At 71.8% G+C, this 57,671-nt stretch carries 48 protein-coding genes and 1 pseudogene (1 of these 49 running past the window's edge); 30 read left to right on the top strand and 19 right to left on the bottom strand.

The window, feature by feature from the left end; translation table 11 throughout:
- Window positions 1–92: 92 nt before the first annotated feature.
- Window positions 93–1,847 carry a glycoside hydrolase family 15 protein gene (locus tag Msi02_RS25320; RefSeq protein WP_204050576.1) on the top strand — a complete coding sequence of 585 codons (1,755 nt, stop codon included), beginning with the start codon at window positions 93–95 and terminating at the stop codon, window positions 1,845–1,847.
- On the opposite strand, the gene Msi02_RS25325 is transcribed toward Msi02_RS25320, so the two are convergent.
- The 3 genes from Msi02_RS25325 to Msi02_RS25335 are packed head-to-tail and all read right to left on the bottom strand — an operon-like array spanning window position 1,804 to window position 9,670.
- Window positions 1,804–3,483 (bottom strand): condensation domain-containing protein, encoded by a 1,680-nt coding sequence (locus tag Msi02_RS25325; RefSeq protein WP_204050577.1) that lies wholly within the window; start codon window positions 3,481–3,483, stop codon window positions 1,804–1,806. The genes Msi02_RS25320 and Msi02_RS25325 overlap by 44 nt on opposite strands.
- Window positions 3,480–3,647, bottom strand: a complete 168-nt coding sequence (locus tag Msi02_RS25330) for an MbtH family protein (RefSeq protein ID WP_204050578.1) — start codon at window positions 3,645–3,647, stop codon at window positions 3,480–3,482. Before Msi02_RS25330 ends, Msi02_RS25325 begins: the two co-directional genes overlap by 4 nt.
- Window positions 3,644–9,670 carry a non-ribosomal peptide synthetase gene (locus Msi02_RS25335; protein ID WP_204050579.1) on the bottom strand — a complete coding sequence of 2,009 codons (6,027 nt, stop codon included), beginning with the start codon at window positions 9,668–9,670 and terminating at the stop codon, window positions 3,644–3,646. The genes Msi02_RS25330 and Msi02_RS25335 overlap by 4 nt, the downstream gene beginning before the upstream one ends.
- 182 nt (window positions 9,671–9,852) lie before the next feature.
- Between Msi02_RS25335 and Msi02_RS25340 the strand changes: the two genes are divergently transcribed.
- The 3 genes from Msi02_RS25340 to Msi02_RS25350 all read left to right on the top strand — a co-directional run bounded on the left by Msi02_RS25340 (window position 9,853) and on the right by Msi02_RS25350 (window position 17,423).
- Window positions 9,853–15,126, top strand: a complete 5,274-nt coding sequence (locus tag Msi02_RS25340) for a non-ribosomal peptide synthetase/MFS transporter (RefSeq protein WP_204050580.1) — start codon at window positions 9,853–9,855, stop codon at window positions 15,124–15,126.
- A gap of 143 nt (window positions 15,127–15,269) precedes the next feature.
- Window positions 15,270–16,043: an SDR family oxidoreductase gene (locus tag Msi02_RS25345; RefSeq protein WP_204050581.1), complete on the top strand. Its 774-nt coding sequence runs from the start codon at window positions 15,270–15,272 to the stop codon at window positions 16,041–16,043.
- Between the two features lie 186 nt (window positions 16,044–16,229).
- On the top strand, window positions 16,230–17,423 hold the full coding sequence (locus Msi02_RS25350) for a low temperature requirement protein A (RefSeq protein WP_239108690.1): 1,194 nt from the start codon (window positions 16,230–16,232) through the stop codon (window positions 17,421–17,423).
- Window positions 17,424–17,448: 25 nt separating this feature from the next.
- Here Msi02_RS25350 and Msi02_RS25355 read toward each other — a convergent pair whose 3' ends face one another.
- Window positions 17,449–18,357 (bottom strand): RNA polymerase sigma-70 factor, encoded by a 909-nt coding sequence (locus tag Msi02_RS25355; protein WP_204050583.1) that lies wholly within the window; start codon window positions 18,355–18,357, stop codon window positions 17,449–17,451.
- On the opposite strand from Msi02_RS25355, the gene Msi02_RS25360 reads away from it, so the two are divergent.
- The gene (locus Msi02_RS25360) at window positions 18,356–20,215 is read left to right on the top strand and encodes a hypothetical protein (RefSeq protein ID WP_204050584.1); all 1,860 of its coding nucleotides are present in this window, start codon (window positions 18,356–18,358) and stop codon (window positions 20,213–20,215) included. The two genes, Msi02_RS25355 and Msi02_RS25360, sit on opposite strands and share 2 nt — an antisense overlap.
- Here the strand turns inward: Msi02_RS25360 and Msi02_RS25365 are convergent.
- Window positions 20,161–20,985 carry a DJ-1/PfpI family protein gene (locus tag Msi02_RS25365; RefSeq protein ID WP_239108691.1) on the bottom strand — a complete coding sequence of 275 codons (825 nt, stop codon included), beginning with the start codon at window positions 20,983–20,985 and terminating at the stop codon, window positions 20,161–20,163. The two genes, Msi02_RS25360 and Msi02_RS25365, sit on opposite strands and share 55 nt — an antisense overlap.
- A gap of 10 nt (window positions 20,986–20,995) precedes the next feature.
- Between Msi02_RS25365 and Msi02_RS25370 the strand changes: the two genes are divergently transcribed.
- The gene (locus tag Msi02_RS25370; protein ID WP_204050702.1) at window positions 20,996–21,472 is read left to right on the top strand and encodes an MBL fold metallo-hydrolase; all 477 of its coding nucleotides are present in this window, start codon (window positions 20,996–20,998) and stop codon (window positions 21,470–21,472) included.
- Between the two features lie 119 nt (window positions 21,473–21,591).
- Here the strand turns inward: Msi02_RS25370 and Msi02_RS25375 are convergent, their stop codons facing one another.
- Window positions 21,592–22,812 carry an FAD-dependent monooxygenase gene (locus Msi02_RS25375; protein ID WP_204050586.1) on the bottom strand — a complete coding sequence of 407 codons (1,221 nt, stop codon included), beginning with the start codon at window positions 22,810–22,812 and terminating at the stop codon, window positions 21,592–21,594.
- Between the two features lie 468 nt (window positions 22,813–23,280).
- Here Msi02_RS25375 and Msi02_RS25380 point away from each other — a divergent pair, with 468 nt between their 5' ends.
- Both Msi02_RS25380 and Msi02_RS25385 read left to right on the top strand, forming a co-directional pair.
- Window positions 23,281–24,684, top strand: coding sequence for a cellulase family glycosylhydrolase (locus Msi02_RS25380; RefSeq protein ID WP_204050587.1), 1,404 nt, complete (start codon window positions 23,281–23,283; stop codon window positions 24,682–24,684).
- A gap of 434 nt (window positions 24,685–25,118) precedes the next feature.
- On the top strand, window positions 25,119–26,129 hold the full coding sequence (locus Msi02_RS25385) for a hypothetical protein (protein ID WP_204050588.1): 1,011 nt from the start codon (window positions 25,119–25,121) through the stop codon (window positions 26,127–26,129).
- Window positions 26,130–26,173: 44 nt separating this feature from the next.
- On the opposite strand, the gene Msi02_RS25390 is transcribed toward Msi02_RS25385, so the two are convergent.
- Complete coding sequence (locus tag Msi02_RS25390) at window positions 26,174–26,527, bottom strand: hypothetical protein (RefSeq protein WP_079319020.1); 354 nt, start codon at window positions 26,525–26,527, stop codon at window positions 26,174–26,176.
- 86 nt (window positions 26,528–26,613) lie between these two features.
- Between Msi02_RS25390 and Msi02_RS25395 the strand changes: the two genes are divergently transcribed.
- Complete coding sequence (locus tag Msi02_RS25395) at window positions 26,614–27,354, top strand: TetR/AcrR family transcriptional regulator (RefSeq protein WP_239108692.1); 741 nt, start codon at window positions 26,614–26,616, stop codon at window positions 27,352–27,354.
- A 123-nt stretch (window positions 27,355–27,477) separates the two neighbouring features.
- Window positions 27,478–28,788 (top strand): MATE family efflux transporter, encoded by a 1,311-nt coding sequence (locus Msi02_RS25400; RefSeq protein ID WP_204050589.1) that lies wholly within the window; start codon window positions 27,478–27,480, stop codon window positions 28,786–28,788.
- A gap of 44 nt (window positions 28,789–28,832) precedes the next feature.
- Here the strand turns inward: Msi02_RS25400 and Msi02_RS25405 are convergent, their stop codons facing one another.
- Window positions 28,833–29,471, bottom strand: a complete 639-nt coding sequence (locus Msi02_RS25405) for a TetR/AcrR family transcriptional regulator (RefSeq protein ID WP_204050590.1) — start codon at window positions 29,469–29,471, stop codon at window positions 28,833–28,835.
- Window positions 29,472–29,547: 76 nt separating this feature from the next.
- Here Msi02_RS25405 and Msi02_RS25410 point away from each other — a divergent pair, with 76 nt between their 5' ends.
- From Msi02_RS25410 to Msi02_RS25430, 5 genes are read left to right on the top strand one after another with little or no spacing between them, the layout of a single operon-like run.
- On the top strand, window positions 29,548–30,873 hold the full coding sequence (locus Msi02_RS25410) for an MFS transporter (protein WP_204050591.1): 1,326 nt from the start codon (window positions 29,548–29,550) through the stop codon (window positions 30,871–30,873).
- Window positions 30,863–32,494: a glycoside hydrolase family 13 protein gene (locus Msi02_RS25415; RefSeq protein ID WP_204050592.1), complete on the top strand. Its 1,632-nt coding sequence runs from the start codon at window positions 30,863–30,865 to the stop codon at window positions 32,492–32,494. The genes Msi02_RS25410 and Msi02_RS25415 overlap by 11 nt, the downstream gene beginning before the upstream one ends.
- Entirely contained in the window at window positions 32,491–34,530 is a 2,040-nt protein-coding gene (locus Msi02_RS25420) for an alpha-galactosidase (RefSeq protein ID WP_204050593.1), read from the top strand. Before Msi02_RS25415 ends, Msi02_RS25420 begins: the two co-directional genes overlap by 4 nt.
- Window positions 34,520–36,205, top strand: coding sequence for a glycoside hydrolase family 2 protein (locus tag Msi02_RS25425; RefSeq protein WP_204050594.1), 1,686 nt, complete (start codon window positions 34,520–34,522; stop codon window positions 36,203–36,205). Before Msi02_RS25420 ends, Msi02_RS25425 begins: the two co-directional genes overlap by 11 nt.
- The gene (locus Msi02_RS25430) at window positions 36,202–37,185 is read left to right on the top strand and encodes a DUF2804 domain-containing protein (protein WP_204050595.1); all 984 of its coding nucleotides are present in this window, start codon (window positions 36,202–36,204) and stop codon (window positions 37,183–37,185) included. The genes Msi02_RS25425 and Msi02_RS25430 overlap by 4 nt, the downstream gene beginning before the upstream one ends.
- 164 nt (window positions 37,186–37,349) lie before the next feature.
- On the opposite strand, the gene Msi02_RS25435 is transcribed toward Msi02_RS25430, so the two are convergent.
- Complete coding sequence (locus Msi02_RS25435; protein WP_204050596.1) at window positions 37,350–37,670, bottom strand: hypothetical protein; 321 nt, start codon at window positions 37,668–37,670, stop codon at window positions 37,350–37,352.
- 451 nt (window positions 37,671–38,121) lie between these two features.
- The gene (locus tag Msi02_RS25440) at window positions 38,122–39,003 is read right to left on the bottom strand and encodes a DUF7710 domain-containing protein (RefSeq protein ID WP_204050597.1); all 882 of its coding nucleotides are present in this window, start codon (window positions 39,001–39,003) and stop codon (window positions 38,122–38,124) included.
- An 83-nt stretch (window positions 39,004–39,086) separates the two neighbouring features.
- Between Msi02_RS25440 and Msi02_RS25445 the strand changes: the two genes are divergently transcribed.
- A complete protein-coding gene (locus Msi02_RS25445) occupies window positions 39,087–39,329 on the top strand; it encodes a hypothetical protein (RefSeq protein WP_204050598.1) in 243 nt (80 codons plus the stop codon).
- Between the two features lie 285 nt (window positions 39,330–39,614).
- On the opposite strand, the gene Msi02_RS25450 is transcribed toward Msi02_RS25445, so the two are convergent.
- The 3 genes from Msi02_RS25450 to Msi02_RS25460 form a co-directional block, all read right to left on the bottom strand.
- A complete protein-coding gene (locus Msi02_RS25450; protein WP_204050599.1) occupies window positions 39,615–40,532 on the bottom strand; it encodes a TIGR03619 family F420-dependent LLM class oxidoreductase in 918 nt (305 codons plus the stop codon).
- 330 nt (window positions 40,533–40,862) lie between these two features.
- On the bottom strand, window positions 40,863–41,300 hold the full coding sequence (locus tag Msi02_RS25455; RefSeq protein ID WP_204050600.1) for a histone-like nucleoid-structuring protein Lsr2: 438 nt from the start codon (window positions 41,298–41,300) through the stop codon (window positions 40,863–40,865).
- 191 nt (window positions 41,301–41,491) lie between these two features.
- Window positions 41,492–41,980 (bottom strand): nucleoside deaminase, encoded by a 489-nt coding sequence (locus Msi02_RS25460; protein ID WP_239108693.1) that lies wholly within the window; start codon window positions 41,978–41,980, stop codon window positions 41,492–41,494.
- A 43-nt stretch (window positions 41,981–42,023) separates the two neighbouring features.
- Here Msi02_RS25460 and Msi02_RS25465 point away from each other — a divergent pair, with 43 nt between their 5' ends.
- Both Msi02_RS25465 and Msi02_RS25470 read left to right on the top strand, forming a co-directional pair.
- Complete coding sequence (locus Msi02_RS25465) at window positions 42,024–42,803, top strand: DNA-formamidopyrimidine glycosylase family protein (protein ID WP_204050602.1); 780 nt, start codon at window positions 42,024–42,026, stop codon at window positions 42,801–42,803.
- A 38-nt stretch (window positions 42,804–42,841) separates the two neighbouring features.
- The gene (locus tag Msi02_RS25470) at window positions 42,842–43,909 is read left to right on the top strand and encodes a spore photoproduct lyase family protein (protein ID WP_204050603.1); all 1,068 of its coding nucleotides are present in this window, start codon (window positions 42,842–42,844) and stop codon (window positions 43,907–43,909) included.
- A 40-nt stretch (window positions 43,910–43,949) separates the two neighbouring features.
- Here the strand turns inward: Msi02_RS25470 and Msi02_RS25475 are convergent, their stop codons facing one another.
- Together Msi02_RS25475 and Msi02_RS25480 are read right to left on the bottom strand one after the other, a co-directional pair.
- The gene (locus Msi02_RS25475) at window positions 43,950–44,765 is read right to left on the bottom strand and encodes a glycerophosphodiester phosphodiesterase (RefSeq protein WP_204050604.1); all 816 of its coding nucleotides are present in this window, start codon (window positions 44,763–44,765) and stop codon (window positions 43,950–43,952) included.
- A gap of 134 nt (window positions 44,766–44,899) precedes the next feature.
- Window positions 44,900–45,700, bottom strand: coding sequence for a class I SAM-dependent methyltransferase (locus Msi02_RS25480; RefSeq protein ID WP_239108694.1), 801 nt, complete (start codon window positions 45,698–45,700; stop codon window positions 44,900–44,902).
- A gap of 75 nt (window positions 45,701–45,775) precedes the next feature.
- On the opposite strand from Msi02_RS25480, the gene Msi02_RS25485 reads away from it, so the two are divergent.
- Both Msi02_RS25485 and Msi02_RS25490 read left to right on the top strand, forming a co-directional pair.
- Window positions 45,776–46,435, top strand: a complete 660-nt coding sequence (locus tag Msi02_RS25485; protein ID WP_204050605.1) for a TetR/AcrR family transcriptional regulator — start codon at window positions 45,776–45,778, stop codon at window positions 46,433–46,435.
- Window positions 46,436–46,556: 121 nt separating this feature from the next.
- Entirely contained in the window at window positions 46,557–46,775 is a 219-nt protein-coding gene (locus tag Msi02_RS25490; protein WP_239108695.1) for an HAD family hydrolase, read from the top strand.
- Between the two features lie 73 nt (window positions 46,776–46,848).
- On the opposite strand, the gene Msi02_RS25495 is transcribed toward Msi02_RS25490, so the two are convergent.
- Window positions 46,849–47,466 (bottom strand): HAD family hydrolase, encoded by a 618-nt coding sequence (locus tag Msi02_RS25495; RefSeq protein ID WP_239108696.1) that lies wholly within the window; start codon window positions 47,464–47,466, stop codon window positions 46,849–46,851.
- An 82-nt stretch (window positions 47,467–47,548) separates the two neighbouring features.
- A complete protein-coding gene (locus Msi02_RS25500; RefSeq protein ID WP_204050607.1) occupies window positions 47,549–48,502 on the bottom strand; it encodes a Gfo/Idh/MocA family protein in 954 nt (317 codons plus the stop codon).
- Window positions 48,503–48,686: 184 nt separating this feature from the next.
- Between Msi02_RS25500 and Msi02_RS25505 the strand changes: the two genes are divergently transcribed.
- A complete protein-coding gene (locus Msi02_RS25505) occupies window positions 48,687–49,241 on the top strand; it encodes an Ohr family peroxiredoxin (protein WP_204050608.1) in 555 nt (184 codons plus the stop codon).
- 57 nt (window positions 49,242–49,298) lie between these two features.
- Here Msi02_RS25505 and Msi02_RS44805 read toward each other — a convergent pair whose 3' ends face one another.
- Both Msi02_RS44805 and Msi02_RS44810 read right to left on the bottom strand, forming a co-directional pair.
- Window positions 49,299–49,553, bottom strand: a complete 255-nt coding sequence (locus Msi02_RS44805) for a carbohydrate-binding protein (protein ID WP_444543493.1) — start codon at window positions 49,551–49,553, stop codon at window positions 49,299–49,301.
- Window positions 49,551–50,021 (bottom strand): annotated as a pseudogene (locus tag Msi02_RS44810) (lytic polysaccharide monooxygenase auxiliary activity family 9 protein); the annotation flags it as partial. The gene Msi02_RS44805 and the pseudogene Msi02_RS44810, both read right to left, overlap by 3 nt.
- 217 nt (window positions 50,022–50,238) lie before the next feature.
- Between Msi02_RS44810 and Msi02_RS25515 the strand changes: the two are divergent.
- The 9 genes from Msi02_RS25515 to Msi02_RS25555 form a co-directional block, all read left to right on the top strand.
- Window positions 50,239–51,309 carry a sensor histidine kinase gene (locus Msi02_RS25515; RefSeq protein WP_204050610.1) on the top strand — a complete coding sequence of 357 codons (1,071 nt, stop codon included), beginning with the start codon at window positions 50,239–50,241 and terminating at the stop codon, window positions 51,307–51,309.
- Window positions 51,310–51,426: 117 nt separating this feature from the next.
- On the top strand, window positions 51,427–51,834 hold the full coding sequence (locus Msi02_RS25520; protein WP_239108697.1) for an ArsR/SmtB family transcription factor: 408 nt from the start codon (window positions 51,427–51,429) through the stop codon (window positions 51,832–51,834).
- Entirely contained in the window at window positions 51,827–52,978 is a 1,152-nt protein-coding gene (locus tag Msi02_RS25525; RefSeq protein ID WP_204050612.1) for a cation diffusion facilitator family transporter, read from the top strand. Before Msi02_RS25520 ends, Msi02_RS25525 begins: the two co-directional genes overlap by 8 nt.
- 42 nt (window positions 52,979–53,020) lie before the next feature.
- Window positions 53,021–53,854 carry a glycosyltransferase family 2 protein gene (locus Msi02_RS25530; protein WP_204050613.1) on the top strand — a complete coding sequence of 278 codons (834 nt, stop codon included), beginning with the start codon at window positions 53,021–53,023 and terminating at the stop codon, window positions 53,852–53,854.
- On the top strand, window positions 53,842–54,900 hold the full coding sequence (locus Msi02_RS25535) for a glycosyltransferase family 9 protein (protein ID WP_204050614.1): 1,059 nt from the start codon (window positions 53,842–53,844) through the stop codon (window positions 54,898–54,900). The genes Msi02_RS25530 and Msi02_RS25535 overlap by 13 nt, the downstream gene beginning before the upstream one ends.
- A 45-nt stretch (window positions 54,901–54,945) precedes the next feature.
- A complete protein-coding gene (locus Msi02_RS25540; RefSeq protein WP_079319046.1) occupies window positions 54,946–55,206 on the top strand; it encodes a hypothetical protein in 261 nt (86 codons plus the stop codon).
- 52 nt (window positions 55,207–55,258) lie between these two features.
- Window positions 55,259–55,708 (top strand): hypothetical protein, encoded by a 450-nt coding sequence (locus Msi02_RS25545; RefSeq protein ID WP_204050615.1) that lies wholly within the window; start codon window positions 55,259–55,261, stop codon window positions 55,706–55,708.
- Window positions 55,709–55,921: 213 nt separating this feature from the next.
- Entirely contained in the window at window positions 55,922–56,413 is a 492-nt protein-coding gene (locus Msi02_RS25550) for a DUF6220 domain-containing protein (protein ID WP_204050616.1), read from the top strand.
- Window positions 56,410–57,671 carry the 5' portion of a multicopper oxidase family protein gene (locus Msi02_RS25555; RefSeq protein WP_204050617.1) on the top strand. It continues 745 nt past the right edge of the window, so 1,262 of the gene's 2,007 nt are visible here — the first part of the coding sequence; it begins with the start codon at window positions 56,410–56,412; its stop codon lies off the right edge, out of view. Before Msi02_RS25550 ends, Msi02_RS25555 begins: the two co-directional genes overlap by 4 nt.

The raw sequence follows: 57,671 nt of genomic DNA on the forward strand, positions 1-57,671 counted from the left end.
TGCCGGGGGCACCTGGTTGACCTGGGGTTTCCGCCCTCGCGTGGAGACATGCCAGGGCGATGACGCGTTGCCCGGCGAGTAGCGTGGTCCACATGCGGATCGAGGACTACGCCCTCATCGGGGATACGCAGTCAGCCGCCCTCGTCGCTCGCGACGGATCGATCGACTGGCTCTGCCTTCCCCGGTTCGACTCCCCCGCATGCTTCGCCAAGCTCCTCGGCGACGAGTCCAACGGGTTCTGGCGGCTGGCCCCCGCCGGGCACGAGATGGCCACGCGACGCGCGTACGCCGACGACACGCTGATCCTCGAGACCGTATGGGAGACCTCCACAGGGACCGTCAAGGTCGTCGACTTCATGCCTCCCCGGCACGCCAACCCCGCCCTGGTCCGGATCGTGGAGGGCGTGTCCGGGACGGTGGACATGACCACAGAGATCAGCATCCGGTTCGACTACGGCAGGATCATCCCGTGGACCCGCCGCTTCGGCGGTCGTCTGCACGCCATCGGCGGACCCGACTCGGTCTGGATCGACGCTCCCCTCGACCTGGAGGGAAGCAGCGACCGGCACATCGGAACCTTCACGGTCGCCGCGGGGGAACGCCGGTCGTTCGTGTTCACGTGGCACCCCTCGCACCAGCCGGAACCCCATGGCATCGATCCCGGTGAGCAACTCGCCGAGACCAGCCGGTTCTGGGAGGAGTGGGTCTCCCGCTGCTGGCTCCCGGGCCGCCACCGCGCCGCCGTGGTCCGCTCCCTCATCACGCTCAAGGCGCTCACCTACAGCCCGACCGGCGGCATCGTGGCGGCTCCCACCACGTCGCTGCCCGAGAATCTCGGCGGGGTGCGTAACTGGGACTACAGATATTGCTGGCTGCGCGACGCCGCGATGACGCTTGACGCCCTGACCGAATCCGGGTACGTCACCGAGGCGGGCGCCTGGCTCGACTGGCTGCTCCGTGCCATCGCGGGTCGCCCGGAGGACCTCCAGATCATGTACGGCGTGGCAGGCGAAAGGCGCCTGCCGGAGCAGACGCTCGACTGGCTTCCCGGGTACGAAGGCTCACGGCCGGTGCGGATCGGCAACGACGCGGCCGGCCAGCTTCAGCTCGACGTCTACGGCGAGGTGCTCAACTGCTTCTACCGGGCCCGCAAACTGGGCTTGCCGCCCCACGACTACGCCTGGTCCACCGCCTGCCGGCTGATGGACTTCCTGGAGCGCAGCTGGGCCCAGCCCGACGAGGGCCTGTGGGAGGTCCGCGGCCCGCGGCGGCACTTCGTCCATTCCAAGGTCATGGCGTGGGTGGCGGCCGACCGGCAGGTGCGGGCGATCAAGGAACTCGGCCACACCGGTCCCCTCAGGCGCTGGCGGGCCATGCGGGACCGGATCCACGCCGAGGTCTGCACCAAGGGCTTCGACCGCGAGCGTGGCACGTTCACCCAGTCGTACGGCTCGCACGAAGTCGACGCGGCGCTGCTCCTCATCCCGATCGTCGGCTTCCTTCCCCCTGAGGACCGCCGGGTCACCGGCACGATCGAGGCGGTCGAACGCGAGCTGATGACCGACTGCTTCGTGCTGCGGTATCCGGTCTCCGAAAGCAACGACATCGACGGCCTGCCCGGAGCCGAAGGCGCCTTCCTCGCCTGCAGCTTCTGGCTGGCCGAAGCGCTCAGCCTCGTCGGCCGCAAGGACGAGGCCATGGCCCTGTTCGAACGGCTGCTGGGCCTCACCAACGACGTGGGTCTGCTCGCCGAGGAGTACGACCCCGTCCAGGGGCGCCATCTGGGCAACTTCCCTCAGGCGTTCACCCACCTCCAACTCGTCCATACGGCCCTGGCGCTCTGCTAGGGACGGGAACCTCGGCCGGGGCGGGGCGACCCGTCCCTTCGGCGACCCCGGCCACGACGTAGTGGTGCGGTGCGATCGCGGCCATCCGGCCCGGCAGCAGTGCCAGGCACGCGGCATGCGCCGCCTCCGGGGTGACCGGCGCGGCCAGGCGGCACACGATCCGGTGGCCGAGCCGTTCGTCCGGCACCGCCGAGACCGAGGACGGCCCGGGCACGGCGTCGGCGACCAGCCGCCGGACCTCGGCCAGGTCCACCCAGCACGAGTCGGCGACCAGCCATTCGCCGTCCCTGCGCAGCGGCGTGATCCCGGTGAGGCCGGGCAGGTCGGCCAGCGGCACGTCCCGGCGGCCCGCCTCGGCCAGCAGCCGCATGACACCCTCGCCCAGCAGCAGCGTGTCCTCCCTGGGCAGGCACCTGGGGTCCGCCCAGAGCGTCACGTCCACCTCGCCCTCCAGCCGGTTCACCCAGAGGGAGACCCGGGTGGGCAGCGTCTCGTCCGGCAACCACGCCGACCGGATGTCCGGCTCCTCGCCCGGTGCCCGCTCGTCCGGTACGCCCCGGAGCGGCGGCCCGGCGGGCGTGGCCGCGCTCATGTCGTTGTAGACCAGGTCCCTGGCGAAGAAGACGCCCCTGTCGGCCGCGACCTCCTCCATGATCCGCACCAGGGCGGCGGAGTCGAACCGGCTGTTCTGGTACGCGGCCAGCGAGGCGGCCCGGGTGGCCCGCAACACGGCGTCGAAGGCCGGCCCGGTCAGGTCGATCGGGATCAGCGCGTCCTGGGCCAGCGGACCGACGTACTCCCGCAGCTCGGGCCGGAACCGGTTCGCGGAGATGGAGATGATCGGGCAGACGGGCTGGCCCGCGCGCAGCCCGGCGAGCGTGCCGAACGCGGCGAGCAGCGCGCCGGACCGGCTGGTCCCGGTGCGCGCGGTGATCCGGGCAAGGGCGGCGGCCACCGCCGCGGAGCGGACCCGCAGGCGGGGCAGCGACCAGTCGTGGTCGCGGTCGTCCACGGTGACGGTGAGCGTGGAGCGGGGAATCCGGCCGAGCTGGGTCCGCCAGTACCGCAGCGCCGCGTCGGCCCGGCGCAGGCCGGCCGGGCTGCCCTCCATCGCGGCGACGTCCACCGGTTGCGGAGCGGCCGGGCCCGGCGTGCGGCCCCGGACCAGTTCCTCCCAGTCGGCGACGAGCAGGGCCAGGCCGACGGCGTCCACGGTGCTGTGGGTGGTGACCAGCACGACCTGTTCCGGCCCGTCGTCCCCGGCGATCACGGCGACCCGCAGCGGAAGCTCGGCGGCGAGGTCGAACCTGCGGCCACGCAGGTCCGCCGCGACCCGCCCGGTCACCCCGTCCCCGGCCGGGTGGACCTCGACGGTGAGTTCGCCGTCGCCGGCCACCCGCTGGATCCCGTCGTGGAACGTCGTGCGCAGCGACTCGTGCCGGGACATCAGCAGGCCGACCGCGTCGGCCACCCGCTGGTACGTGGTCCCCTGCGGCAGGTTCCGCACCACCTCGTAGTTCATGTGCTCGGGCGGGTCGGTGCGCACGCAGCGGGCCATGTTGACCTGCCCCATGGTCGCCGGGCCGACCCGTTCGCGGCCGGTGTAGTGGGCGGCCAGGCCACGTAACCGAGTCACCGTGCGCTCCGGGGGCGCATGTCGGTCCACACCCGCTCGATGTGGCGCAGGCACTCCTCCCGGTCGCCGGCGACGCCCTCGGCCCGCCAGCCGTCCGGCGGCGGGGTGTCCGCGGGCCAGATCGAGTACTGCTCCTCGTCGTTGACCACGACCTGGTAGTTCACATCGCCTCCATCGCCAGGCGGGCCGCCTCCTCGTCGGAAAGCGCGGCCAGCTCCTTGACCAGCAGTTCCTCGACCGTCTCCGCCAGGGCCTCGACCGTCGGTCTCTCGAACACGGCCCGGATCGGCACCTCCACCCCGGTGATCGCCCTGATCCGGGCGGTGACCCGGGTGGCGAGCAGCGAGTGGCCCCCGATGGAGAAGAAGTCGTCGAACGCGCCGACCTCGCCGAGGCCGAGCACCTCGCCGTACACGTCGGCCACCAGGGCCTCGGCGTCCGTACGGGGCGGCACCGGGCCGGGCCGCCGGGTGAACTCCTCGGCGGCCGGGGCGGGCAGCGCGGCTCTGTCCACCTTGCCGTTGCGGGTCAGCGGCAGCGTTTCGAGCACGATCCAGCCGGAGGGCACCAGGTGGGCGGGCAGTTCCGCCGCCGCGAACCGGCCCAGCTCGGCCGGGTCCACCTCCCCCTCCGGTACGACGTAGGCGACGAGCCGATCGTCCCCTGCCGCGACGGCGGCCTGCCGTACGCGGGGGTGGCCGAGCAGGCACGCCTCGACCTCGGCGGGCTCGACCCGGAACCCGCGCACCTTGACCTGGTCGTCCAGGCGGCCGAGGAACTCCAGTTGACCGTCCCGCCGCCACCTGACCCGGTCGCCGGTCCGGTACAGCCGTGCGCCGGGCGGACCCCAGGGGTCGGGCACGAACCGTTCGGCGGTCCCGCCCGGCCGGCGCAGGTAGCCCCGGGCCACGCCCGCCCCGCCCAGGTACAACTCGCCCGGCGCGCCCGGCGGCACCGGAACCCCCTGCTCGGACAGCACCAGGGCCGTGACGCCGCCGACAGGCCGGCCGATCGGCGGGCGCTCCCCTGTCCCACTGCCGGTCAGGTCCGCCGCGGTGGCGATGATCGTCGCCTCGGTCGGCCCGTACGTGTTGACCAGCCTGACCCGGTCGCCGAACCTGGCCCGCCAGCGGTCCACGGCCGCCGCCTGGACCTGTTCGCCGCCGAGGATGACCAGGCGCAGCGACGGCGGCCAGGCCACCTCGTCGAGGCGGCCGACCAGGTGGTGCCAGTACGCGGTGGGCAGGTCGAGCACGGTGACCCGTTGCCCGGCGGGGGTGCGCAGCAGGTCGGGCAGGGTGACCGCCCCGCCGGGCAGCAGTTCCAGCCGCGCCCCGCAGGCCAGGGCGGGGAAGATCTCCTCGGCGTGCGCGTCGAAGCCGAGCGCGGCGAACTGGACGACGTGGTCGGCCGGGCCGAGGCCGTAGTCGTCCCGCATCCAGGCGATCCGGGCGGCCAGTCCGTCGTGATCGACGATCACTCCCTTGGGCGTGCCGGTCGAGCCGGAGGTGTAGACGACGTACGCGGCTCCGTCGGCCGCGACGCCCTCGATCTCGGCGGCCATGAGGTCACGCCGGCCGCGGGGCAGCGCCGGGTCCACCGGCAGGTAGGCCGCGCCCGCCCGCCACGCGCCGAGCAGGGCGGCCACGGTCTCCGGGGTGCGTTCCGCGGGCACGGCCGCGATGCCGCCCGCCGGGATCCCCGCGGCCCTGATCTCCGTGGCACTCGCCTCGGCCAGGGCGTCCAGTTCCCGGTAGGTGACCTCGCGCCCGGCGCAGCCGATCGCCACCGCGCCGGGCCTGGTCCGTACGGACTCGGCGATCAGCGCGGGCACCGGCGGGGTGGCGGGCAGTGCCGGGCCGTGCGACGCCGAGCGCAGGAAGTCCCGGTCGGCGCCGGTGAGCATGGGAAACGCCGACAGCGGCCGGTCCGGGTCGGCGGCCACGTCGCGCAGCAGTACCTCCAGCCGTGCGGCCAGGGCGGCGACGGTGTCGGCGTCGAAGAGCGCCGAGTCGTACTCCAGCTCGACCAGCAGGTCGCCGTCGTCGTGCCAGGCCTCCAGCATCAGCTCGAACTTGGCCCGGTCGTGCCCGCCCGGGAAGTGCCCGGCGGCCAGGCCGTGGAAGGACCTGGGCACCCGGCCCGCGTCCTGGGTGTGCAGGATGGCCATGGTCTGGAAGACCGGCGTCCTGGTGAGGTCGCGTTCCAGTCCGAGCGAGGCCACCAGGTGCTCGAACGGGATGCCCCGGTGCGCGAAGGCGTCGAGCACCCGCCGCCTGGTCTCGCCGAGCAGCCCGGCGAAGGTCGGGTCGCCCGCCAGGTCGCCGCGCAGGACGAGCACGTCGGTGAGGTAGCCGACGACCGACTCCAGTGCCACCGTGTCCCGGCCCGCGACCGACGTGCCGACCAGGATGTCGGTGTGGCCGGTGTGCCGGGCCAGCAACGCCTGGTAGGCCGCGACCAGCGTCATGAACAGGGTGGCTCCCCTGCGGCGGCCCATGGCGGCCAGCGCGTCGGCGTCGGCGGCGGGCAGCCGGAAGGACACCCGCTCCCCCCGGCCTGGCCCTGCGGTGGCCCTGGGCCGGTCGACGGGCAGGTCGAGCGGTGTGGGGCCGGCCAGCCGGTCGCGCCAGTACTCCATCAGCCCGGTCAGGTCGCGCCCGCGCTGCCAGACCGCGACGTCGCCGAACTGGAGCGGCACCGGGGGCAGCGGGCGTCCGGAGTAGGCGTCGGCCAGCTCGTCCAGCAGCAGGTTGAGCGACCAGCCGTCGCCGATGACGTGGTGTATGACCACGCAAAGCACGTGGTCCTCCGGCGAGAGCCGGATGAGCGTGACCCGCAGCGGAGGCCCCGCGGCCAGGTCGAACGGCGTGTTGACCCGGTCCGCGACGAGCGCGGCGGCCCGGGGTTCCCCGTCCGCGTCCAGCCGTTCGACCGACACCGGCCCCGCCGGTTCGATCACCGCGACGGGATCGCCGTCCACGTCGGGGAAGCGGGTGCGCAGGCTCTCGTGCCGGGCGGCGACAGCGGTGAAGGCTCGTTCCAGCGCCCCGGTGTCGAGCGGTCCGCGCAGCCGGCGGACCAGCCACATGTTGAACGCGGCGTCGCCGTCGCGGTCGAGCCGGTTGAGGAACCAGAGCCGTTCCTGCCCGGCCGACAGCGGCGCGTCGACGCCGCCGCGCGGGCGCGGCACGTCGCCGGGGTCGCCCTGCCCAGTATCGAGAAGTACGGCGTCGAGCAGTTCGGCCAGCCCGGCGACCGTGGGCCGGGCGAACACCTCGCGCACCGGGATCCGCACCGGCAGCCGGGCGGTGACCATGGTGGCGAGCAGCGAGTGCCCGCCGAGCGCGAAGAAGTCGTCGTGCGCGCCGACCGCGTCCAGGCCGAGCACCTCGGCGAACACGTCCGCGATCAGCCGCTCGGCGGGGGTGCGCGGCGGTGTCGTGTCCACGGTCACGGCGGGTTCCGCGTCGGGCAGCGCCGCCCGGTCCACCTTGCCGTTCGGGGTGAGCGGCAGCGTGTCCAGGACGAGGACGCGCGGCACCATCGGCCCGGGCAGTTCCATGGCGGCGTGCGCGGCCAGGCCGGAGACGTCGCCGTCGGCGACGACGAAGGCGACCAGTTCCCCGCCGCGTGCCACGGCCACGGCCTGCCGTACGGCCGGGTGGGTCTCCAGGACGGCCTCGACCTCGCCGAGTTCCACCCGGTGGCCACGGATCTTGACCTGGTTGTCGGCCCGGCCCAGGAACTCGATCGTGCCGTCCGCGCGCCGCCTGGCCACGTCGCCCGTACGGTAGAGCCGCCCGCCCGGCGGTCCGTACGGGTCGGGCGTGAACCGCTCGGCGGTCAGGGCGGGACGGCCGAGGTAGCCGGTGGCCACGCCGACGCCGCCGATGACCAGCTCTCCCGGCACGCCGATGGGCGCGAGGTCCCCGGCCGGGTCGAGCACGTACGTGGTCGTGTTGGCCACCGGACGGCCGATGGAGATCTCGTGCGGTTCGGGCGGGACGTCCCAGGCGGTGGAGTAGACGGTGGTCTCGGTCGGGCCGTACACGTTGACCAGCCGGGCGGCGCCGGCGCGCAGTTCGCGGGCGAGCTGGAGCGGCAGCGGCTCGCCCCCGGCGAACGCGGTGATCCGGGCGTGCTCCAGGACCTTCCCGGCGAGCAGCACCCGCCAGCCGGACGGGGTGGCCTGGACGTGCGTGACGCCCTGGCCGGCGATCAGCGCGGCGAGGGCGTGCCCGTCCCTGGCGTCGTCGGCCACCACGACCCGGCCGCCGGTGATCAGCGGCAGGTAGATCTCGAGCGCGGAGATGTCGAACGCGAGCGAGGTCAGCGCCAGCCAGGTCTGTCCGGGAGCGTTCCCGGCGAACGGGCGCATGGCGAGCAGGAAGTTGACCAGGGCCCGGTGCGGCACGACGACGCCCTTGGGACGGCCGGTCGAGCCGGAGGTGTAGAGCACGTACGCGGTGTCCCCTGGCCGGGGGCGCGGCACCTCCTCGTCACTGGGCGGAACGCCGGCCAGGTCGGCGGTGGTGAGGACCAGCGACGCGCCGGAGTCCTCGATGACGTAGGCGACCCTGGCGGGCGGGTAGGCCGGGTCCACCGGCAGGTAGGCCGCGCCGGACATGGCCACGCCGAGCAGGGCGACCGGTATCTCCGGGCCACGGTCGAGCCGGAGCGCGACCAGTGAGCCGGGCCCGATGCCCCGGTCCCGCAGCCACACGGCGAGTCCACGGGCACGGGCGGCCAGGTCGGCGTAGGTGAGGCCGCCGTCGGCCGGGCCCACGGCGACGGCGTCGGGCCGCCGGGCGACCTGGTCGAGGAAGAGGTCCACCAGCGTGACCGGCGGCAGCGGGGTCTGCGTGTCGTGGGCGAGCAGGGCGCGGCGTTCGGCGCCGGGGAGGATGCCGAGCGTGCCGACCGGCCGGTCGGGGGCGGACAGCGCCGAGTCGAGCAGGGTCTCGAACCTGGCCGCGAGCCGGGCGGCGGTGTCCCGGTCGAACAGGTCGGCGCCGTAGATGAGCACGCCGAGGTAGCCGCCGTCCTCGGTGGGCCACAGGTCGAGGGACAGGTCGGTGCGGGCGGCGATCCAGCCGGGCGGGAACGGTTCCGCGCGCAGTCCGGGCAGCGGTCCTTCGCTGTGCTCGCCGCTCTGGGCGTGCAGGCCGAAGATGGTCTGGAACAGCGGGGTGCGGCTGAGGTCTCTGGCGATGTCGAGGGCGCCGAGCAGACGTTCCAGCGGGATCCCGGCGTGGCCCATGGCCTCGATGACCGTACGCCGGGTGCGGGTCAGCGCCTCGCCGAACGTGGGTTCGCCGGACAGGTCGGCACGCAGCACCAGCGTGCTCGACAGGAAGCCGATCATGGGTTCGAGTTCGGTGCGGTCGCGTCCGGACACCGGCGAGCCCACGCAGAAGTCGGTCTGGCCGCTGTGCCGGTGGAGCAGCACCTGGTAGGCGGTGAGCAGCACCATGAACGGGGTGCAGCGGCGTTCGCGGGCGAAGGCGGCGACCCGTGCGGCGAGGCCGGGCGGGAGGGTGAACCGGATCTCGCCGCCGTTGCCGGTGCGGCGGGGCGGGCGGGGCCGGTCGGCGGGCAGTTCCAGGGCGGGCGCCCCGGCCAGCCTGGTGGTCCAGAATTCGAGGTCGTCGCGGTCGTCGGCCTCGCGTTCCGCCCGCGCGTGCTCGCCGTACTGGAGGGGCAGCGGGGGCAGCGGGTCGCCGCCGCCGTAGTAATGGGCCAGTTCGTCCCGCAGGACGGCCACGGAGATGCCGTCGGCGACGATGTGGTGCTGCGCCACGGCGAGCACGTGGTCGCGGGGTGCGATCCTGACCAGGGTGATCCGTACCGGCGGGGCGGCGGACAGGTCGAACGGCGTGTTGGCCCGGCGGGCGACCAGCCGCCTGGCCTCGTCCTCGCAGTCGGTCTCGAAGCGTTCCAGGGTGACGGGTTGCGGCGGGAGCACGATCGCGACCGGCCGGCCGTCGATCTCCTCGAACCGGGTGCGCAGCGTCTCGTGCCGCGCGACGACGGCGGTGAACGCGCGTTCGAGCCGTCCGACGTCGAGGTCGCCGCGTAATCGGTAGGCGTGGCAGGTGTTGTACGAGTGGTCCTCCGGGTCGAGCCGGTGGAGGAACCAGAGCCTTTCCTGACCGTACGAGAGCGGCTGGGCGTGTACCACCATGCGACCGCCAAAATAGGAAGGTTTGTTAACAGTCTTGGGGTGGGCGTTAGTGAATCACACCGGACTGCCTGCGAACAAGCCTCTTCACGGGGGGCCCGAGAGTGTGTCACACTCACCGTCGCGCGCTAACTGTAAAGACACTTTCCAGTTAATTTCCCTGACGGAAGACAGTTGGAGGCACGGTGACCGCACTGTCCGCCGACAAGAAGGCGCTCCTCGCGCAGCGGCTGCGGCGCCGCGACGGCACGGTCACGATCAGCCCCAGACCCCCGGGCACCGCCGCGCCGCTCTCCCCCGCCCAGGAACGGATCTGGTTCCTCGAGCAGTACGCGCCCGGCACGACCGTCTACACGGTGCCGCTCACCGTCCGCGTGGCCGGCGACCTGGACGCCGCCGCCCTGGAGCACTCCCTGCACGAGGTGGTCCGCCGTCACGAGGCGCTGCGCATGCGCTTCCGCACCACGCCGGACGGGCTGCCCGAGGTGCTGATCGACGATGAGGCGCGGGCCGAGTTCCTGACCGCCGACGCCGCCGGCCCCGACGAGGCCCGCGAACTGGTCGAACGGGAGCTGACCAGGACGTTCGACCTCGCGGCCGGGCCACTCGTCCGCGCCCTGCTGGTCCGGCTCGCGCCCGGTGACCACGTGCTCATGCTCGCCGCGCACCACCTGGTGACCGACGGATGGTCGTTCGAGATCATCATGCGCGAGCTGTTCGAGATCATGAACGGCCGGACCCCGCCGCCGCCCGCCGTGCAGTACGGCGACTACGCGGCCTGGCAGCGCGACCGGCGCCACGAACGCGAGGTGGCCCACTGGCGGGACCGGCTCGCCGGGGTGCCCGTGCTCGACCTGCCCACCGACCGGCCCAGGCCGCCGGTGCTCGGCCACACCGGGGCCACCCACCGGTTCGAGCTGGACGTCGATCCGGCCGGACCCGCCCTGGCCGCGGGCGCCACGCCGTACATGGTGGTGCTCGCCGCGTTCCAGGCGCTGCTCGGCCGCTACTCGGGGCAGACCGACTTCGCGGTCGGCTCACCCATCGCCGGGCGCGGCCTGCCCGAGCTGGACGGCGTCGTCGGCATGTTCGTCAACACCCTCGCCATGCGGGCCGACCTCGACGGCGACCCCACCTTCGCCGAACTCCTGACCCGGGTGCGCGACCGCGCCCTGGACGCCTACGCCCACCAGGACCTGCCGTTCGACCGGCTGGTGACCGAGCTGAACGTCGAACGCGACGTCAGCCGGTCGCCGGTCGTCCAGGTCATGCTCGCCCTGCAGAACTTCGCGGCGGCCACCACCACGGCCACCGGCCCCTCGGGTGGCGCCGCGCTGTCGGCCTTCCCGGCCGAGGCGGGCGTCGCCAGGTTCGACCTGTCGCTCTACCTGTTCGAGAGACCCGGCGGACTGAGCGGCCAGCTCACCTACAACACCGCTCTGTTCGACCCCGGCACGGCCGCCCGCATGGCCACCCACTTCGGGATGGTGCTGCGCGCCGCCCTCGCCGACCCGTCCCTGCGGCTGTCGGAGCTGCCCCTGCTCGCCGAGGGCGAGCGCGAACGTGTCCTCGCCTTCTCCCGCTCCCCCGCCCCGGCCCCGCTCGGCCGGGAACTCCTGCACGACCTCGTCGCCGGGCCGCCGGGCACCGTGGCCGTGACCTGTGACGGCAGGTCGCTCACCTACGCCGCCCTCGCCGGCAGGTCCGACTCCCTGGCCCGCCGATTACAGGGCCTCGGCGTGACCAGGGGCTCCCGGGTCGGCATCCGGCTGGAACGGTCGCCCGACCTGGCCGTCGCCGTACTGGCCGTCCTCAAGGCGGGCGGTGCCTACGTCCCGCTCGACCCGGCCCAGCCGGAGGACCGACTGGCGCACATGATCGCCGACGCCGGGGTGCGGATCACCGTCACCGAAGACCTGCTGGCCGAGCTGCCACCCGGCGACGTGCCCGCCGACCCCGGCCTGACCGGCGCCGACCTGGCGTACGTGATCTACACCTCCGGGACCACCGGTCGTCCCAAGGGTGTCGCGGTGCAACACCGCCAGGTCCTCACCTACCTCGCCGGCGTCCGGGAACGGCTCGCCGTCGAACCCGGCGGCTCGTACGCGCTGATGCAGTCCCTGTCGTTCGACTTCGGCGTCACGATCTTCTACCTGTCCCTGATGACCGGCGGAACGCTGCACCTGCTCGACCCGAGAAGACCCGCCGCCGAACTGGCCGAGACGCTGAGCAGGACCGACTACCTCAAGGCCACCCCTTCCCACCTGGCCTCCCTGATCGCCGAGGCCGGGCCGGACGGTCCCGGTGTGCTGCCGCGCACGCTCCTGGTGCTCGGCGGCGAGGCGTCCTCCTCCGCCTGGGCCGGATCGTTGCGCGGGCCCCGCGTGGTCAACCACTACGGGCCGACCGAGGCGACCGTCGGCGTCACCACCCACGAGGTCACCGGCACCGAGGAGACCCAGACCCTGCCCATCGGCCGCCCGCTGCCCGGGGCCAGGGCGTACGTGCTGGACGAACGCGGCGAACCTGCTCCGATCGGGGTGATCGGCGAGATCCATCTCGGCGGCGACCGGCTGGCCAGGGGCTACCTCGGCCGCCCCGCCCTCACCGCCGAGCGCTTCCTCCCCGACCCGTACGGCGAGCCGGGATCACGCATGTACCGCACCGGCGACCTCGGCCGCTGGCTGCCCTCCGGCGACCTCCAGTTCCTCGGCCGCCGGGACCTCCAGGTGAAGGTGCGCGGCTACCGGGTCGAACTCACCGAGATCGAGGAGGTTCTGACCGGGCATCCGGCCGTCGAACAGGCGGTGGTGGACCTGCGCCGCGACCGCCTGGTCGCCTACCTGACCGGGGAACGCGCGAGCGTCCCCGACCTGCGCGTGTATCTGGCCGACCGGCTGCCCGAGTACATGATCCCCGCCAGGTACGTCTGGCTGGACCGGCTGCCACTGAAAGCCCACGGCAAGGTGGACCGCGCCGCGCTGCCGGAGCCGGGCGCCGGCCGCCCCGACGAGGACGGCGGATACGTCCCGCCGGAAACCGCGCTGGAGACCGCGATCGCCGAGGTCTGGGCCGGGGTCCTCGAACTCGACCGGGTCGGCGCGGAGGACGACTTCTTCGAACTGGGCGGCCACTCGCTGCTCGCCGCCCAGGTCGTGGCCCGGCTGCGCCGCGTGACCGAACGCCCGGTCACGATCATGGACCTGTTCCGGCACCGCACCGTCCGCGCCCTCGCCGCCAGGGCCGCCGCACCCGACGACGGCCCCAGGAAGCTGCTCAACCGGCTCACCCCGGCCCGCGCCGTCTCGGCCAGCCTGGTCTGCGTGCCGTACGGCGGGGGCAGCGCCGCCATCTACCAGCCGCTTGCCGACGCGCTGCCGCCGGACTGGGCGCTGCACTCCGTCGCCGTACCCGGCCAGGAGTGGGGCCTGGACGAGGAGACCCGCCCGGTCGCCGAGGTCGCCGACGCCTGCGTGCGGGAGATCCTGGCCGACGTGCCCGGCCCGCTCTCCCTGTACGGCCACTGCGGGCTCGGTGTGATGCTCTGCGTCGAGATCGCCCGGCGGCTGGAGGCGGCCGGACGGCCGGTCGACGCGCTCTACCTGGGCGGCGGCTTCCCGTTCGCCCGGCCCAAGACGATCATGACGCCGCTGCGTGACCTGGCGGACCGGCTGCGCAGCGACCGCGTCTGGGCCAACGCGCTGGTCGCGGCCGGACTGGACATCGACGAACTCGACCCCGACCAGCTCGCCGCGATCATCCGCAACCGGCGGCAGGGCACCCGCGACGCCGAGGCGTACTTCACCCGGCTGTTCGCGGAGAGCCCGGAGCCGCTGCGCGCGCCGATCATCTCGGTCGTCGGCGACCGCGACCCGGCCACCGAGTTCTACCAGGAGCGCTACCTGGAGTGGCACCATCTGACCGGCGAGACGGCCGTCGTCGTCCTGGACGAGGCGGGCCACTTCTTCGTCAAGCACCGGGCGGGCGAACTGGCCGAGATCGTCACCGGCGCCCGCGCCGCCATCGCCGCCGGGCGGACCACCGAGATCGAGGACCGTGACCGGTCGTGGTGGTTGCACGCCACCTCCACCGCCGGGACGGACACCCCCGTGACGCCGCGCGGACCCCGGCCCAGCATGAGACGGTTCGGCGCGGTGGCCGCCGGGCAGCTCGTCTCGATCATCGGCTCCTCGCTCACCGAGTTCGCCATCCCGCTGTGGATCTACCTGACCACCGGCTCGCTGGTGAACTTCGCGCTGTTCTCCGTCATCGCGCTGGTGCCCGGCATGCTCGTCGCGCCGCTGGCCGGGGCCATCGTGGACCGCTACGACCGGCGGAAGGTCATGCTGGCTGGCGACGCCGCCGCGGGCGGCACCCAGCTCGCGTTCGGCCTGCTGCTGTGGACCGGCCACATCCAGGTGTGGCACGTCTACCCGCTGCTCGCGTTGCTGTCCGTCGCGCTCACCTTCCAGCGGCTCGCGTACGGCGCGGCCGTGCCGCAGCTCGTGCCCAAGCGGTATCTCGGACACGCCAACGGCGTCCTCCAGGTGGTCACCGGCACCGCGCAACTGGTCGTGCCTCTGGTCGCGGTCGGCCTGATGTCCGCGATCGGCATCAGGGGCATCCTCGTCGTCGACGTGGCCAGCTACGCCTTCGCGCTGTGCTCGGTGCTGCTGGTGCGCTTCCCCGCCGCGATGGGCTGGAAGCGGCGCGAATCCCTGGTCAGGGAGATGGCCGAGGGTTTCCGCTACTCGTGGGGGCAGCGCGGGTTCCGCGGCATGCTGCTGTTCTTCGCCTGCCTGAACGTCTTCCTGTCGCCGCTGTTCCTGCTGCTCACCCCGCTCGTGCTGGGCTTCGCCACGCTGTCCGACGTCGGGCGGGTGTCCTTCGCCGGAGGGCTCGGCGTACTGCTCGGCGGCCTCACCATGACGGTGTGGGGCGGGCCGCGGCGGCTCCGGATGCGGGGCGTGCTGCTGGCCACGCTCGTGCTCGCCGCGTTCTGCCTGGTCACCGGCCTGCGGGAGAGCCTGATCGTGATCGCCGTCGGTGCGTTCGGCATGTCGCTGGCGCTGACCCTGGTCAACGGCGTCTACGCCACGATCATCCAGGTCAAGGTGCCGCAGCGGTTCCACGGCCGGGTCATCGCGCTCAACACCCTCGTCGCCTGGTCCACGTTGCCGATCGGCTTCGGCCTGGTCGCTCCGTACGGGACCTCGCTGTTCGAGCCGCTACTCGCCCCGGACGGGCCGTTGGCGAGCACGGCCGGCCAGGTCGTCGGCGTCGGCGAGGGCCGGGGCGTGGCGTTCATGTACGTGGTGTTCGCGCTGGCCATCGCCGTGATCGCGCTGGTGGCGCTCAGGGTCAGGGTGCTGGCCCGGTTCGACCACGACGTGCCGGACGCGCCGCCGGACGACGTCATCGGCCTGGAGGCGGTCCGCCGCCGTACGGCCGTTCGCTGAGCCGCACCGGCCCGCGGGCAACCGTCAGCCGTCAGCCGTCACCCGAAGGAATTTCGCCGCAGCTGTCACAAGCCCGGAGGCTGCCCGGTCTTAGCTGGCGACCGGGTGGCAACCAGGCGGCCCGGTGGACGAGAGGAATCGCGATGAAGATCGTGGTAATCGGCGGGACGGGCCTGATCGGGTCGAAGCTGGTGAAGAACCTGGGCGAGCAGGGTCACGAGGCGGTGGCGGCGTCGCCGAACACCGGCGTCGACACGCTGACCGGCGAGGGGCTGGCCGAGGTGCTGGCGGGCGCGCAGGTGGTGGTCGACGTGTCGAACTCGCCGTCCTTCGAGAGGGCCGCGGTGCTGAAGTTCTTCGAGACCTCCACGGGCAACCTGCTCGCGGCGGAGGCGGAGGCGGGCGTCGGTCACCACGTCGCGGTCTCGATCGTGGGCACGGAGCGGATGCCCGACAACGGCTACTTCGCGGCGAAGATCGCCCAGGAGCGGCTGATCGAGAAGTCGGGGATCCCGTTCTCACTCGTGCACTCGACCCAGTTCTTCGAGTTCACCCGCGGCATCGCCGACGACGCCACGGTGGATGGCAAGGTGCACATGGCGCCCGTGCTGTTCCAGCCGATCGCGGGTGACGACGTGGCCCTGTCGGTCGGGCGGACCGCGGTGGGGGCGCCGTTGAACGGCAGGGTCGAGATCGCCGGGCCTGAGCAGTTCCGGATGGATGAGTTCTTCCGCCAGGCGCTGGCCGCCTGGGGCGATCCGCGCGAGGTGGTCACCGACCCGCACGCGCGTTACTTCGGCAGCGAGCTGGACGAGCGGTCGCTGGTTCCCCTTGACGACGACGCCACCCTCGGTACGATCCGCTACCACGACTGGCCCGGCCGGAACGCGACCGGAAAGCAGCCCGAGCGCTCGTAGGTCACCGCCGCACCCGCACTTCGGTCCCGTGTCCGGCTCTCCCCCCGGAGGGCTCCCTCCCGGAGGGCGAGCCGGAGCGGGCGGCATGTGCGATCTCGGTGCCGCGTTGTCACGGACCGTACGTTGCGAAGCGACAGGAGCAGGACCTTGCCACCAGCAGGCTCGACAATCCGGATCCGAATCCGGATGAGCGCTCGTGCCATCGATGAGCCGCACCGGGTTTCGAGTCAGCTGGAGCTGCTGTTCGACCTCACGTTCGTGGTCGCGGTCGCGGCCGTCACCGCGGAGTTCGCGCACGGCATCGCCGCCGGTCACGGCCTGGCCGGGCTGGTGCCGTTCTTGCAGGTCTTCTTCGCGATCTGGTGGGCGTGGATGAACTTCACCTGGTTCGCCTCGGCGTACGACACCGACGACGTCGCCTATCGGCTGCTGACCATGGTGCAGATGGGCGGCGTGCTGGTCCTCGCCGCCGGCGTGCCCGCCGCGGCCGGTCAATCGGACTACGGTGTCGTCACCCTGGGCTACGTCATCATGCGGATGGCGCTCGTCACCCAGTGGGTGCGAGCCGGTCTCGAAGACCCCGCCCGCCGCCGGACCGCCCCGCGCTACGCCGCCGGTATCGCCATCCTGCAGCTGGGATGGATACTTCGTTTCTTCCTGGCGGAGAACGGGGTGTTGCCCGCGTCGTCCGTGCTGCCGTTCTTCGTCGGCCTGGTCGTCCTGGAACTCGCGGTGCCGCGGTGGGCGGAACGGGCCGGGAGCACCAACTGGCACCCGCACCACATCGCCGAGCGCTACGGCCTGTTCACGATCATCCTGCTGGGCGAGAGCGTGCTCGCCACGACCAGAGGGGTCGAAGGAGCGCTCGAAACGGGCAAGATCAGCGGCCCCTTCGTCGTCGTCGCCGTCTCGGGCCTCGTCCTGCTGTTCGCCCTTTGGTGGCTGTACTTCCTCGGACCGGCGGGGGACGGTCTCGGTGACCGGCGTCATCGGTCCTACCTGTGGGGATACGGCCACTACGGCATCTTCGCCGCCCTGGCCGCCCTCGGCGCCGGGCTCGAAGTGGCGGTGGAGCAGAGCGGGCACGACGTTGTGGCGTCGCCGCAGGCACTCGGCTACGCGGTCGCCGTTCCTGTCGGTGTCTATCTCGCCCTGCTGTGGGCGGTGCACGTGCTCGTCATCGCACAGCCCGTCATGTTTCCCGCCGCGGTTCTGGGGTCCGTCGTCGTCGTCCTGTCGCTGCCGCTCGTGACGCCCTCGGTCGGCGTGGCCGCCGTGGTCGCGGCGACCGCGGCCGTCTGCGTTCTGCTGGTCGCCGTCACGATCTGGACGACAGCCGTCGCGGCTCGCGCTGAAGCGCGTCGTAACGACTCGCAGTAAAGTATCCCTCTTTGCGGCGTACGTACTATGTCGCGGCGGACAGCGCTCTGATCTTGGCGGGGTTCATCATCCACAGCACTTCGTCGATGCCCTCGGCGGAGGCGTTGACGGTGAGGACGGTGAACACCTCGCCGTCGTGGCGCAGCACAGCGGCCGCCTGCCCGTTCACGTCGGCCCATCCCACCTCGACCCCGGCCCAGAACCGTTCCGCGAACGCTCTGATGTACTTCGCGACCCGGAATGCGCCGATTACCGGGATGCGAGAGGCTCGGACGGCGCCGCCGCCGTCGGAGTAACTGATCACGTCCGCGGCGAGGAGCTCTTCCAGCGCGGCAAGGTCGCCGGAGCGGGCGGCGGCGACGAAGGCGGTGAGCAGTCTGCGCTGTTCGGCTCCGTTCACCGGCGCTCGGCGCCCGGAGACGACGCGTTTGCGGGCCCTGCTGACCAGTTGCCGCGCCGCGGCCTCACTGACCTCGATGATCTCGGCGATCTGCCGATAGGGGTAGTCGAACGCCTCTCGAAGCACGTAGGCCGCGCGTTCAGTGGGTGAGAGCCTTTCGAGCAGGAGCAGGACCGCGAAGCCGAGGGCTTCGCCGCGCTCGGCGCCGAGGTGAGGGTCGGCACTGGTGTCGACGGGTTCGGGAAGCCACGGGCCGACGTACGTCTCGCGGCGGACCCGCGCCGACTGCAGGGCGTTGATGGCGAGGCGTGTGGTCACCGTCGCCAAGAACGCCTCCGGGTCGGCCACGGTGCCGCGGTCGTAGGCCTGCCAGCGCAGCCACACGTCCTGTAGCAGGTCTTCCGCCTCGGTGGAGCTGCTCAGGATCCGGTACGCGATTCCGAACAGGCGTGGCCGCACGCTCTCGAAGACGGCCACCGCCTGGTCGAGATCGCCGGTCCCACTGAAGTGGCTCCCCGATCCGGTATCCCCCATGGTGATGGCCCCGTTCCGCCGGCGGAAGGACCCGTACAGCCTTTCATCCACCCGGCCGGCACCCGCGGCAGGGGGGATCGCGGTTCGTGACACCGGTGTTCGATCTCGTCGATGCGCCTCGCATCGGTCCATCAGCCGACTGCAGGGCAGTGCACCGGACCGACCGAGCGAGCGCCGGGTTTCCCCGACAGGCATTCCGCGCAGAATTCAATTGCGTCCCGCGAGGACGGTGAGCCATCATTACGGGCATGATCAACGGGAAGGGCGGCCACCGCCCCAGCCGGTGAACGCCGGTACATGGAAGCTGGGCGACGAATCCATCGACGATCAGCCCACCTTCCTCGCACACGCACTCGCGATGTCTCTTCGGTACGGCCCCGGCCCCTGGCCCCGGGACGCCTACCAACTCCCCGACGACCCGCCCCCGCCCGCCGACGGCGGCCCGGTGATGACCAGTGTCGTCCTGGACGGCATACGCACCCACCACTTCGGCCCGGGGGAAGACGCCGCCGCGGTCACCGCGATCGCCGACCGGCTCGAGGCGCTCGTCGAAGCGGCGCCCAGCCACGAGAGCGTCGTCAAGCTCCACCGGCAGCTGTCCGGCCCGGACGCCCTGAGCGTCGTCGACGACCTCCTGGAAGAACTGTGCCGCCGTAAGCTGCCCAGAGATCGGTTGCGCCTGATCGGACGGCACCTGGCCGAACACGGCAGTCACCGCAACACCACGAAGATCGGCATCGCGCTCATCGGCGCCTGCGGCGACGAACGCGACCGCGACCTGCTGATGCTCCTCGGAACGCTGGAGGAATTCACCCTGTACGCGGTGGTGGCGCTACTGCGCACCCAGCGCGACCGGCAACGCGCGGTCTACGAGCTGGCCCGCCGTGTAGAGGACTGGGGTCGCATCCACGCGGTCGAACGACTCAAAGGCTGCGACGATCCGGAGATCAAGGGGTGGCTGCTCCGCGAAGGCTTCCGCAACGGCGTGATGAACGAGTATCTGGCCCACATCGCCGCCACCAGCGGCGACCTGTACTCGGCGCTGCTCGACTCCGAGGTGGACGAGGCCCTCCTCGACGGCGCAGGCGGCATCCTGGCCGCGCTCGCCGTCGGAGGACCGGCCGAGGACATGACGGACTACCCCGAGGCCGTCCCGTGCCTGGGCCGCTATGCCGACCTGATCGATGTCCGCGAAGCGAACTTGGACAGGCTGTCCGCCGTACTGGCCATCACCGGATTCCTAAGGGATTCGGACGATGGACTGAACTGGGCCGACGGCGACCTGGTGCGGCTGCGCGACCGCTACGAGCGCATCCTCTCGCAGCCGCGATGGGCTGAGCTCGTGCTCGCCCTTCTGGCCGATCCCTCTGGTGAAGACTTCACGAGCGCCCTGTGGGCGGCGAGCCGGCTGCAGCTGCCGATGGTCCCGCAGATCCTCACGCGTCTCCAGGTGGAACCGCTGGACGCCTACGCGTGGGATGTCGTCATCCGCCATGCCTCACCAGACCAGGCCCGGCAGGTCACCGCCCTGGCCGAGCGGCTGCTGCCGCTGGAGGAGCTGGCGAACGGCCCCGGCGAGCATTTCGGATTCGGCTCCGACGCCGCGGCTGACCAAGCCCTGGAATCCATCGTCGGCGGCCTGGACGCCTTCCCAGGGGTCGGGCTGCCGCTCATCCGGGTCGCGCTGGTCAACCGCGTCACCCGGATCCGGCGTGCTGCCCTGGGTGCCTTGACCGCCTGGGGGCGGCACGCCGTACCGGACAAGGCCGTCGAATGGGTACGCGCCGCCAGCGCGGTCGAGCCTCACAAGGAGACCCGCGAGGAGATGATCGCCTTCCTCTCGTCGCGAGACCGGTGACCCCGGCTCTCGCCGTCGGCATGAGCGGTTCGTTCAAGACCGGACGCCCTCGCTGTGCGAGCCTGCGGGGCATGACCGACCAGGCTTTCACTCCCGCGCTCGGACGCTTCGCGCTGGGCGTGTCTGGCCAGGGAGTCGACGTCCAGGCCGGGGTCGTCGAGGTGGCGGATGGCATGGCTGAGGATCTCGCCGAGCGGGTCGTCGGTGTCGGGGTCGGGCAGCGGGTGCTCGATGTACTGCGCCTGGCCGCCGCCGCGTTGCGGAGGTACGACCATGCGGCGCGCGATGGTGTTGGCGACCTGGGTGCCGAACCGGCGCCGAACCAGGTGCAGACAGGCGTCGATCCCGGCGGCGGTCCCGGCCGAGGTGATCAGGTCGCCGTCGTCGACGAACAGCACTGTGGCGTCCACCTTCACCTCGGGGTAGGCGGGTGCGTAAAGCCAGTGGGTGGCCGCACGGCGGCCGTTCAGCAGCCCGGCGGCGGCGAGCACGAACGCGCCACGGCACAGCCCGACGACGGTGGCGCCGTCGGTGTGCGCGTCACGCAGGGCGGCGAGCGCCGGTTCCGGAGGGAGTTGGGCCGGGCCGCGCCAACTCGGCACGACGACGGTGGCGGCGTCGGCCAGCGCGTCCAGTCCGTACGGCGCGGTCAGCCGGATCCCACCGGTGGTGGTGAGCGGGCCGGGATCACCGCCGACGGCGCGCAGGTCGAAGCGGGGGACGCCCAGGTCGCTCACCACCGCCGGCGCGGCCGACCGGCTGGGCGGCACCACTCGCGCCGTGCCCGTCTGGGAGCACGTGGACCTGCCCCGACCCGACGGCTCGGCGCTGCGCGTCACCCGGGTGCCCGCCCTGCACGGCCCCGAGGGCAGCGAGCCCATCGTCGGGGAGGTCGCCGGATTCGTGCTGTCCGGCCGTGGAATACCGACCGTGTACGTCAGCGGCGACAACGCCTCTCTCGACATCGTCGCCCGGATCACCGAACGGTTCGCCATCGACGTCGCCATCCTGTTCGCCGGAGCGGCCAAGACCGCTCTCCTCGGCGACGCCTACCTGACCCTCACCAGCGCCCAGGCGGCCGAGGCCGCCCGGATCCTCGGCGCGTCGCACGTCGTCCCGCTGCACTTCGACGGCTGGCGCCACTTCACCGAAGGGGCAGACGCACTCGCCGAGGCCTTCGCCCAGGCCGGGCTGACCGACCGGCTCACCCTCTTGCCTCCAGGCCGGCACGCCGCACTCACGGTCGCGACCACCTGACCGGCAGCGCGCTCACGACCGAGCAGCGCGCCCGATTGCGAGGTCAGCGTCGCAAGCGGCCCCCCGTACTGTCCTCCATGGTCGTGCTGTCGGGGGTCCTGCTGTCAGATTCGGTACGGTCAGGGGAGCGCGACGTCGATGTTCTTGGCCCGCATGTCCTTGTTGTTGAACATTTTCCTGCCCATGGCCTTTCCGACGCCCGGCATCCGCATCAGGCGCATCATCCCCGCGCGCAGGAGCTGCTCCTTGCGGTCATGTGGGGTGAAGATGCGCCGTCCGGGCAGGGCGCTTTCCTGCTGCAGGTGGATGAACGGCCTCATCCGCGCCTCCCAGGCCCGCAACGCCCCGGGCACGTCACCGGGATGGCGCTGCACCATGGTGCCCAGCAATTCGCCGCCGGCCATGCCGCTGGAGGCGCCCATGCCCGCGTACAGGGTGACGCACCAGGCGGAGTCGCCGATTAGGACGACCCGGCCGCGGTGCCAGCGGGGCATCTTGACCTGCTGCACGGAGTCGAACAGCGCATCGGGTGCCTGCTCGTAGCGCTTCAGCAGCCCTTCCAGCAGGGGTCCGGTCGGTTCGGGGCCGTAGGCGGCGCGGATGGACTCGATGGGCGGGCGGCGGAACTCGGCGTCGACGTCGTCGGTGCGGTAGGAGAACAGCAGGCTCGGGGCGTGGTCGGCGAACGGGAAGGCCCAGACCGAACGACCCGGCTCGGCGAGAACCAGGCCCTCGTGCAGGCCGAAGCCGTCGACCGGGCCGTCCAGCACGGTGGCGCCGACCATGTAGTTCAGCGGGTGGAGGTACTCCTCGGGACCGAAGACGAGCCCGCGTACCGTCGAGCGCATGCCGTCGGCGCCGATCACCAGGTCGAAGCGCTCGGTGACGACGGTGTCCGCGGCCGTGTCGTGCAGCGTCACCTCCGCCGCGGCGTCGTCCTGGGCGATGTGGGTGGGCACGGTGGAGTAGCGGATCTCCACATCGTCCGGCAGTGCCGCGAACAAACCCTGCTCCACATCGCCGCGCAGCAGCGGCCGTGGGCCTCCGGCCATGGCGAAGGGGTTCAGGCCGGGACGGCGGCGCCCCGCGCGGTCCACCTCGTAACTGGTGACATGGGGCCCGCTGCGGTCACCGATAGCCTCCAGCACGCCCAGCCGCCGGGCCGAGGCGATACCGGCGCCGAACAACATGATGAAGTAGCCGCCGGAGCGGCGCGCGGGCGCCCGTTCCACCACCACCGGCTCCCACCCGACCTGGCGCAACCGCAACGCGGTGGCGATGCCGGCGATCCCCAGTCCGACCACCAGCGCCCGGCCGCCGGGCTTGCCGACGTCTGACATTGACGACTCCTCTCATCGGCTTCCACCCAATGCTAGAAGACGAACTGACCAAGTTGGTTCTTTTGGTCAGTTTTGAGCTCGGGTTGGGAGATCCCACTCCCGTCGGGACGCCTGGTCGGGGGTCGCGCAGCGGCAGGACGCCGATGGGACCGAGGCCGGGGCGACCGGTTCCCGCCGATCAACCTGCCGTTTATTTCTCTGGGGTCCAAACTATTGACGGCGCTTCCGCGGGTATGTGAGCCTCCCTTTCAGATTTCCATGCACCTGGGAGTAGGACGGTCAGGGTCCCCGCCTGGTCGTGCATGGCCGGTTGTCCGTGTCCGGAGGAAAAACCGTCCATGCGAACATTCGCCCACCTACTCGTGGTCGCCCCGTCGCGGGCGGTTTCTCACCTCGGATCAGTCACTGTCGCCACAGTGAGCGCGGCCACCGGGGCATCCGTCGGGACCCCCACCACGAGGTAGGTACATGAAGAACAAGCTCGTCGCCCTCGGCGCCGCCGTACTCGCGGCCATCGCGTCGATCCTGGTCTCGGTCCAGCCCGCGTCCGCGGCCGTGGGCCTGCACGTCAGCGGCACCAAGATCGTCGAGGCCAACGGCCAGGAATTCATCATGCGGGGCGTCAACCACCCCCACGTCTGGTACACCGGCCAGACCGGTTCGTTCGCCGACATCAAGGCGCTCGGCGCCAACACCGTACGTGTCGTGCTGGGCAGCGGGAAGCGGTGGGGGCCGTCGAACGACGTCGCGAACGTGGTCTCGCTGTGCAAGCAGAACCGGCTGATCTGCGTGCTTGAGGTGCACGACACCACCGGGTACGGCGAGGAGGGCGCCGCCGCCTCACTGGACGAGGCGGTCGACTACTGGATCAGCCAGAAGAGCGCCCTGGTCGGCCAGGAGAACTACGTCGTCATCAACATCGGCAACGAGCCGATCGGCAACACCAACGCCGCCCAGTGGACCGACGCCACCGCGAACGCGATCAAGAAGATGCGCAGCAACGGCTTCGAGCATCTGCTGATGGTCGACGCGCCCAACTGGGGCCAGGACTGGCAGTACGTCATGCGCGACAACGCCCAGACGATCCTGGACGCCGACAGCCGGCACAACACCGTGCTGTCGATCCACATGTACGCCGTGTTCAACACCGCTTCCAGCATCGTCGACTACCTCAACCGGTTCCAGGCCAAGGGCTGGCCGCTGGTCATCGGCGAGTTCGGCTGGCAGTTCCAGTCCGGCGAGGTGGACCACGAGACGATCCTGTCCGAGGCGCAGTCGCGCGGCCTCGGCTGGATCGCCTGGTCGTGGAGCGGCAACAGCGACCCGATCCTGGACATGACGGTCAACTTCGACCCCAAGCAGCTCACCGCCTTCGGCACGAGGATCTTCAACGGCGCCAACGGCATCAAGGCGACCGCAAAGGAGGCGTCGATCTACAGCGGCAGCAGCCCCTCGCCGTCGCCCAGCGCCTCGCCGTCGAAGTCGCCGTCACCCACCCCGTCGCCGTCCCCCAGCCCGTCGGCTTCGCCCAGCCCGTCACCGTCGCCCAGCGCCTCGCCGTCGCCCAGGCCCGGCGGCTGCTCGGCCACCTACAAGGTGGTCGGCCAGTGGGGCGGCGGTTTCCAGGGTGAGGTCGCGGTCACCGCGGGCGGCTCGGCGATCAAGGGCTGGACCGTGACGTGGACCTACGCCGACGGCCAGACCGTCACCAACGCCTGGAACGCGACGGTCACCGGCAGCGGGGCCGGCGTCACCGCCCGCAACATGAGCTACAACGGCAGCCTCGGCGCCGGGGCCTCCACGACCTTCGGATTCCTCGGGTCGTGGAACGGCACCAACAGCGTTCCCACGCTGTCCTGCACCGCGAGCTGACCCAGAAGACGAGTGCGGGCCGGGTGCGACGCGCACCCGGCCCGCGGCCGTGCTCGCGTGAGCGGTCGCGTCGTCCGGGCCGGAGCCATCCGCCGCCCGTCGCACGGCCGCATCAGATGACGTCCGAATCTCAAATCGGTTCGTCCCCCGCGACCTGCCGAAAGCGCCCACACCACCTCACGGCCGCGGATTTCCCCCGCATGGATTCGGCGGATATGGGGAAGGTCTCCTCAATCCCTCGGAAGTGACACAGTTTGGCAACAAAGTCGCTTCAGTCGGGTATCGGGGCAGAGCGCTCCGGTACGACCGCCGCCCCGTGCGGCGGAGACCATCGGATCGAACGATACGGAGGAACGGTGAAGCCGACCAACCCCCACCGCCCGAAAGGACTGTTGTCCGGACCGGGCGGGCCGCGCCGGCGCATCTCCCAACCCATGATCCTCGCGACCGCGTTCGTGCTGACGGCGTCGGGCGGCGTCGGAGTGACGGCGGCTTCCGCCGCCACCCCCGTCACCCCGCCGGCCGACACCGCGGAGCCCGTCGTGACGGCCACCGTGACGATCACGCCGACGGCCGCCCTGACGGAGATCTCCACGGACTCCCCCACGGCGACGCCCACCACCGAGGTGCCCTTGGTGGGCCCGTTCCTCGGCGCGCTGCACGGCGAGGTGGTCGTGCCGACCAAGGACGGGTGCGGCACCGTCACGGTGTTCACCCAGACCGGGCAGGCCGTCGCCGTGGCGGACGACTCGATCACCGTTCGCAGCCAGGACGGCTTCGAGCGGTCGTACGCGATCGGCGACTCCACCCGGACGCTCACCGGGCGCCGGGGCGGCGAGATCCGGCAGGACGCCTGGATCTCCGTGATCGCGTCCGTCCAGCCCGGCACGCAGGCCCCCGCCCCCGAGAGCCCGGCTCCGGAGAGCCCGGCTCCGCCTCCGTCCACCACGCCGACCGTTCCCGAAACCACGCCGACCCCCTCGGAGAGCACGCCGACGCCTCCCGAAACCACGCCGACTCCCCCGGAGGGCACGCCGACGCCTCCCGCCGAAAGCACCCCCGCTCCTCTTCCGAGTGACACCTCGACGACCCCCGCTCCCCCCGCCGAGACGAACTCCACTCCCCCGCAGACCCAGGAGACGACACCCGCCGCCCCTCAGGGGGAGACGGCGACGGCCGCCTACGTCTTCGACCTCTCGCGGCCGAGCAAGCGGCTGTGGTATCTCGGCAAGAGCTCGCCGTACTCGCTGAAGTGGCGCTCGGGGAAGCCCACCTGGCGCGCCCCTGAGCCCTGTCCGACGCCGACGGCCGTTCCCACGGAACCGCCGGCCGCGACACCCGGCCCGGTCACGACCCCCACGGAGACCGCGCCTCCCACGGACAGCGCCGCACCCACCCCCGAGCCCACCGGCACGGACACGCCGACCCCGACTCCCACGTCCTGATCGATCGCAGGCCGGCCCTCGCCCCCTCGGCGAGGGCCGGCCTGTCACTGCTCCAGGCGGACGGTGACGGTCACGCGGCCCGCTTCGTCGCGTCTGGCGACGGCATGTCCGGTGCGCTCGACCCCGTCCAGTTGCAGCGATATCGGGCCGCCCTCGCCCAGGAAGTTGCGCCACCACGTCTTGGCGTCGGGGAGCTGGACGCCGATCGTGACGGTGTCACCCGCGCGCCGGAAGGCGACGGGCGTGCTGAAGGTGCGTCCCGAGCGGCGTCCCGTGTAGGTGACGACGGTGAGTCGCCTGCTGATCAGCCCGCCCCACCGGGGAGACGCGCGCAACGTCAGGACGCAGGAGTTGAAACGGTCGATCGCTCGCCTCGGAAGCGGCCTCCGGTATCGCACAGAACCTCCATCACTAAGGGTGTCTCTCGCCGCCAACGTAACCTGCTAAGTGGAGACCCTTGTCCACTTAGTCCGAAGTGAGAAACATGAGCGCTGAGGCATCTCGGATGCCGGCCGAGGGGGCCGTGGGACTGCGCGCCGACGCCCGGCAGAATCGCGACCGCATCGTCGAGGTCGCCCGCCGGTTGTTCGCCGACCGCGGTCTCGACGTGCCGATGGCCGCGATCGCCCGGCACGCCGGTGTAGGGGTCGCGACGCTCTACCGCCGCTTCCCCACCAAGGAAGCGCTGGTCACCGAGGTGTTCGCCGATCAGTTCGAGGCGTGCGTGTCGGTCGTCGACGACGCGCTGGCCGATCCTGACCCGTGGCGCGGGTTCTGTACGGCCATCGAAAAGATCTGCGGCATGCAGGCCGCCGACCGCGGCTTCGGCACGGCCTTCGTCGCGGCGTTCCCCGAGGCGGTCGAGATAGAGCGGGAGCGCGACCGCGCCATACAGGCCTTCGCCGAGTTGACGCGACGCGCCAAGGCGGCCGGGCGGCTGCGTGCCGACTTCTCGCCGGACGACCTCGCCCTGCTGCTCATGGCCAACTGCGGCGTCGTCGCCGGCTCCGCAGGGGAGGCCGGGGTCGCGTCCCGGCGACTCGTGGCCTACCTGCTCGGCTCCTTCCGCGCCGAACAGGCCGACCCCCTCCCGCCGCCCGCCCGGCTCAGCCTGCACGACGTCCTGGACTCACCCACCTCCGCCACTCGTCCCGTACGGCGGGCCGGCGCCGGGCCGACCGCGCATCAAGGAACCACGGCGCCTCAAGGAACCGGTGACCGCTGACCGCAGCCGGGAAGCTTGTTGCGAACTATTGGCAATAGCAAGACAATTGCGTTCCTGCCGCCCGATGTCGCGGCGGGCCGATACGGCTCGCCGGGCGTCGGCCGGCCCCTTCTGGAGGAACGCATGGGTGAGCACGTGGGCCGGGCCCCGCTGCGTCAGATACTCGCGCTCGCCGTGCCCGCGCTCGGGGTTCTGGCCGCCGAGCCGCTCTATCTGCTCGTCAACACGGCCATGGTGGGCCACCTCGGCGCGGTGCCGCTCGCGGGGCTGTCGGTCGGCGGGATCGTGCTGGCGCAGATCTCCTCCCAGATGACGTTCCTGGCCTTCGGCACGACCGCCCGCGCGGCCCGGCTGCACGGCGCGGGCCGCAGGGCCGACGCCGTGGCCGAGGGGGTGCAGGCGACCTGGCTCGCCGCGATCGCAGGACTGGTGATCACGGTGGCGGGACAGTTGCTCGCCGTGCCGGTCGCCGGTCTGCTCACCGGTGACGGCCGGGTCGCCGACGCGGCGGTGAGCTGGCTCAGGATCGCCCTGCTCGGCGCTCCGCTGATCCTGATCACCATGGCCGGGAACGGCTGGATGCGCGGCGTGCAGGACATGCGGCGCCCGCTGCGCTACGTGCTCGCAGGCAACGTCGTCTCCACCGCGCTGTGCCCGGTGCTGGTGTACGGGCTCGGCTGGGGGATCGACGGCTCGGCGGTCGCCAACGTGGCCGGGCAACTGATCTCCGCGGCTCTGTTCGTACGGGCGCTGCGGGCCGAGGGCGTGCCGCTCGCTCCGGTTCCGGCCGCGATGCGCGCCCAACTCGGCCTGGCGCGCGACCTGGTGCTGCTCGGCCTGGCCTTCCAGGCGTGCTGGGTGTCGGCGACCGCGGTCGCCGCCCACACCTCCGCCGCGGCCGCCGGCGCCCACCAGGTGGTGTTCCAGCTGTGGATGTTCCTGGCCTTCGTCCTCGACGCGCTGGCCATCGCCGCCCAGGCGCTGGTCGGGGCCGCGCTCGGCGCGAACGACGCGGACCGCGCGCGCCGCCTGGCCTGGCAGGTGACCGGCTGCGGGCTGGTCTTCGGAACCCTGCTCGGCGTGGTGTTCGCGGCGCTGGCCGGTTTCCTCCCCCACGTGTTCACCACCGACGCGACGGTGCTGGCCGAGTTGCCCGGCGCCTGGTGGTTCTTCGTCGCGCTGCAGCCGATCGGCGGCGTCGTGTTCACGCTGGACGGAGTGCTGCTCGGCGCCGGGGACGCGGCATACCTGCGTACGGCGACGGCGAGCGGGGCGGTGCTGGGGTTCCTGCCGGTGGTGTGGGCCTCGCTGCGATTCGGCTGGGGTCTGGTGGGGATCTGGTCGGGGTTGTCGGCCTTCCTGCTGATCCGACTGATCACCGTGCTGGCCCGGCTGAGGTCGGGCCGCTGGGCCGTGGTCGGCGCCGTACGGTGATCCGGGCGCGAACGGCCCGGTCTCCCGTCGACATGCCAGGGGTGTCAGCCGCGCGAGGACACGTCGGCGAAGTAGGCCCTCAGGAGCCTGCGCCCCTGCTCGATCATGGCGGGGTCGCCCTCCGGTGAGGCCGTGAAGGCGAGCTGGAGGGCGGCCGCCGTGGCCTGGATGGCCAGCCGCATCACGCGGTACGGATCGGGCAGCGGCGGCAGCCCGGCCTCGTCCAGCGCGAAGTGGTAGAGCCGCTCGGCCAGCACGTCCCCGCCCTCCTTCGCCTCGCCCGGAGGCAGGAACGTCGGCCCGCCCGGCCGGGTGTCGGCGAAGTCGACCACGGTGTAGCCGGGGACCGTCCTGCGCATCTCGACCGTCTCGAGCAGGACGAGCTCCGCCGCGCGCGGCCAGGTGAGCGCGCCCTCCGCGGCCTCCGCCGCCACTCGGCGGCGCAGCCGCACCAGCAGCAGCTCCAGGTTGCGCAGCGCCAGCTCGCGCAGCATGCCGGGCTTGCCGTCGAAGAACTGGTAGATGGTGCCGCTCGGCACTTCGGCCCGCCTGGCGACGTCGACGATGGTCAGCGCGTCGAGGCCCACCTCGTCCAGGAGACGGGCGCAGGCGTCGAGGATGCGCTCGACCCTGTCGATGCTGCGCTTCTGGACCGGCCGCCGCCGGACGCCGGGATTGTCCACCGATCAGTCTTAACATAACGCCCTGTCATGTTCTAACGTGGCACCCTCTCATGTTTTGGAACCTCGAAGGAACCGCATGGACGAGGTGCGCGTCACGCCCGTCGAACGGGTGACCACCGGATGGATGACCCTGCTGGCGCTCGCCCAGATGGGCGTCATCATGGCGATGACCGTCGGCAACCAGATCCTGCTGCCCTCCCATGTGGCGCACATCGACCCGGCGCACAAGGAGGCGTCGCTGGCGACCGTGTTCGCCGTCGGCGCCGTCTGCACGATCATCGCCAACCCGCTGTTCGGCGCCATGTCCGACCGCACCCGTTCCCGGTTCGGCCGGCGCCGTCCGTGGATCGTGGGGGGAGCGCTGGTCTGCGCCGCGTCCCTGGTGTTCCTCGCCTGGCAGGAGTCGCTGGCCGGACTGGTCGTCGGCTGGGCGGTGGCCCAACTGGCGTTCACCGCCGCCCTGGCCGCGGCGATCGCCACCGTGCCCGACCAGGTGCCCGTCCGTCAGCGGGGCAAGGTGTCCGCGCTGGCGGGCGTGGGCCAGTTGACCGGGCCGCTGCTGGGCGGGGTCGTGGCCACCGTCCTGCTGACCGGCGCGAAGGCCGGATTCCTCTCGATGGCGGCGCTGATCCTGCTGCTCGTGCTGCCGTTCGGCCTGTTCACCCGCGAACCCGCGGAAATGCCTGCCGCCGCCACCGCCGCGGTCACCGTCGGAACCACCGCGCGTGCCGCCGCACCCGTCGCCGCCGCCGCTGGCACGGCGGGGTCGCCGCCCTTCGACCTGCGGTCCTTCCTGCGCCGCCTGTGGGTGAGCCCGCGCAGGCATCCCGACTTCGCCTGGGCCTGGACGAGCCGGCTGATGATCACCCTCACGCTCGCGATGGCGATCGGCTACCTGCAGTACTACCTGCGGGACGCCGTCCACTACGAGCGGCTCTTCCCCGGTTCGACCGTCGAGCAGGGCGTCGTGGTCCTCGTGGCGGTGTTCACGCTGAGCAGCGTCGTGCCGACCCTGCTCGCGGGCTGGCTGTCCGACCGGTACGGCAGCCGCAGGCCCGCCGTCTTCGTCGGGGGCCTCACGATGGCCGCGTCGGGACTGGTGCTGACGATCCTGACGAGCTGGTCCGCCGCCATCGCGGCGTCCGTCCTGCTCGGCGCGGGCTACGGCATGTTCGCCGCCGTCGACCAGGCGATGGTCACCCAGTTGCTGCCCGCCGACGCCGACCGGGCCAAGGACCTCGGCATCGTGAGCCTGGCCAACTCCGCGTCCAACACGCTCGGCCCGGTGATCGCCGCACCCCTGGTCACCTCGGCCGGCGGTTACCCGCTCATGTACGGCGTGGCGGCGGGTTTCGCCACGCTCGGGGCCTGTCTGATCTGGAGGATCCGCGGTGTCCGCTGAAACCGAGAGCCCCGCCCAGCCGTACGACCAGGGCGCCTGGTGGCGTGACGCGGTGGTCTACCAGGTGTATCCACGCAGCTTCGCCGACGCGAACGTCGACGGCGAAGGGGACCTGCCCGGCGTGCTTTCCCGCCTCGGCCACCTGGCCGACCTGGGAGTGGACGCGATCTGGCTGAGCCCGTTCTACCCCTCGCCGCTGGCCGACGGCGGCTATGACGTGGCCGACTACTGCGACGTCGATCCCCGATACGGCACGCTCGCGGACTTCGACGCGCTCGTGGCGGCGGCCGCGGCGAAGAACATCAAGGTGATCGTGGACATCGTCCCCAACCACTGCTCGGCCGAGCATCCGTGGTTCCGTGCGGCGCTGGCCGCCGGTCCCGGCAGCCCCGAGCGCGACCGGTTCGTCTTCCGTGACGAGCCGAACAACTGGCAGTCCGTGTTCGGCGGCCCGGCCTGGACCCGGGTGCCCGACGGGCAGTGGTATCTGCACTTGTTCGACTCCGGGCAGCCCGACTGGAACTGGCGGCACCCCGACGTGGTCGCCATGTTCGAGCGGGTGCTGCGGTTCTGGCTCGACCGGGGCGTGGCCGGGTTCCGGATCGACGTGGCCAACATGCTGTTCAAGCAGGACGGGCTGCCCGACGTGGTCCCCGGCAGCCAGGGCGGCCCGCTCACCCCGGGTCACGCGCCCGTGCCGTACGAACACCAGCCGGAGCTGCTGGACCTCTACCGGTCCTGGCGGAAGATCCTCGACTCCTACCCCGGGGCGCGCGGCACGGTGGCGGAGATGTGGTTCGGCCATCCCGACCAGGCCAGGCCCTACCTGTCCGGAGACGGGCTGGCCCAGCTCTTCGGCTTCGGCCTGATGCCGGCCCCGTGGTCGGCCGAGGAGTTCCGTACGGTCATCGACCGGTCGCACCGGCTGGCGCGTGAGACGGGCGGGTCGATCCCGTGGGTGCTGGGCAACCACGACGTGCCGCGCATGGTGACCAGGTTCGGCGTCGACCAGGACCTGGTCCGCGCGCCGACCCCGGAGGTGCTGCTCGGCCGGATGGACGTGGACGTGGAGCTGGGCACCAGGCGCGCACGTGCGGCGGCGCTGCTGCTGCTCGCACTGCCCGGCGGGGCGTACATCTACCAAGGGGACGAACTGGGCCTGCCGGAGCATCTCACCATTCCGGACGAGGCCCGGCAGGATCCCATGTTCGAGCGCACGCTGCGCACGTTCATCGGCAGGGACGGCTGCCGGGTGCCCCTCCCCTGGTCCGGCGCCGCTTCGCCGTACGCCTTCGGGGGCGGCGACACCTGGCTGCCGCAGCCGGAGGACTGGGCGGCGCTGACCGTGGCCTCGCAGCGGGACGACCCCGGCTCGACGCTGAACCTCTACCGCGCCGCGCTCGCCATCCGGCGCGACCACCCCGCGCTCGGCGACGGCGACCTGACCTGGCTGGACACGCCTCCCGGCGTGCTGGCCTTCGCCCGCGACCCCGGCTTCACGCTCATGGTGAACTTCGGCGCCGAGCCGGTGCCGCTCGCCTGGCACCACGACGTGCTGCTCGCGAGCGGGCCGCTCGAGGGCGACCTGCTGCCGCCCGACACCGGAGTGTGGCTGTCGTGACCATCGAAACCGAACCGGGGTTGTGGCTGCTCACCACCCCGTCCAGCGCGTACGCCGTGCGGCTCGGGCCGGACGGCGCGCCGCGCTGTGCCCACTGGGGGCCGCGGCTCACGCTCGGCCAGGCCCGCGCGCTGCCCGCCGGCCCCGAGGAACTGCCCGTCGAAGGCGGCGGCCGGTTCGGCGTGGCGGGCCTGCAGGTCAGGTATGGCGACGCCGTACGCGGGGTCGAATGGCGTCACGTCGGTCACGACATCGAAGGCGACGACGTCGACGGCGGCCACCTGACGATCAGGATGGCCGACCGGCACTACCCGCTGGAGATCGACCTGCACTACCTGGTCAGGCCGGACAGCGACGCCGTCGGCCGCTGGACGACCCTGCGCAACACGGGTGACGGGCCGATCACGGTCCTGCGCTGCGACTCGGCGGCCTGGGCGGTTCCGCGGCGCGAGGACTACCGGCTGACCCACGTCACGGGCGAGTGGGGCGCGGAGTTCCAGGTCAGGCGTACGGCCCTGGCCGTGGCCGAGACCGTGCTGACCAGCAGGCGCGGGCACAGCGGCTACCACGCCAACCCGTGGGTGATGCTCGACGCGGGCGACGCGACCGAGGACCGCGGCGAGGTGTGGAGCGCGGCGCTGGCCTGGAGCGGAAGCTGGCGCATCACCGTCGAGCGCGACCACGACGGCCGCGCGGGCTGGAGCGGCGGGTTCGGGCACGAGGGGGTGACCTGGCGGCTCGGACCCGGCGAATCCCTGGAGACGCCGGCGTTCACCGGGATCTATTCGGCCGAGGGGTTCGGCGGGGTCAGTCACCGGTGGCACGACCACGTCCGCCGCCACGTGCTGCCCGCGCCCGGCCGGGTGAGGCCGGTGGTCTACAACTCCTGGGAGGCGACCGAGTTCGACATCTCCCAGGACCAGCAGATGGAGCTGGCCGAGCTCGCCGCGGGCATCGGCGTGGAGCTGTTCGTGATGGACGACGGCTGGTTCGGCGGGCGCGCCGGCGCCTTCGCGGGCCGTACGGGCGAGACGGCGGGCCTGGGCGACTGGTGGCCGAACCCCGACCGCTTCCCCGACGGCCTCACCCCGCTGATCGACCACGTGAAGCGGCTCGGTATGGCATTCGGCCTGTGGGTGGAGCCGGAGTCGGTCAATCCCGACAGCGAGCTCTACCGCACCCACCCCGAGTGGGTGCTGCGCCAGCCGAACCGGCGCGCGACCGAGATACGCGACCAGCTCCTGCTCGACTTCTCCCGGGACGACGTCGCCGAGTGGGCGTACGACCGGCTGGACGAGCTGGTGGCGCACAACGACATCGCGTTCCTGAAGTGGGACATGAACCGGCCGATCACCGAGGCCGGCGACGAGGTGTGGGTGCCGTACATCAGGAACGTGTACGCCGTGATGGACCGGCTGCGCGCGGCCCACCCGCACCTGACGATCGAGGGCTGCGCGAGCGGCGGGGGCCGTGCCGACCTCGGGATGCTGGCCCGAACCGAACAGATCTGGACCTCGGACAACACCGACGCCGCCCAGCGGATCGCGATCCAGCACGGCTACGGCCAGGTCTATCCGGCCTGCACGATGGGCGCCTGGGTGACCGACAGCCCCAACGCGCTCACCGGCCGGCCGACGCCGCTGGCCTTCCGCTTCCACGTCGCGATGTCCGGTGCGCTCGGCATCGGCGGCGACCTGCTGCGCTGGAGCCCGGCCGACCTGGAGCAGGCGAAGCGCCTCGTCGAGCAGTACAAGCTGATCCGCCCGGTCGTCCACGAGGGCCGGATGGACCGCCTCGCCGACTGGGCCGTGCAGTACACCCTCGATCCGCACGTCGTGGTGTTCTCCTGGCGGCCGACCACGCTGGTCCGCGTGACGGCCCCCGTACGGCTGAAGGGCCTGGACCCGGACGGCGTCTACCGCGACGAGGACACCGGGAAGACGCACCACGGCACGCTGCTGATGAGCCACGGGCTGCCCCGGCCGTGGCCGTTCGACGCCACCAGCGAACTGAAGAGGCTCACCCGTGTCGGATAACCCGCTCCCGGAATACCCGCGGCCCCAGCTCGTCCGCGACAGCTACCTCAACCTCAACGGCCGCTGGGAGTACGCGATCAGGGACTACGCCCCCGAGACGTACGACGGCGAGATCCTCGTGCCGTACTCGCCTGAGGCGCCGCTGTCCGGAGTGAACCGGCAACTGCTTCCCGGGGAGACCCTCTGGTATCGGCGCCGGTTCGACCTGCCGGACGACTTCGCCGACGGGCGGGTGATCCTGCACTTCGGCGCGGTCGACCAGACCTGCCGGGTGTGGGTCAACGACGACGAGGTCGGCGGTCACACCGGCGGCTACCTGCCGTTCTCGTTCGACGTCACCGACGCGCTGCGCCCGTCGGAGAACGTCCTGGTCGTCGCCGTGCGGGACGACACCGGGAACGGCTCGCGGGGCAAGCAGCGGCTGCGGCGCGGCGGCATCTGGTACACCGCCCAGTCGGGCATCTGGCAGACGGTCTGGACCGAGCGCGTCCCAGAGGTCCACGTCGAACGGCTCACGCTGACCCCGCTGCTCGGCGACTCCTGCGTGGAGGTGACGGTCCACGCACCCACGGGAGAGGCGCATGTCGAGATCTCGGCCGGAGGCGAAGCGGTCGCGCGGGTCACGGTGCCGGCTGAGCGGCCGGTGCGGGTCCCCCTGCCCGAGGTGCGCGCCTGGAGCCCAGAAGATCCCTTTCTGTACGACGTCGCCGTGTCGCTCGGCGCGGACCGCGTGCGGAGCTATTTCGGCATGCGCTCCTTCTCGGTCGGGCCCGACGCCGACGGCGTCCCCCGGCTGCTGCTGAACGGCCGGCCGTACTTCCACGCCGGGGTGCTCGACCAGGGCTACTGGCCGGACGGCCTCTACACGCCGCCGTCCGACGAGGCGATGATCCACGACATCGCCACGATGAAGCGGCTCGGCTTCACCATGCTGCGCAAGCACATCAAGATCGAGCCGCTGCGCTGGTATCACCACTGCGACCGGCTCGGCATGCTCGTCTGGCAGGACATGGTCAACGGCGGCGAGCCGTACCGTCCGTGGGTGATCACCACACCCGCGTTCCTGCCCTTCGTCCGGATGGACGACCGCCGCCACCGCCGGTTCGGCCGGGCCGACGCGGCGGGCCGTACGGCGTTCGAGGCCGAGACGCGCGCCACGATCGAGCACCTGCGCAACGTGGTGAGCCTGGCGGTCTGGGTGCCGTTCAACGAGGGCTGGGGCCAGTTCGACGCCGCGCGGATCGCCGCGGAGGTCGCCCGGCTCGACCCGACGCGTACGGTCGACCACGCCAGCGGCTGGCACGACCAGCGCGCGGGCGACCTGCGCAGCCTGCACGTCTACTTCCGCCGGTTCCGCCCGCCGCGACCCGACGGCCGGGTGCTCGTGTTGTCCGAGTACGGCGGATACAGCCTGCGCGTCGAGGGCCACGTCCGGGGCGAGAAGGAGTTCGGCTACCGCCGGTACCGCACGGCGGACGCGCTCGGCGAGGCGTTCGCCCGGCTGCACGAGGAGCAGATCATCCCGGCTGTCGCGCGCGGTCTGAGCGCGACCGTCTACACCCAGGTGTCCGACGTCGAGGACGAGATCAACGGCCTGCTCACCTACGACAGGGCGGTGCTCAAACTCCCCGAGGACCTCGTACGTTCGATCACGGAAAGGCTCAGGTTCGCGTGATCACGCACGAGCGGGAGATCACCGAGCCGGTCGACCTGTGCCTGCCGGACGGGCGGCTCAACCCCTGCGCGGTGGGCTGGACCCGCCGTCCTCTGCACCGGGGCAACCTGCGCGGCTGGGGACGGCGCAAGCGCTGGGAATACTGGGGGATCGTCACCCCCCGCCACATCGTCGGCCTGGTCGCGTCGTCACTGGACTACGCCGCGGTGAACGGGGTGTACGTGCTCGACCGGGACACCCGTGTGGAGCTCGCCAAGGACGTCGTGGTGCCGCTGGCCCGCGGCGCCGTCTTCCCCGACCGCAGCGGCGCCGGGACGGCGTCCGTACGCGGCGGCGGCGTGACGATCGACATCGAGCAGGGTGTTTCCGGCACCGCGATCCGGGCCGTGGCGCCCGGTGTCGAGCTCGATCTGGAGGTGCCGCTGCCGGAGGGCCACGAGTCGCTCGGCGTGGTGGTGCCGTGGGGGCCGAACCGGTTCCAGTACACGGTGAAGGACGTCGGCCGTCCGGTGCGCGGGCGGCTGCGGCTGGAGTCGGCCGAGTTCACCGTCGACGAGGCGGACTCGTTCGCCGTGCTCGACCACGGCCGCGGGAAGTGGCCGTACTCGATCACGTGGAACTGGGCGGCGGGCAGCGGGCCCGGCCGGGCGATCCAGCTCGGCGGCAAGTGGACCGACGGCACCGGCTCCACCGAGAACGCCCTGTTCGTCGGGGGCCGCCTGCACAAGATCGGCGACGAGCTGGAGTGGTCGTACGACCGGACCGACTGGCTGCGGCCGTGGCAGATCACCGGCCCCCGGGTGGAGGTGGAGTTCCACCCGTTCCACGAGAAGGCGGCCCGCACCGAGCTCGGCCTGGTGGGCAACGAGACGCACCAGTGCTTCGGCCACTTCTCCGGGCGGGCCCGGGCCGACGACGGCGCCTGGGTGAACCTCGACGGCCTCACCGGCTGGGCCGAGGAGGCCCGCAACCGCTGGTGATCCACCGGGCCCGGACGCCTTCGTGCCCCTCCACGCACGTCGCGAACGGGTAGTCGTGGAGGGGCAGAGCCTGGGCTCCGGCGGTTCAGTCGCCGGAGCCCTTGTCCCTGCTCCGCGGAATGAGTCGCTTCCGGCTTCATTCCGCAGGCCGTCAGGCCGGCCTTCTAATTGACACAGGCGACCAATTCGGGGAGTACGTTGGAGCAGTGGCCCGCGACGCAGACGTCCCAGAGGATGTCGTCGAGGTCCGAGCGGGAGCATTCGTTCCGCGAGCATTCGTTCCGGAAGCACTCGTGCTGGAAGGGTTCGTTCCGGAAGCCGACGTTTTCGAAGGTGTTGTTGAACCCATCGGTACACGGGTTGGTACAACCCCAGCCAGTTGGGGCGGTCGAGGCGCTCGCGGCCGTGGCGCCCGCGGCGAGGGCACCACCGCCGAGCGCGGTGGAAAGTGCGAGTCCGGCGATGACCTTCTTGAGCTTGGGCATTTCGTCCCCCTCTAAAGGATCAACTGCCTAATGTGTGCGTCATCCCTAAATGAGAAGGAATGTCGCATAATGACCGTTAAGTGGTCATTGCCCCGCGACGTCATTGTTTCCCGGCAGAACGAGCAACAAACGGCGATCTACGGTGTTTAATGCCGCATTGTCCGATTGAGAGCCCTCACGGAGCACTTATGTCGCCTTCATCCCTTAATGTCCGATTTTGGACTCGCCTACTTAGGAGGGCGGCAGGCGTCGTCCGACCGCAGCCTTTGGCCGCCCGCGATCTCGGTGTCCCGCTCGGCGGGGCGGGCCGCACCGCCAGGCGCGAACCCTCGGCACGTCCGTGCGGTCTTCGATGTCTCGTACTGCGTGTACAGAGCAGCGACCACCGGCGGATAGCCGGCGCAGCCGCTTCGCAACCGGCAGGCGCGCGGTCAGCGGCATGAGCGGGCGTCTATCGGTCTGGACGGCCGCCGGTCAGGTGGATATGACGTAACCCCGGGCTGAAGGTGGCGACGTGATCGGCGGTGCCGTGGTGCGCTTTCGATGGTGTGAAGCGGCCTTCGCTGACTGCGACGTCGTAGGCGCCGCCGTGAGGGTACTCGGCCAGGATCCCGGTCACCTGGTGCTCGGCTGCCCAGGCGAGTCCGGCGTCCAGCGTGTCGAACACGCCGGAGGCGTATCGGGCGTGTTCACCGTGGAAGATCCAGACGGCTGGCCTGAGCGGACTGCACTGGTCGTCGCTGGGCCTGCGGCGCAGGCCCTCCGGCGTGAACGAGAAGGCGCCGGGGAAAGGGCCTGGCCGATGACGTACGGCGAGCACCACCGGTTCGGGGTGGACGCCCCGCAGACCCGTCTCGGGTGCGGTGTTCGCGAAGGCGTTCCACAGGTGAAGGCAGATCAGGTCGTCGTCGCGATTGGCGGTGACGTAGGCGAGGGTCTTGGAGTAGAACGGGTTGGTTCCGCCGATCCACAGCGACGGGGGCCCGAACGTCTCAATGACCTCGGTCAGCGTGCGGTCCTGCGTCACCCACCCGCCGATGTCGGCGCTCAACCGCTGATACTCCGCCGCCGACAGCGCCCGATCCAGCTCCAGCCAGCCGAGACGATGAGCGATCTCGGCGTAGACGGACGCCGTGGCATCGCGCAAGGCGTCGGCGGGAAGGATGTCGCTGTAGGCGCCCATGACGCCCGTCGCGACGAATGCGTCGCGTTCGCGTAGTCGATCGCACTCCGCCCACCACCGCGTCAGGCTCTCGTCCAGGGCAGCCATCGCCTCCAGCAGAAGCCGTTCCGCCGTCTCATCCCTGCCGTACATGCCAGGGCGACGAAGCACACCGTTCACCTGCCTCAGGTGGTGCCGGCGAGCCTCACCCAGAACGGAATCGGAGTCCTTTCCACTGCTCATCGCATTCGATCATGACAGACCAAGGCGCGCTCCAGAGGTCCGCGCGTGCAATCCGACGTACGACCTTCGCGCAGCCGGCAAGCCGAGCGGTCAGCGGCATCCAAGCCGAGGCGCCGAACACACTGGTTCGCCTGGACGAACGACTTCCCGGCCAGATCGGTCAGAACAACTACCTGAAGTGCGACATCAGTGACGAGGTGCTTGCGCTCCTGAGGAGCGCCTACGAGGAATCCGCCGACCGCAAAACCGCCTAGGCGCGATCAGTGGCGTACGCCGCCGGCGCCGATCTCCGCCCCGTCCTTACAACATCAGGTGCGGACGGCCAGGGCAGGTGCGCACCCGTCTTTCGCTGCTCATTCGTATAAGCCTCGGCCCTCTCACGCAGCCCCGTCACGTTCTCGAGAGCGGTGATGACACGCAACTCTCGCAAGGGCTCGCAATGGGCCGGGCGGCGCGACAGGCACACAGCGATGCGGGAACGAGTGATGAGCGGGGTGACCGGTGCCTGCTCGATGAAATCTGTCGTGCGGATCGCGGTCTCAGCCCGCGCGCAGCATGGTGACGAGCGCGTGCGCGACGTCGAGGAACTGCTCACGCGAAGAGGTCGTCGTCTGAAGATCGACGAACGCCTCATGCGCTCCGGCCTCGGCGAGGGTCAGCAGGTAGTCGGCGAGCTGCCGTACGGTTCCCGCGTGCGGCACCTGGTCGGCGGGCGCCGGCGAGTCGGTGATCGCCGGATTGACCCGCACCACCATGCGCAGAGCGGACGGATCCCTGCCCGCGCGGGACGCGGCCTCCAGCGCCAGGCCCCACAGGGCGGTCAGGTAGGGCATGGGCATGGCCGCGCTCAGCCAGCCGTCGGCCCGCCGGCCGACCCTCTCCAGCGCCGGAGGCGTGTACCCGGCGAGCAGGATCGGCGGTCGCGGCCGCTGGCAGGGCTTGAGGTCGATGTGCGACGGCGGCACCGTCCACAGCGCGCCCTTGTGCTCGACCACCTCACCGGTCCAGACGGCCTCCATCAGGTCGAGCGTCTCCTCCAGCCGGTCTCCCCTTCCCCGCCAGGGCACCCCGGTCGCGGCGTACTCGTCGCGGAGCCAGCCGAGACCGATGCCGACGTCCAGCCGTCCGTGGCTGAGCAGGTCGAGCGAGGTCAGCGTACGGGCGAGCAGGACGGGCGGCTGCCACAGCGCGTTGAGTGTGCTGGTCCCCAGCCGGATCTCCCGCGTGCTGACCGCGGCAAGCGTCAGTGCGGTGAGCGGGTCGAAGAAGGTCCCGAACGCCGGGGGGACCGTCCCGTCCCCTCCTGGGTACGGATCGCTGGGCGTCAGCGGGAGCAGGATGCGGTCGCCCGCCCACAGGCTGTCGTAGCCCATCGCTTCGAGATCCGTGCTCGCCCGCCGGATGAATTCCGGGTCGGCGAACGCGCCGTACTGAGGGACCGTGTATCCGAGCCGCATGGGTCTTTTCCTTCGCAACTGCGCCGATAGAAGATGGCCCTGATCGGGCGTCGGCGGAGACGCTAGGAAGGCCCGCTTGCGGAAAACTTGGACAAGCCGGGATTCAGGGCCCAAGAGCGTCCCAAGGCTGGGGTTACCTGTGGACCGTGGTCGAAACCGGCAGGACGAAGGTTCCCGCGCGCCGTTCCTCGGCTGCGGCGAACGTAAGGGACATCGGCAGGTCGAGCGGACGCCCGGTCCGGCTGCCTGTGACGGCGGCCGGCCGGGCCGGGCGAATTCCGATCTCAGCGCTGGAACGCCGACTCCGGGGCGTCCGCCCCGGACGTCCGCTCAGGCGCCGACGGCCGCCTCCGCGGGCTTCTCCGTGTGGTCCGCGGCGGACTCACCGCGGGAGTCCTCGCTGGCGGCGTCCTCGGCGGCGGCATCGGGATGCGCCGCGATGAACTGCTCGATGACCTCGTCGGCCATCTTCCCGCGCGCGGGCACGTCCAGCCCCTGCTCGCGGGCCCATTCGCGCACGTCCGTCAGGGTGTAGCCGCGCAGACGCGGGGAGGTGTCGGCGGCCTTCTTCGACCGCGTCGCCTGCTTCACCTCACGGGCGTTCTCCAGCACTTCCTCGATGAACGCGAGGGCCTCGCTCAGCCGCTGCTGGTTCGCGTCGGACAGGTCGATGGCGAAGGTCCGGTTCAGCAGCGGGAACTCCCGTCTCGCCACATCGTCGCCCTCGGAGTGGTCGAGGTCGTCAACCAGTATCACCTTCTGCGCCACGTGCAGCCCTTCCAGGGTGGATCTCCGTCTATCTGGACCGTGGCATCCTACTGGTGCTTCCCTCACCGGCCCGCCTTCCCGTCGACGACCAGCCTGCGCAGCTCCTCCATGCTCACCTCGGCGGGGTGGCCGGCGACGGCCAAGACGGCACCGGGAAACGGGCCCGTACCAGGATGCAGAGGAGACAGCGCTCAGGAACCGGTGTGGAGGCGGCGGTGCAGCGCGCGGACCTCGTCCACCAGCGCGGGCACGGGCCCGGCCACCCGCACACCGGGCGCGACCTCGCCGACTGGGAGCGTACGCACCGGCGGGGGCGGCACGTCCCACTCGGCCAGCCACTGGGCGAGCTGGGCCGACGACACCACGTAGACGATCCGCCCCAGCCCCACCCACGCGTGCGCCGCCGCGCACATCGGGCAGTGCTCGCCGGAGGTGTAGACCGTGGCCTTCGCGCGTTCCTCCGGCGTCATGTTCCCCGCGGCCCAGCGCGCCAGCTCGAACTCGGGGTGCCGCGTGTGGTCGCCGCCCGCCACCCGGTTGCGGTCCTCGGCCAGCGCCTTCCCGTCCCCGGAGACCAGGACCGAGCCGAACGGTTCGTCGTCCGCCTCCAGCGCTTCCTTCGCCAGCTCCACACAGCGGCGCAGGTGCCGCAGTTCCTCAGATGTCGGCTCGTAACTCACGATCGAAACGGTATCTCCGAGCGGGGCGGGTAGGGCGAGGGGCATGCCGGAGGGGCATCTGGTCCACCGCTACGCGGACGAGCAGCACGAGGCGCTCGCCGGGCGCGTGGTCAGGGCCACCAGCCCGCAGGGCAGGTTCGACGCGCGGCCGTACGACGGCAGGGTCGTCGAGGGCGTGGAGGCGCTCGGCAAGCACCTGCTCTACTGGCTGGAGGACGCCCCGCCCATCCACGTGCACCTCGGCATGCAGGGCCTCTTCCTGCGGTACGACGACCCGGCGGCCGAACCGCGCAAGGGCACCCGGCTGCGGCTGGCGACCGGCGAGGCGGCGTTCGACCTGATCGCGCCCGCCCGCTGCGAGCCGATGGACGAGCGGGCCCTGGCGGCGCTGCGGGCCGCGACCGGCCCCGACCCGCTGCGCCGTGACACCGCCCGGGACGCCGAGCGGGATGTCATTCGGGAGGAGGCCGTACGACGCCTGCTCGCCGCCCGCACCGCGGTCGGCGCGGCCGTGCTCGACCAGAGCGTGTGGTCGGGGATCGGCAACGCCTGGCGGGCGGAACTGCTCTTCCTCACCGGCCTCGACCCCGGCGCCCGCGACATCGGCACGGAGGCCGCGGGGCGCCTGTGGGACACCGCGGTGCGCTACCTCGCGCTGGGCCGCGACGCCGGACAGGTGGTGAGCGATCCGGACGCGCCGGACGAGCGGTGGGTCTACAAACGTGCGCGCTGCCGCCGCTGCGGAGCCGCCGTCCGGACCTGGACGCTGGCCTCGAGGACGGCGTACGCGTGCCCGGCCGACCAGCACCTGCATGCCATCTGACCTGGGAAGTCGCACCTTTGTCGAGTTGTTATACCCAGGTGAACGAAGGCCTGAGACTGCTGGACATCCGCCGCGTCTACGTCGAGCCCGCCGCCGCCGAACTGCCGCGCGGCAAGGAGATCCTGGAGCGGTTCCCCGATGCCGAGCGCGTCGAGATCGAGGCCCACCACCGCATCCCCGAACTGTACGGGGACGAGGCGAACGTGGCCCGCTGGGTCAGGATCAAGACCGAGGCGCTGGTCCTCGGCGTCAAGAAGTCGCTCACGGCGCGGCCGAACGGCCGGTCGAGCGACTTCATCGCGCCCTCGACGGCCAACGGCTGCGCGATGGCCTGCGCGTACTGCTACGTGCCGCGCCGCAAGGGCTACAGCAACCCGATCACGGTGTTCGCCAACATCGACAAGATCACGGGCTATCTCGCCAGGCACGCCGGACGGCAGGGCGTCAAGCCCGAGCCGAACCAGGTGGACCCGCACGCCTGGGTCTACGACATCGGCGAGAACTCCGACTGCTCGGTGGACGCGACCGTCTCCGACAACGTGCGCGACCTCGTCGGCCTCTTCCGCGGCCTGCCGAACGCCAAGGCGAGCTTCGCCACCAAGTACGTCAACCGCGACCTGCTCGGCTGGGACCCGCAAGGCCGTACGCGCGTTCGCTTCAGCCTGATGCCGGCCGCCGACGCCAAGCTGCTCGACATCCGCACCTCGCCCGTCGCCGAGCGGATCGCGGCCATCGACGACTTCGTCGAGGCGGGATACGAGGTGCACGTCAACTTCAGCCCGGTGGTCGTACGCGACGGCTGGCTGGAGGACTGGGCGGAGCTGCTCGGGCAGCTCGACGACGCGCTGAGCCCGGCGGCCCGGGCCCAGCTCGCCGCCGAGGTCATCTTCCTCACGCACAACGACCGGCTGCACGAGGTCAACCTCGGGTGGCATCCCAAGGCCGAGGAGGTGCTGTGGCGTCCCGACCTCCAGCAGCCGAAGCGCTCGCAGACGGGCGGCTGGAACGTGCGCTACAAGACCGGCCACAAGGGCCGCTACGTCACCGCGCTCACCGACCTGATCGCCGAGAAGATCCCGTACTGCCGGGTCCGCTACGCCTTCTGACCGCCCTCCGGCAGCGCGAGAGCGCGTCTGAGCGCCGCCGTCATCCCGCGAGTTCGCGTACGACGTCGGGTCTGTTGGTGATGACGCCGTCCACGCCCGCGCCGATCAGGCGGCGTACGGCGGCGGGGTCGTCCACGGTCCAGGCGAGGACCTTCATGCGCAGCCGGTGGACGCGCCGGACGTACTCCGCCGTGACGTCGGCGTACGGCGGGTTGATCTGGTCGGCGAACCGGGCCAGGCCGGGCAGGTCCGCGACCTGCGGCGTGCCGAGCAGGCCGATCGGCACCCCGGGCATGAGGCGGTGGAAGCGGCGCATCGAGTCCCAGTCGAACGACTGCACGACGACCCGGCCGCGCCAGGCCGGATCGCGCCCGATCTCCTCCGCCACCCGGGCCTCGATGCCGGGATAGAGCCGGGGCTCCTTGATCTCCAGCAGCAGCCCGAGCCCGCTGCCGCGCATCGCGCGCAGCGCCTCGCCAAGCGTGGGCACCGCCTCCCCCGCGTACTTTCGTGAAAACCACGAGCCGGCGTCGAGCTTGCGGATCTCGGCGAGTGTGAGGTCGCCGACCCGCCACGGCGCCCGGCCGGGGAAGACCTCCTCCGCGTCGGTCGTACGGCCGAGCGTCGTGTCGTGCATCAGGACCAGGTGGTGGTCCCTGGTCTCCTGGACGTCGAGTTCGAACATGTCCGCGCCCTGGTCGCGGGCCAGTTCGAAGGCGGCGACGGTGTTCTCCGGCGCGTACGCGGACGCGCCGCGATGGGCCACGACCAGAGGCCCTGACGCCGCCGTGGCGGGAACGATCGAGGTGAGGGCGATCAGGACGATCGCGGCGATGAGGCCGAGTCGCCGGCGCATGGTTCTCCTCGGAGTCGGGAGCGACTACGAGGAGAACTTGACCACACACCATTACACGCAGTTGATTTCCCGGTGGCGACCTGGTGCCGGCTCGGTGAGCATCGCCCCGTCTCCGGGCATCCCGCCCGTAACGGTCAGAGGCGCGCCGCGGTGACCACCACTGTGACGTAGGACATCGTGAAACCGCCTCCCATCGCGTCGATCGCGGCTCCGACTTCGGAGAGCATCTCCGACAGCGTGTCCGGGGGGACCCGCGTGAGGGCGCCGGATGTCGGCATCTGGTCCAGCCACTCGTCGCGGGTGTAGAACCGCTGCCAGTCGTACCGCCACTCCTCGGGGTCGCCGAACGCACCCGTGTCCCTTATCCCGTCGGCTGCCTTGGTGAGCAGCGGCCGGTAGCCGTCGAGGGCCGGCCACGCAGGCCGGCCCTGGGACGGGAAGCCGGGCATCACCCGCCGATAGACCGTGGCGTGGGCCTCCGCCACGGCGGGCGGGGGCTCGAACACGTGCCAGAACAGCGCCAGCCGGCCACCGGGACGCAGCGTCTCGGCCGCCTTGGCCGCGCCGGCGACCGGATCGACCCAGTGCCAGGCCGTTCCGGCGACGACCGCGTCGAACGTGCGACCGGCGGGGTCCCAGGCTTCGAAGGTCGCCACTTCGACCTCGAGCCCGTCACGGCGCGCGAAGTCCGCCATCCGCGCGTCGGGTTCGACGCCGAGCACCGTGCAGCCCGCCGCCCGGAACTGCCGGGCCGCGATGCCGGTGCCGCAGCCGACGTCGAGGACGTCGGATCCGGGGCTGGCGGCGACGATGCGCTCCACCATCGCGTCGGGATAGGGCGGCCTGGTCCGGTCGTACCGCTCGACGTCCACGCCGAACGACTCCGCCATTCCCCTGGCCTTGTGTGGTTCGTTCTCGGAAACAGAAGTGGGCATGCGCCCACTATGAGTGGGCAAGTGCCCACTAGTCAATTCGGATAAACTCGACGCACGGACAGGAGGGATGGAACGGTGCCGACGGGGGTTGCCCTCCGCGACGCGCGGGAGCAGTTGTTCGCCGCCGCCGAGCGGGTCCTGCTCAGGGACGGGCCGAGCGCGCTGACCAGCCGGGCGGTCACCACCGAGGCGGGCTGCGCCAAGGGCGTCCTGCACCGGCACTTCGCCGACTTCGACGACTTCCTCGCCGAACTCGTGCTCGACGGCATCGCCAGGATCGACGCACAAGCCGTCACCCTGCGTCAGTCCGCCGGAACCGGCACCGTCGCCGGCAACCTCACCGCCGTGCTGACCGACCTGTTCGGGTCGGTCGCCGTGGCGGTGGTCGGCCTGATCATCTCCCGTGACGGCCTGCGCGCCCGGCTGCGCCAGGCCAGGCCGGGCCCAGGCCTGCCGCTCCTGACCGAGGCCGCGGCCATGCTCGCCTCCTATCTCGCCGCCGAGCGCGACCTCGGCCGCATCGCGGCGGACGCCGACGTCGACACGCTCGCCCCCACACTGCTGGGAGCCTCACACCTGCTGTTCGCCGACCGGGACGGCGGCCCGCCGCAGGCCGACGCCGTCCACAAGATGGTGACCACGGTCGTCGCCGGCGTCGTACGGACCGAGTCGCGAGCACCGCAAGCCGTTCCCTTCTACGCCAAGGTCGCCGCGAACCGCTCCGACGAGAAGTAATCACATGAGCGCCGGAGTCGGGCCGGGTAACGTGATCAGGCGTGACGAGGCTGGCGCTCTTCGATCTGGACAACACACTGGTCGACCACGACGAGGCCTCCTCGTCCGCTGCCCGCAGGAGGTGCGCGACGGCCTGGCCCGCCTGCGTACGGCGGGCTGGCGGGTGGCGATCGTCACCAACGGGCGGGCGGACAACCAGCTCGGCAAGATCCGGCGGATCGGCCTCGACGAGGTCGTCGACGGGTGGGCCGTCTCGGAGGCCGAAGGCGTCCGCAAGCCCGACCGGGGGCTGTTCGAGATCGCCGCGACCCGCGCGGGCGCCCACAGAGGTGCCGCATGACTCGCACGGGCTGAATCCCCGGCTCTTCAGGCCGGGGAGCGCGTCAACCCCTGCGGAGAGGCTCGGCCGGGGGTCAGTCCAGCAGCGGTGCGAGCGCCGTCTCCAGGTCGGGCACGCCGGTGAACAGGACGGCCGTCATGCCGAGCGCCCTGGCCGCCTCGACGTTCTCCGCCCGGTCGTCGACGAACAGGCACCGCCCGAGTGGCACACCCGCGCGCTCGGCGGCGATCTCGTAGATCCGGGCGTCGGGCTTGACCACTCCCACCCGCGCGCTGCTGACCACCTCGTCGGCGAAGTGGCTCAGGCCCAGCCAGGCGAGGTCGTCCTCCAGATCCAGCGTCGCGTTGGTGACCAGCACGACGGGCACGTGCGCCTGGGCCCGGCGCAGCAGGCCGAGCACGTCCTCGTCCGCCCGGGCGGGCGCCTTGACGAACGCCGTGAGCAGCGTGCGGGCCTGCTCCCGCGGCACCTGGAGGGCCAGGGCGGCCTCGGCCGCCTCCATCCACTGCTCGACGGTGATCTGCCCCAGCAGCGCCGGCCGGTCCACCTCGGGCGCGAAGACGGCCTTCGCCGTGGTGCCCTCGGCCAGGCCCATGGCCCGTTCCAGCTCGATCAGCTCCGACTGGTCGTGGAAGCGGATGACACCGTCGAAGTCGCACAGCATCGCGTCGTACGGCCGGGGGATCGTCACGGCCCATGCATACCATGCGTGGCCGCTCCCCCGAATGACAGCGCCCTGACCCCGGCCGCCCCGGCAGCCGGGAGACGGCGCGTCAGCGCAGCATGTCGAGGGACCGGGCGGTGCCGAGGGAGTCGTCGGCCGCCGTGTGCCGGGGCTCGGCCTCGCCGCGCAGCACCTCGTGGATGTGGCGGATGCCCCAGGAGAACGCGGTGCCCTCGCCCGGCTCGTGCCGGGCGACCATGCGTCCCTCACGCCACACTTCGAGCCCGTCGTGCGGCTTGGGGTGGAACGGGTTGGTCAGCCGGATCTCCCCGCCGGTGCCGACCAGGCGGGTGTACGTCGTGAACGGCAGGTCGAAGCCGCAGCTCAGCATCAGGCGGCCGGAGCCGAACTCCAGGATCCCTGCGGTCTCGATGTCCACCCCCGCCTCGCCCTTGACCGCGACGGCGTGGCCGGCGACTGCGTCACCGCCGAACAGCAGGTGCGCGAGCCGTACGGGGTAGCAGCCCACGTCGTAGAGCGCGCCGCCGCCGAGGGCCGCGTCGAGCCGGATGTTCTCGGTGCCCTGGATGGTGAAGTGGAAGGACGACCAGACCTCCCGCAGTTCGCCGATCGCGCCATCGGCGAGCAGGCCGCGCAGCCGGTCCGTCTGCGGGTGGAACGGGAAGACGAACGCCTCCCAGAGCGGGCGGGCCGACCGGCGCGCCACCTCGATGACGTTCCCGGCCTCCTCGGCGGTGAGGCACAACGGCTTCTCGCACAGGACCGCCTTGCCCGCTTCCAGCGCGGCGATGGTCCACTGCGCGTGCAGGGCGTTCGGCAGCGGGACGTAGACCGCGTCGATCGACGGGTCCTCGATGACGGCCTCGTAGCCGCGCACGGCCCGCTCGACGCCGTTCCGCGCGGCGAACTCCTCGGCGCGGGACAGGTCACGGCCCGCCACGAGGGCGGCCGTACCTCCACCGGCCTCGCGCAACGCGGGCAGGAACGCCCGCGCGGCGATGCCCGCCGTACCGAGGATCCCCCACCGGACAGCCCCACTCATAAAGAACCCACTCCTCGCCGTCGTTGCCGACATTTCACCATTCAGAGGGGAATGCCTGCCGGGACCGTAGCACAGCGATGCTGATGAGAACTTTTGCCCCTGGAGTCCGATATCGGGCAGCTCAGGGGGTACGTGACCCGCCGATCCCGACCGGGACGCGATGCGAGCGGACGAGGGATGCGCGATGAGCGAGGAAACACGGCGATTCACCCATCTGCCGAGCGACCGGGCGCCCGGGCCCGACTACTCGGGGCCCGGAGTCGAGGCGGAGCTCACCGGGCGGATGCCCGAGGGCCGCCCCGCCGAGCGCCCCCAGCGAGGCGGCGAATCGTACGACGACCTCTACACGGCCCGGGCCTCGTCCGTCCTGGGCAAGGTGGCGTCGGACGACGGCATGCTCGACGTACGCATCAAGGCGCCGGGGGAACTCGGCGGCCCCGGAGGGGCGACCAACCCCGAGCAACTGCTCGCCGCCGCCTACGCCTCCTGCTTCCACAACTCGCTCACGCTGGTCGCCGGCCGGCAGGGCGTCCGCACCGCCGACGCCTCCGTGGACACGGCCGTGACGCTGCGCAAGCGCGGCACCGCCGACGACTACAGGATCGCCGCCGACCTGACCGTACGCCTGCCGGGGGTCGAGCCCGAGGCGGCCCGCAGGCTGGTGGAGCAGGCCCACGGGGAGTGCCCGTACTCGCGGGCCTTCATGCAGGGCGCCGAGGTGCACATCCACCTCGTCTGACCGCCGGCGCCCGCCCCGGTCCGGCCGGGACGGGCGCTTCGAGCGGGGTGCGGCGGCCTAGATCTTCTGCCACAGCGCGGGGACGTTCGGCGGCTCCCAGCCCACGATCGCCGTGTGGGCCTGGATGCACCGGTACGTCGCCCCGCCGTAGGTGACCTGGTCACCCGCCTTGTACGCCGTACCGGCGGCCCAGGTGCCACCAGGGGTGGGCGTGGGGGTACGCGTCGGCGAGGGAGACGGGCTCGGACTACGCGTCGGCGTCGGAGAGGGAGAGGGACTGGGCGAGGGGCTGGGCGTCCCGCCCCCGCCGATCTGAAGGTCGACGCAGGCGTAGAACGCGTTGGCGGTGTCGGCCACGTTCCAGATCGCGAGGACCTTCTGCCGGCCCGACCATCCGCTGAAGTTCACGGTGTGGCTGACGGTGGCGGGGGGCTGCGCCCCGTGATCGTCGAAGACGGCGACCCGGGTGCCTCCGATGTAGTACTCCCACGTGCTGGTCGCGTGGCGGGCGGTCAGCGACCAGGTGAAGGTGACGGAGTTGCCGACGCTGGTGGCCGGCCAGGACTTGCTCTCGTCGTCGAGCTGGGCGAATCGGGCGTTGCCGCCGCTGCAGCTGCGCAGCCCCTTCGGTCCTTCCACGCTCTGGGGCTCGTAGATGATGTCGCCGCAGTTGGGGACGCGGCCCTGGGCGCACATCGCCTGGCGGCTCGGGGGCGACGAGATGTACCCGTGCGCCTGAGCCGGTGAGGCGATGAACACCGTGGCGCCGATGCCGATCATCGCCGTCGCGAGGAAGGTCAGCGTTCTTCGCATGTGTGCTCCTCACTGCTGGGGGGTGGCGCTAATATAAAGGAAAGTTTCCTAACAATGAAGGCCCAATGACTGCGGCGGTCAGAGGCCGCGGGCGGATCGGTCCCGTGCGGCAGGGGCCTTGGCGGGGCCCCCGAGAGGCTGCCCGCACGCCCTCGTGGTGCACTGAATCCAGGGGGATGTGCGCATGCCGCAGCGTTCGTCGATCACGGCCCGGCCGGCACCGGCCCACGGTGTCGCCGTCGTGGCGCTGTGCCTGGCGGGGACGTCGATCCCGCTGCTCACCGGTCACCCATCCGCCGCCGGCCTGGGCCCGTACGACGACTGGATGCTCCACACGCTCGAACCCGGGCCGCAACCGGCGTACGCGCACCCGGCGTTGCTCCTGCTGCTGTTCTGCGGGGCGCTCCTGCTGGCCGGGGCGATCACCTATCTCGGCTTCCGCCTGGCCGGCAGCGCGATCCGGCCGCCGCCCGCGTCCCCGGCACAGCCGGAGGAGGAGGTCCAGGCGGCCGGCGAGATCGACGCTCTGGCCCCGGGCGTGGACCGTACGCTCGGGCGGCTGGAGGAGGCGCTGGAACGCCAGCGCCGTTTCAGCTCCGACGCCTCCCATGAGTTGCGCACCCCGCTGACCGCCATGCGGGCCCAGATCGAGGACGCGCTCCATGCGCCGCAGGAGACCGACGTGGTCACCCTGGCCAGGGCGCTGCTCCCGAGCCTCGAACGGCTGCAGCGGATCGCGACGGACCTGCTGGCGCTCTCGCGGCTGGAGAGCGAGGCGCTCCCCATCCGGCGGCAGCGGGTGGACCTCGGGAGGCTGGCCGAAGGCGAACTGCAGATGTCGCCGATCACGAAGCGGATGGTTCCCCGGCTGGGCCCGGACGTCGTCGTGCTGGGCGACCCCCACTCGCTCGGCAGCCTCATCAGCAATCTTCTCGGCAACGCGCAACGCCACGCCGTCAGCACCGTCACGGTCACGGTGCGGCGCGAACCGCGAAGACCCGGTGGGCCACCCGACGGAACGGCCGTGCTCGAAGTGGCCGACGACGGGCCCGGGATTCCACGCGAGCAGCGGGAGAAGGTCTTCCAGCGGTTCTGGCGGCTCGACTCGGCCCGCAGCAGGGACGCGGGAGGAGCCGGGCTCGGCCTGCCCATCGCCCGCCAGATCGCCGAGAACCACGGTGGCCGGCTGACCATCGAAGACAGCGCCGAGGGGGCGCGTTTCGTGCTGCGGCTGCCGCTCGCCCCCCTGCCCTGAACCGAGGCCCGCCGCCCATGCCTCCCACGGGTGCGTACGAGTCGCGCGGGCGGGTTCCGGCAAGGAAGGGAACAGGCACACGTTGACATGTGCCGCCCACGACCTACACTCACACACGTGAACGATCGTTCAAGTGTTGTGGATCTCGTGGCGGCCGATTCCTGCGCGCTCCCGGTGGTGGACGCCCAGCGGGTGGAGACCGTCAGGAGAGCCATGCCGTCCCAGGAGACGGTGGAGGACCTGGCGCAGGTCTTCGGCCTCCTGGCCGATCCCGGACGGCTCCGGCTGATCGCGGCGCTGCTGGAGGGCGGTGAGATGTGCGTCTGCGATCTCGCGGCGGCGACCGGGCACAGCATGTCCGCCGCGTCCCACGCCCTGCGCCTGCTCCGCGTCCACAACGTGGTGAAGGTGCGGCGCGCGGGAAGGATGGCCTACTACCGCCTCGCGGACTCGCACGTGCGACTGCTGTTCGACCTGGCGATCACGCACATCGGACATGAGGAGAAGGACCGGGACGATGGGTGAGACCGGCAAGGAGCACGGGCACCGCACCGGGACGGGTGACGACCGCGAGCAGGAGCGCGGGCACGGTCACGGCCATGGGCGCGGGCATGGTCACGGTCACGGTCACGGGCACTCGGTCAGCGCCGAGGCCGACCGGCGTCTGCTGACCGGCGCGCTGGCGCTCATCCTCGGCTTCATGGCGGTCGAGGTCGTCATCGGCGTCATCGCGCACTCCCTGGCCCTGGTCTCCGACGCCGGGCACATGCTCACCGACGCCATCGCCATCGCCTTCGCGATCATCGCGATGCGGATCGCCGCCCGCCCGCCGCAGGGCGGCTTCACCTACGGCCTCAAACGCGCCGAGATCATCAGCGCCCAGATCAACGGCATCACGCTGCTGCTGCTCAGCGTCTACTTCGTCTACGAGGGCGTACGCCGGCTGATCGAGCCTCCCGAGGTCGAAGGCGCGTACGTCGTCGCCACCGGCATCGCCGGGATCGCGGTGAACCTGGCGGCCACCTGGCTGCTGAACAAGGCCAACCGTGCCAGCCTGAACGTCGAGGGCGCCTTCCAGCACATCCTCAACGACCTGTTCGCCTTCATCGCCACCACCGCCGCCGGCGTGGCGATCTGGCTGACCGGCTGGGGCCGGGCCGACGCCCTGGCCGCCCTCGTCGTGGCCGCCCTGATGCTCAAGGCCGGATGGGACCTGGTGCGCGAGTCCGGCCGGGTCTTCATGGAGGCCGCCCCCGCCGGGATGAACCCCGCCGAGATCGGCCGCAAGGCCGCCGCCCTGGAACACGTGGTGGAGGTGCACGACCTGCACATCTGGGAGGTGACCAGCGGCTACCCCGCCATGTCGGCGCACATCCTGGTCGCCCCCGGCGCGGACTGCCACGCCGTACGGCAGGCGGCGCAGCGGATGGTCCACGACGAGTACGGCATCGACCACACCACGCTGCAGGTCGACCACGCCCCACCGGAGCTTCTCGCGATCGGCGAGGCGGAGGCCGAGGCGGCCGAACCCCACTGTGCGGACGCGCACGGGCCCGCGCACGTGAACGGGCGCGTACGGTCCGGGGACGAGCGCGGATCGCAGGGCTGCCCCGGCCGCCGGCACATCAGGTTCCCCGGCGCCAAGCGCCTCTCCGACCGCCGCCCCTGACCCGCTCCGTTTGCCGTACGACCTCAGGGGTATCAGGCGCGCATGTTCGCCCCGTCTGACCTCGATGTGCTCGTGCCCACCAAGGACCGCCCGGGCGCGCTGGCCGTCACGTTGGCGGGCCTCGCGGCGCAGACCGTGTCCGGGTTCCGCGTCGTGATCTCGGACCAGTCGCACGAGCCGGTCGCCGGCGACCCGCTGGTGGCGGCGCAGCTGCGCATCCTGGACCACCGCGACAGGCCGGCGGCCGTCCACCGCCACCTGCCCCCGCGGGGCATGGCCGAGCAACGCGCGTTCCTGCTCGGCCTGGCCGAGCGGCGGCTGGCGCTCTACCTGGACGACGACGTATGGCTGGAGCCGGAGGCGATCGAGGTCCTGCTGTCCGCGATCGGCGAGCTGCGCTGCGGCTTCGTCGGCTACGCCCTGCACGGCCTGTCCTACCGCGACGACGTACGCCCCGCCGAGCTCGCGCCGTACGAGGAGTGGACGGACGGCGTGCGGCCCGAGCGGGTGCGCCGGGAGTCGCCGGCCTGGCGGCGCCACACCCTGCACAACGCCTCCAACCCGCTGCATCTCGCGCGGAGACACCTCGGCTCGCCGGGTCACCGGGAGTGGCGGCCGTACAAGGTGGCCTGGATCGGCGGCTGCGTGCTGTACGACCGGGAACGGCTGCTGGAGTGCGGCGGCTTCGACTTCTGGCGGTCGGTGCCGCCGCAGCACGCGGGTGAGGACGTCGTGGCGCAGCTGCGCGTCATGGAGAGGTACGGCGGCGCGGGCCTGCTGCCGAGCCGCGCCTACCACCTGGAGCTGCCCACGACGGTCACCGACCGCAGGGCCGAGTGCTACGACTACGTGTTCGAGACGGCATGGGCGCGCTGATCGAGGGCGTGCGGCGCATCGCGGTGCTGCGGGCCAACGCCCTGGGCGACCTGGTCCTCGCGATGCCCGCCCTGGAGGCGCTCCGCCGGGCCTACCCTCAGGCGCGGCTGACCCTCCTCGGCATCCCCTGGCACGCCCGGTTCCTGGACGGCAGGCCGGGACCGGTCGACGACGTCGTCGCCCTGCCGCCGATCTCCGGGGTGTCGTCGGCGGACAGCGGCCACGAGGCTCCGGACAGCCTGTTCAAGGAGCTGCGCGAGCACCGGTTCGACCTCGCCGTGCAGATCCACGGTGGCGGGCGCAACTCCAACCCCTTCGTCAAGAAGATCGGTGCCCGGGTGACGGCCGGTCTGTGCACGCCGGACGCGGAGCGGCTCGACCTGTGGGTGCCGTACGTCTACTACCAGCACGAGACGCTGCGCTACCTGGAGGTCGCCGCGCTGGTCGGCGGGACGGCCGAGACGTACGAGCCGAGGATCGCCGTGACCGCCGACGACCGCGCCGAACTCGCCCGCGCGTACGGCGAGCCGCCGCGTGGCCTGGTCGCGCTGCATCCGGGGGCGAGCGACCCCCGGCGGCGCTGGCCGGCGCGCGCCTTCGCGGAGGCGGCCGACCGGCTCGGCCGTCCGGTCGTGATCACCGGCATCGAGAAGGAGCGGGAGGTGGTCGAGGAGGTCGCGGCGGCGATGCGGCGGCCCGCAGTCACGGCGGTCGGCACGCTCGGCATCGGCGGCCTCGCCGCGCTGTACGAGCGGTGCGACCTGGTCATCTCCAACGACACCGGCCCCCGCCACCTCGCCGCGGCGGTCGGGACGCCCACCGTCGGCATCTTCTGGGGCGGCAACCTCATCAACGCCGGGCCGCTCACCCGCACCCTGCACCGGCCGCTGATCTCCTGGACCGCGCGGTGCCCGGTCTGCGGGGTCAGCGGGCACGATCCCCGGGTGGGGCGGTGCCCGCACGACGAGTCGTGGGTGGCCGAGGTCCCGGTCGACGACGTGGTCGAACAGGCCGAAGACCTGCTTCGTGGCCGCCGCGAGATCTGACGGGAGCAGACTCCTCCTCGGCGTACCAATGGAGGAGGAAGCCGCGTGAGAGACGACATCTGCCCCAAGTGCTCGTCGGGTGCCGTCATGGCCGGAGTCGAGGTGCGCGACCGGGGCCCGAACGGGCCGCAGCCCCTTCGGGTACGCGTCGAGGAGCCACTGCCGGAGAAGGTCCCCTTCTTCTACGTCCAGGGCGAGGCCTTCGGCACGGTGCGCGCGTGGATCTGCGCCTCCTGCGGCTTCACCGAGCTGTACACCGACAACCTGAACGCGCTCTACGAGGCGTATCGCAAGGGGACGCCCTGACGACCAGCGGAATACAAGGTCCCTCCAAGTCGCCCGGCCTACGTTCGGCGGCATGAGAAAGAACCTCGTCATCGGCGGCCTGCTGGCGTTCGTGATCGCAGGGAGCCTGCCGGCCGTCCCGGCAGGGGCCGCCACCGCCTCGCTGATCCACTGGGGACCGGTGCAGTCCCGGAGCGGGCACCACGGGTACGCCAAGGCCGACGTGTGGATCACCCGCTTCACCGCGGAGACGTTCGTCGTCTCGGGCGCGCTGTACGACCGCGACACGCACAGTGGACACTGCGCCTACGTCCGGGCCCGCTTCCACTACGCCGGCGGCGGCACCGGGTGGGCCCCGCCGAAGACGACCTGCGCCTCGAAGAAGCCGATCCGGCTGTCGTCGGACGGCCAGATCACGCGGGTGGACGTCAAGGTCTGCGTGTACGACCGGCCGCGGCGTACGACCCTGAACTGCTACGCCGACGCCATCACCCCGGCGATCATCGCGAACTGGCCGCAATGACCGTACTCCCCTCGCGGTAGCGGCATGCGGCGCTGATCCCGTGGCGGTAGGCCCGAGAGCCTCCTCACGTGCGACGACTCCGGCGGCCCCCGGCGGCACCATCGAGACACCGCCAGGGGACGCACGGCGCGCACGCCCGCGTACTCCCCCAGCGGTAGCCGACGTGTCTCTCGACGAGGGACGACGCCGCCGGCCACGTGGGACAGGATCCCCGTGACCCGCAATCCGCTGACCGAAGGGAGCAAGAGCGTGCGCAAGGTCTACGCCGTTTCAGCGGGACTGCTGCTCGCCGCCGCCGTGGTGCAGATGTATCTCGCGGCCGTCGGCGCGTTCGACAAGCCCCAGGACGACTCCTCGTTCGCCCTGCACAGCATGAACGGCATGATGGTCATCCCGGTGTTGTCGCTGGTCGCCACCGCCGCCGCCGCGGCCGCCAGGGCGCCGGGACGCCAGATCGGGCTGACCGTCCTGCCCGTCGGGCTGGTCATCGTGCAGGCGCTGATCGTCGCGCTCGGCGGCCTGTTCGACGACAGCACCGGCAACACCACCCCCCTCTCCCTTGCCATCCTCGGCCTGCACGCCCTCAACGGCATGGCGGTGATGGGCGTCTGCGGCATGGTGTTCCGCAACGCGCGGCAGCTCGCGTGGGCCAAGCCCACCTCGTCGGGGACCGCCGCGGAGGGCCGTCCGGTTCGCGCCTCATGACCACCGACCGGCTCATGGCGCTCGACCTGCTCGTCTCGGTCCTGACCGTGGCGGCGTGGGTGAGCGCGGGCGTGGCCGCCGCGGCCCGCCGTACGAGGACGGCCGCGGCCCTGTTCGCGGTGGCCCTGGTCGCGTCGCTGGTCCGGGTCTGGTCCGTCCTCGCCCTGGCGGGGGCCGGCTGGTGGTTCGTGCAGGAGAAGATCACCCTCGCCCTGCCGCTTCTCGTCGTGGCGGGCGCCGTCGCCACCGCGCTCGCCGGGCCGCGCCTGCTCCGCGCCGCCCGGCGAGCGGACGCGGCTTCGCGGGACGCCGTCAGAGCGCCGGCGGTCGTGGTCCCGCTGCTCGGCGCCGGGTACGCCGCGGCGGCCGGGATCGTGCAGACCTTCCTGATCGGATACCCGGCGGATCTGGGCACCGCGCTCCTCCTCCTGGCCGTGGCCGCGGGGGCCGTCCTGGGGACCTGGAGAGCGATGAGCACGCACGTCCCCGGGCTGCGGACGGCGACGGCGGCGACCGCCGTGGCCGCCGTGCTCGGCGCCACGGTCGCGTTCGTTCCGCTGTCGGAGGAGACCACGGCGGAGGGCTCCGCCCCCGGAGGCGCCGCCGCCATGGGTGCCATGGGCTCCGCCTCCCACGCCCACTCCGCCTCGGGGGGATCCGCCTCCGTCACGGCAGGGACGACCCGCGCGGTGACCGACCTGCGCGGCCCGGCCGTGCCTCCACCGGGCGGCGCCGTGCGCCGGTTCGAGCTCACGGCCCGAACGGCGACCGTCACGCTGTCCTCGGGACGGAAGGTGCCGGCGTGGACCTTCAACGGCCAGGTCCCCGGACCGCCGCTCACCGCCGACCAGGGCGACCTCGTCGAGGTGCGGCTGCGCAACGCGGACATCACGTCCGGGGTGACGCTGCACTGGCACGGCTACGACGTGCCCTCGGGCGAGGACGGCGTGCCCGGCCTCACCCAGGAGGCCGTGCCGCCCGGCGGGGAGTTCGTCTACCGCTTCGTCGCCGCCCAGGCGGGCACGTACTGGTATCACACCCACGAGGTGTCCGACCTCGGCGTCCGGATGGGGCTCTACGGCACGCTCGTCGTCACGCCGAAGGGAACCGCGGCCACCGGGCTGGACCTCACGCTGCCCGTGCACACCCTCGGCGGCGCGACGGTGACGGGCGACCGCGACCAGCCCCTGGTCCGGCAGGCCGCGCCCGGCACGCCCGTGAGGCTGCGTCTGATCAACACCGACAACACGCCGCACCG

It is taken from the genome of Microbispora siamensis, assembly GCF_016863095.1.
Taxonomy (GTDB): Bacteria; Actinomycetota; Actinomycetes; order Streptosporangiales; family Streptosporangiaceae; genus Microbispora; species Microbispora siamensis.

Bases quoted from the DNA above. Each gene is read 5' to 3' on its own strand.
- Msi02_RS25320 (WP_204050576.1), top strand. From the start codon at position 93: ATGCGGATCGAGGACTACGCCCTCATCGGGGATACGCAGTCAGCCGCC.
- Msi02_RS25335 (WP_204050579.1), bottom strand. From the start codon at position 9,670: ATGGTGGTACACGCCCAGCCGCTCTCGTACGGTCAGGAAAGGCTCTGG.
- Msi02_RS25345 (WP_204050581.1), top strand. From the start codon at position 15,270: ATGAAGATCGTGGTAATCGGCGGGACGGGCCTGATCGGGTCGAAGCTG.
- Msi02_RS25350 (WP_239108690.1), top strand. From the start codon at position 16,230: ATGAGCGCTCGTGCCATCGATGAGCCGCACCGGGTTTCGAGTCAGCTG.
- Msi02_RS25360 (WP_204050584.1), top strand. From the start codon at position 18,356: ATGGTGATGGCCCCGTTCCGCCGGCGGAAGGACCCGTACAGCCTTTCA.
- Msi02_RS25355 (WP_204050583.1), bottom strand. From the start codon at position 18,357: ATGGGGGATACCGGATCGGGGAGCCACTTCAGTGGGACCGGCGATCTC.
- Msi02_RS25375 (WP_204050586.1), bottom strand. From the start codon at position 22,812: ATGTCAGACGTCGGCAAGCCCGGCGGCCGGGCGCTGGTGGTCGGACTG.
- Msi02_RS25380 (WP_204050587.1), top strand. From the start codon at position 23,281: ATGAAGAACAAGCTCGTCGCCCTCGGCGCCGCCGTACTCGCGGCCATC.
- Msi02_RS25385 (WP_204050588.1), top strand. From the start codon at position 25,119: ATGATCCTCGCGACCGCGTTCGTGCTGACGGCGTCGGGCGGCGTCGGA.
- Msi02_RS25395 (WP_239108692.1), top strand. From the start codon at position 26,614: ATGAGCGCTGAGGCATCTCGGATGCCGGCCGAGGGGGCCGTGGGACTG.
- Msi02_RS25400 (WP_204050589.1), top strand. From the start codon at position 27,478: ATGGGTGAGCACGTGGGCCGGGCCCCGCTGCGTCAGATACTCGCGCTC.
- Msi02_RS25410 (WP_204050591.1), top strand. From the start codon at position 29,548: ATGGACGAGGTGCGCGTCACGCCCGTCGAACGGGTGACCACCGGATGG.
- Msi02_RS25435 (WP_204050596.1), bottom strand. From the start codon at position 37,670: ATGCCCAAGCTCAAGAAGGTCATCGCCGGACTCGCACTTTCCACCGCG.
- Msi02_RS25445 (WP_204050598.1), top strand. From the start codon at position 39,087: ATGACAGACCAAGGCGCGCTCCAGAGGTCCGCGCGTGCAATCCGACGT.
- Msi02_RS25450 (WP_204050599.1), bottom strand. From the start codon at position 40,532: ATGCGGCTCGGATACACGGTCCCTCAGTACGGCGCGTTCGCCGACCCG.
- Msi02_RS25465 (WP_204050602.1), top strand. From the start codon at position 42,024: ATGCCGGAGGGGCATCTGGTCCACCGCTACGCGGACGAGCAGCACGAG.
- Msi02_RS25475 (WP_204050604.1), bottom strand. From the start codon at position 44,765: ATGCGCCGGCGACTCGGCCTCATCGCCGCGATCGTCCTGATCGCCCTC.
- Msi02_RS25480 (WP_239108694.1), bottom strand. From the start codon at position 45,700: ATGCCCACTTCTGTTTCCGAGAACGAACCACACAAGGCCAGGGGAATG.
- Msi02_RS25500 (WP_204050607.1), bottom strand. From the start codon at position 48,502: ATGAGTGGGGCTGTCCGGTGGGGGATCCTCGGTACGGCGGGCATCGCC.
- Msi02_RS25505 (WP_204050608.1), top strand. From the start codon at position 48,687: ATGAGCGAGGAAACACGGCGATTCACCCATCTGCCGAGCGACCGGGCG.
- Msi02_RS25515 (WP_204050610.1), top strand. From the start codon at position 50,239: ATGCCGCAGCGTTCGTCGATCACGGCCCGGCCGGCACCGGCCCACGGT.
- Msi02_RS25525 (WP_204050612.1), top strand. From the start codon at position 51,827: ATGGGTGAGACCGGCAAGGAGCACGGGCACCGCACCGGGACGGGTGAC.
- Msi02_RS25530 (WP_204050613.1), top strand. From the start codon at position 53,021: ATGTTCGCCCCGTCTGACCTCGATGTGCTCGTGCCCACCAAGGACCGC.
- Msi02_RS25535 (WP_204050614.1), top strand. From the start codon at position 53,842: ATGGGCGCGCTGATCGAGGGCGTGCGGCGCATCGCGGTGCTGCGGGCC.
- Msi02_RS25545 (WP_204050615.1), top strand. From the start codon at position 55,259: ATGAGAAAGAACCTCGTCATCGGCGGCCTGCTGGCGTTCGTGATCGCA.